The following is a 56,369-nucleotide window of genomic DNA, read 5'->3' as shown; positions in this document are numbered from 1 at the left end:
GGGCTGGAGCACCGGCGCCCGGGCGAGCTGTCGGGCGGCCAGGCGCAGCGCGTCGCGATCGCCCGCGCGCTCGCGCCCCTCCCGGCCGTCGTGTTCGCCGACGAGCCGACGGGCGCGCTCGACCAGGCGACCGGCCACGAGACCATGCGGCTGCTCGTGGACGCCACCAAGCACAACGGCGCGTCCCTGGTCGTCGTCACCCACGACCCTTCGGTGGCGGCCTGGTGCGACCGCGTCGTGGAGGTCCGCGACGGCCGCGTCCGGCCGCCCCTGGAGAGGACGGCCTGATGCGCACGGCAGTGGAACTCTCCTGGCGCCTGCTGCGGGGCGGCGGCCGGAACGACATGCTGGGGTCGCTCCTGACCCTCGCCGCCGTGGCCGTCTCGACCGGGCTCCTGCTGTTCGCGGTGGGCGCCGACCACGCGTTCCTCCAGCGCGCGCACGCCGACGCCTGGCGGCATCCGGGGAAGCCGGCCGCGAACCCCTCCATGATCGAGGCGCTGTCGACCGACTACGTCCGGGGCAAGCCGATCACGGTCGTCGACCTGGCCGCGCTGAAGGGCGACGCCCCCGTCCCGCCCGGAATGCCCCGGTTCCCGAAGCCGGGTGAGGTGTGGACGTCGCCCGCCCTGGCCCGCCTGATGCGGGACCTGCCCGCCGACCGGCTCGCCCGGCGGTTCCCGTCCCGGGCGGGAACCCTCGGACGCGGCGCGCTCGTCCACCCCGGAGAGCTCGTCGCGGTGGTCGGGCGCGCCCCGGACGATCCCGCCATGACCGCCGGCCGGGACGCCGTCGAGCATCTCGGGACGACCGGCGGCCCGTCGCGCATCTACCGGTTCGCGACCGGCGCGTCCTGGTCTGCGGGCGTCTACCTGCTGCTGGCGGGCCTGGCGTCGGTGCTGATGGTCGTTCCGCTGCTGGTGTTCGGCGGCGCCGCGGCCCGGCTCACCGTGGCCCGCCGCGACGGCAGGCTCGCGGCGCTGCGGCTGGTCGGCGCCACGCCCGGCCAGGTCGTCGCGATCACCGCGACCGAGGCCGTGCTGACGGCCGCCGCGGGCGCGGCGGCCGGGCTCGTGCTCTACGCGGCGGCGGTCCCGCCGCTCACCCGGGTCACGATCGCGGGCGGCGGCTGGTTCGCCGGCGACCTGTGGCCGGGCCCGCCCGTCCTCGCGGGCCTGCTCGCGGCGGTGCCCGTGCTCGTCGGCGCCAGCGCCGTCGCCGGCCTGCGCCGCGTCGTCGTCAGCCCCCTCGGCGTCGCGCGCCGGGAGACCCCGCCCGGCATGCGGGCCGTCCGGATCGCCGCGCTGCTCGCCGTCGTGACCGCCTTCGGGGCGGTGGGCGGCGGCCTGATCGACATGGGCCGGGCGGGGATGATCGTCCTGATGGTCTTCCTCGTCCTGGCCTTCCTCGCGATCAACTTCGCGGGCCCGTGGGTGGTGGCGATCATCGGCCGCGTGGCGGTCGGCACGGCGCGCGGCCCGGCCCGGCTGCTGGCCGGGCGCCGCCTCGTGGACGACCCGCGCTCGGCCTGGCGGACGGTCGCCGGCGTCGCGCTGACCGGCTTCGTCGCCGGGTTCCTCGCCCTGCTGAACGCGCACCCGTCCGCCGGTGAGCCGCGGGACGAGCTGAGACTGGCCGTCCCGTACGAGCGGTCCGCCGCCGTCGCCGAGCAGGCAGAGGGCAGGCTCGCCGGTCTCGACGCGGGAGTGTCGGTGCGCCGGATCGAGACCGGGGACCTCCCGTCGGCCCCCGGCGCCCCCGCCACCGCGACCGGCGTCGTGACGGTCACCGTCCGCGGCGGGCCCGCCGCCGTCGACCGGGCCCGCACGGCGCTGACCGGGCTCGTCCCGGGCAAGGCCGCCACAACGCCGGCCGACGACGAGGTGACCGGCGACTTCCTGGTGGCCGACCTGCGCACCGGCGCGATGGTCGTCCTCGCCGTCTCGTTCCTGGTGGGGATCACCAGCGCGGGCATCACCGGGGCGTCCGCCGTCCTGGACCGCAGGCGGACGTACGCGATGCTGCGCCTGGCGGGCACGCCCCTGTCCGTCCTGGACCGGGCGCGCCGCCAGGAGACGCTGATCCCTCTCGCCGTCATGGGCGGCGGCTCGCTGCTGACCGGCCTCCTCTTCGGGCTGCCGTTCGCCCAGGGGGTCGGGCTCTCCGGCCTGGCCGGGCTCGCGGGGTTCGTCGTCCTCGGCTTCGGCGGCGTCCTCGGCGCGAGCGCGCTGAGCCGTCCGCTGTTGCGCTCCGTGACCGCAGGCCCCGCCCCGCGCCCCGACTAGATCGAATAAGGGTTCGAGAATGTCAGACCCTCCGCGTAGCGTTGACCTTGTGATTTGGGAGACACCGGGAACAGATGTCGAACCAGATCGCTTTCAACGACGTACCTAGGGGTATGTGACGGACGGTGGCGCTCGCACAGGCGCGGACCCACCGGGCGAAGGAAGGGGCGTTGGCAGTGAGCGCAGCGACCGGCACGTTCCATCTCACCCAGCCGCGGCTGGACGGGCCCGCCGAGCGGACCGTCGTCGAGCCGTGGCTCACCGAGCTCTCCCATGCGACGCTGAACGGCTACGCCGAGACCGCGCCCCCGCTCGCGGCGGTCGAGGCCCTGCCGATGCGTCCGCAGCCCCTCCCCGTCCGCCGCGTCGCCGTGGCGGCCTGACGCACACCCACCCGGGAAAGGGATCGGGGCCGATGCCCCGATCCCTTTTCTCATGTCGCGTGGTCTCATATATTGATACACATTTCTCAAAATCTGAGAAGCGGTCGTACGGTGGGGGGACGCCGGACACAGAGAGGTGATCCCTATGACCGCGAAGGCGACCTACACCCACGGCCACCACGAGAGCGTCCTCAGCGCGCACCAGTGGCGCACGGTCGAGAACTCCGCCGCCCATCTGATCGAGCACCTGCGTCCGGGCCTGTCGGTGCTGGACGTCGGGTGCGGGCCGGGCACCATCACCGCCGGGATCGCCGAACGCGTCGCGCCGGGCCGCGTGGTCGCCGCCGACTCGGCCGAGGCCGTCCTGGACGAGGCCCGCAGGAACACCGCCTCGCTGGACAACGTCGAGTTCGCGGTGGCCGACGTCCACGCCCTGGAGCATCCCGACGGCACGTTCGACGTCGTCCACGCGCACCAGGTCCTGCAGCACGTCGGCGATCCCGTCCAGGCGCTGCGGGAAATGCGCCGCGTGGCGAGGCCCGGGGGGATCGTCGCCGTGCGCGAGGCCGACTTCGGCACCATGGCCTGGTACCCGGACCCGCCGGGCATGGACGCCTGGCTGCCGATCTACTACAAGGTCGCGCGCGGCAACGGCGGCGAGCCCGACGCCGGCCGCCGCCTCGTCTCCTGGGCGCGCGCCGCCGGGTTCACCGACGTCACCGCGTCCGCGTCGGCCTGGTGCTACGCCACCCCGCAGGAGCGCGAGTGGTGGAGCGAGTCCTGGGGCGGCCGCCTGATCAGGTCATCGGTCGCCGACCACGCCGTCGCCGGAGGCCACGCCACCCGCGCCGAGCTCCAGCGCGTCTACGAGGGCTGGAAGGCGTGGGCGGCGGCCGAGGACGGCTGGTACTCCGTCACCCACGGCGAGATCATCTGCCGCGTCTGACCGGCCGCGCCGTGCGGCGTCAGAACGGGTCGGTGAGGTCGCCGAGCTTGTCGGTCAGCCGCAGGTTGTGGGAGTAGTCGACCGGGACGGCGACGACGGAGACGGCGTCCTCGGCCAGGGCCTTGCGCAGAGTGGGCAGCAGCTCGGCGGCCGACTCGACGCGGTAGCCGCGGGCGCCGAAGCTCTCGGCGTACCGGACGAAGTCGGGGTTGCCGAACCGGATGTTCGAGCTGCGCCCGAGCTCGAGGTCCATCTTCCACTCGATCAGCCCGTAGGCGGAGTCGTCCCAGATCAGCACGGTGATGGGGATGTTCTCGCGGACGGCCGTCTCCAGCTCCTGGGAGTTCATCAGGAACGCGCCGTCCCCCGTCGCGGCCAGGACCTTGCGGTTCGGGTGCGCGAGCTTGGCGGCGATCGCGCCGGGGACGGAGAAGCCCATCGAGGACAGGCCGTTGGAGACCAGCAGCGTGTTCGGCTCGTAGGTCGGATACATGCGCGCCATCCACATCTTCACCGCGCCGGTGTCGGCCAGGACGATGTCGCCGCGGCCCATCGCGGCGCGGACGTCGGCGACGATGCGGCGGGGGGAGAGCGGGTAGCCGTCCTCGGTCGCGCCCTCGGCCAGCTCCTCCTGGAGCATCCGGCGGATCTTCTGGCCGGTCGAGCGGAGCTCGTCCGTTGGCTGGTGGTGGGCGGGGGCTGGAGGACGGTCTGTCCCGTTCACGTCGAAGCGGCGGTGGACCGAGTCGGCGAGGGCGCGCAGCGACCGGGACACGTCCCCCTGGATGCCGACCTCGACCGGGTAGTGGTCGTCCACCTCGGCGGGCGACTGGTGGATGTGGATGATCTTCTTGTCCGCGTTCGGGTTGATCTTGACGGGGTCGAACTCCTGGAGCTCGTAGCCGACGGCGATCAGCACGTCCGCCTCGTCGAAGCCGAAGTTGACGTGGTCGTGGCGCATGAAGCCGACCGCGCCGAGGGCGTTGCGGTGGTCGTCGGGGAAGACGCCCTTGCCGTTGAAGGTGGTGGCGACCGGCAGGCCGAGGCGCTCGGAGAAGTACACCAGGGCGTCGCTCGCGCGGGCCCGGGTGGCGCCGTGGCCCGCCAGGACGATCGGCTGCCGGGCGAGCGCGATCACGTCGGCGGCGCGGGCGATCTGGGACGCGGACGGCTCCTGCGGGCGCACGACGTTCACCGGCAGGGGCCCGAGGTCGGCGGACACCTCGGCCGACTCGACGTCCTCCGGGATCGCCAGGTAGACGGCGCCGGGACGCTCGGTCTGCGCCGTCTTGAACGCCTTGCGCACCATCTCGGGCAGCGCCTCCGCCCGCGGGGCCAGCTCCGACCACTTGGTGATCGGGCGGAACAGGGACACCAGGTCGACGATCTGGTGCGACTCCTTGTAGATCCGGTCCAGGCCGACCTGGGCGGAGATCGCGACGACGGGCGTGCTGTTGGTGGTGGCGTCCGCGACCCCGAGCTGGAGGTTGATCGCGCCGGGGCCGAGCGTGGCGGAGGCCACGCCCGCCTTCCCGGTGAGCCGGCCGTAGATCTCCGCCATGAACGCGGCGCCCTGCTCGTGCCGGACGAGGACGTAGCGGATGGGCGAGTCGTTCAGCGCGTCGACGAAATGGATGTTCTCCTCACCCGGGATGCCGAAGACGTACTCGACGCCCTCCGCCTCAAGGGTCCTGACGAGAAGCCGGGCGGCGTCCTGCGTGGACATCGTGCGTCCCATCTCCAGTCTGCGTGTCTCCTGGGTGCCTACCGTGCAGCACCCGGGGCCCTGCCTCCATTCCGCGCGATCATGTGTCGTCGGTCTCTCAGGAGTCGGCCATCTCCTTGATGGCGCGCAGCGTCGGCTCGTCCCTCACCCCGGCGATCAGCAGGGTGGTGACCGGGCTGTCGCGCCACAGCCGCAGCCTCTCCTTGATCCGTCCGAGCGGGCCGAGGAGCGAGATCGCGTCGGCCAGCGCGTCCGGGACGGCCTTGATCGCCTCGTCCCGGCGGCCGCTCAGGAACAGCTCCTGGACGCGTCCCGCCTCCTCCGCGTAGCCGAGCCGGCCGATCAGGTCGAGGTGGAAGTTGCGGTCCTTGGCGCCCATCCCGCCGATGTAGAAGGCGAGGGGGATCTTGGCGAACTCCAGCGCGGACGCCAGATCGTCGGTGACGATCGTGGTGACGGTCGCGGCGATCTCGAAGCCGTCCGGGCGCCCGGCCAGCGACCCGCCGAAGACGGGCTCGATCTGCTCGGGGTCGACGAAAAGCGGCAGCCAGCCCTGTGCGACCTCGGCCGACAGCGCGACGTTCTTCGGGCCCTCCGCGCCGAGGTAGACGGGGATCTCCGGGCGCACGGGGTGGGCGATCGACTTCAGCGGCTTGCCGAGGCCCGACCCGCCGGGGTACGGCAGCGGATAGTGCGGGCCCTCGCTGGTCACCGGCTCCTCGCGGCGCCACACCTGCCGGACGATGTCGAGGTACTCGCGGGTGCGGGCGAGCGGCTTCGGGAACGGCTGCCCGTACCAGCCCTCCACGACCTGCGGGCCGGACGCGCCGAGCCCGAGGATCACGCGGCCGCCCGACAGCGCGTCCAGGGTGAGCGCGTGCATCGCGGTGGCGGCCGGGGTCCGCGCCGACATCTGGACGACGGCCGTGCCCAGCTTGATCCGGGACGTGCGGGCGCCGTACCAGGCCAGCGTGGTGAACGCGTCCGAGCCGTACGCCTCGGCGGTGAACACCGAGTCGTAGCCGCAGCGCTCGGCGGCCAGGACCGTCTCGGTCTGGTCGTCGGGGTCGCGCTGCCAGTAGCCGACGTTGATGCCGAGCTTGAGTTCCGCGGTCACGTTGCACCCTCCGGTAGTCGACGCACCGGCGATACTAGAACACGTTCTAGTTTCTCGGAAGGGGTGGCCGGGGCCGGCGCGCGGGGCCGGGAAGATACGGCGACGGGGCCGCGGCGAACCTCGCCGCGGCCCCGTCGACCGGTCGCTAGCTCTCCTTGATCCCGTCCAGCAGGCCCCGCCAGGCGGCCGGTGTCAGCACCAGGGCCGGCCCGGAGGGGTCTTTCGAGTCGCGCACCGCGCGCAGGTCGCTGGACAGGGCCGCCATCTCGACGCACTGGTCTCCGCTTCCGCTGCGGGACGACTTGCGCCAGACGGCCAGGGTGAGTTCGCGCTGGAGGTGGGTCACAGGCTGCTCCTTGCTGCCTTGGCTATGAGGTGCGCGGACTCCTCGGGGGACAGGGCTCGCTTCGCGATGCGTTCGAAGCGATCCCTATGTTTTGCTATTTCCTCGGCGCTCTCAAGGTAAACGTCGCCCATAGTGCCCTCGACGTAGGCGATATCGGGGTCTGCGGGGTCCGGATACGACAATATGGTGAAACGTCCGTCCAAGCCCGCATGCGCCGCTGCTGTGTAGGGGAGTACCTGGATGGTCACGGATGGGCGGATCTCCGCGGCGGTGGCGAGGACGTTCAGCTGGGCCCGCATCACCTCCTCGCCGCCGATCGGGCGGTGCAGCACCGCCTCGTCGAAGATCACCTCCAGGCGCGGCGCGTCGGCGCGGTCCAGCAGCGCCTGGCGGATCTTGCGGGCGGCGATGCGGCGCTCGATCTCCTCCTCCGAGGGCAGCAGCCGGCCCGCGGTGATCACCGCGCGGGAGTAGTCCTCGGTCTGCAGCAGGCCGTGGACGAGCTGCGGGTCCCAGGTGCGGATGTGCGAGGCCTCGTCCTCCAGTGCGACATAGCTGCCCGCGAAGACGTCCTGGTAGGCGGTCCACCAGCCGCGCTGACCGGCCTGCCGGGCCAGGGTGATGAGCGCGTCGCGGTCCGGGCTCGGCACGCCGTACAGGTCGAGGATGTCGGCGATGTCGCCGGGTTTGGGGCGGGTCTGGCTGGTTTCCAGGCGGGAGACGGTGGCTCTCGACCAGTCGAGCCGGTCCGCCACTTCCTGCAGTGTCAGGCCCTGCTCCTCGCGCAGCTTGCGGAGCTCCCTGGCGAGACGTCGGCCACGGACGGTGGGGCGGTAGGTCATGGGAGTGGAGTCTTTATCACTCCCGGCGCCCGTCACAACGCGATTGACGAACCCGGCAGGAAGGTCAGAGCAATTCCATGAAGGGTGTTGCGTTTGTGAGAATCTCAGGAGACTCTTGGATCCGTGATCGGTCGTCAACCGAGAGTGACGACCGGTCGCCCCGCCCGCCCTTCGCATTCGCACCAGTACCGCGGGAGGAACCGTGAAGACCACGCCAGCCGATCTGACGGCGGAGACCATGGCCGACGCCATGGCGGGCCGCGACCCGGCCCGGCGCGACGGCGTGCCCGGCTGGGTGTGGGCCCTGCCGGGCGGCCCCGGAGGCGCCGGGTACGCCCGCCGCGTCCTGCGCGACGCCCTCGCCTCCCTCGGCGTCCCGCCGGACGGGGCGGCCGACGCCCGGCTCATGGTGAGCGAGCTGGCCACCAACGCCCACCAGCACGCCGGCGAGCACGGCCCGCACGAGCTGTGGCTCTACATGGGCGACGGGACGGCGGGCGAACTGCGGTGCGCCGTCTTCGACACCTACGGCGACGTCGGCCTGCCCGGGTACTCCTGGACGTCCGGCGACTGCGGGCGCGGGCTCAGCATCGTCCACGAGCTGTCCTGCGGACGCTGGGGCCTGCGGCGGACCCTCTCCCGCCTCGGGCCGCCCGTCCGCGGCAAGGCCGTCTGGTTCGCCGTCCCGGGGACCGTCGAGACGCCTCGCGGCTAGCCCGCGCCGGCCCGCGGCCGGTCCTCCCGGGGCTTCTCCAGGGCGGGACCGATGTCGCTGACCAGCGCGAGCAGCGAGCGGGTGAGCAGCGTGCGCACCTGGTCGCGGTCGAGGGTCTTCTCCTGGAGCCACTGGCGCGTCGCCGCGTCCGCGAGCCCGGAGTAGGCCCGCAGCACGGCCCGCAGCGTCTCGGTCGGCTCGGCCACCCGCAGCACGGCCAGCATGTGCTCGACCGTCTCGTCCCGGAACCGGTTGACGATGCGCAGGAGTTCGGGGTCCTGCCCGAACCCCTCGGCGTCGAGCGCGGCGAACCACGTGGTCGCGTTGCGCTCGGCGGTGTCGAGGAACAGGTTGACGAGCAGGTCGACCGCCTCGGGCAGCGCCAGCCGCTCGTCCGGCGGCGGGGCCTGCATCGCGGCCGAGGCCGTCAGCCCCTGGACGACCTTGAGGAACAGCTCCCGCTTCGTCCCGAAGTAGTAGTGGATCAGGCCGCGCTGCACGCCGGTCTCCCGCGCGATCGCGGCCGTGGACACCTCGGCGTACGGCAGCTCGGTGAACATCCGGCGCGCGACGTCCAGGATCTGGGCGCGCCGCTCGTCCGGGGACAGGCGCTGGTAGCTCACCGCGACAGCCTATTCTGTGGGCGGCCGGCGCCGTGCGGCCGCGGCCGATCCGCCGCTCGTCGGCGTGCCGTGGCGCCGCGCCGACGGCGCCTCCGGGAGGCTCGTCGCCGACGACCAGGAGGGACGGCACAGGTGACCGCTGCGGAGAAGACGCTCGTGATGTACGGGGACGGCGCGCGGGAGGCCGCGCGCCGGATGCTGCCGAACCTGCCGGACGGGTGCTTCGGCCCGATCGCGGCCGACCGGCTGCGGGAGGCGGTCAAGGACGGGCTCGCACAGGTCGTCCTGGTCGCCCGCATGGAGGACCAGGCCGCCTTCCTCGGCGGCGCCGCGGGCCTGCTGGAATCGATCACGCTGGACATGGACTGCGGTCCCGCCCTGGCCGGCCGGGTGGCGCAGGCCCCGGCCGTCCAGGACGTCTACGGGCTGTGGGACGCCGCGGGCAGGCTCGGCCCCTGCGGGCGCGAGCTGTGCCGTAGGACGGCCGGGGGGCTCGAACGCCTCGCCGCCGAGGCGTCGGGGTCCGCGGCCAGTCCGGTCGCGGCGCAGGTGGTGCTCCTGGACGCGACGGGGGAGCGCATGGTCGGCATGTACGGGCGGATGGCCCGATAGCGATGCTGACGGTCGTCGGCCGCGACGGGTCGCCCCTCTCGGAGGAGGCCAAGGCGGCTCTGGAAGGTGCCACGCTGGTCATAGGAGCCCCAGGTCACCTGGACGGGCTGCCCACGGCGACGGACACGCGTACGGTCGCCACCACGGAGTTCGCCGAGGCGCTGGAGGGCGTCGATGTCTCCAAGGAGGACGTCGTCCTCGTCGTGAACGGCGACCCCGGCTACTTCGGAGTCGTCCGCGAACTGCTCGAACAGGGCCACGCGCCAGAGACGTTCCCCGCGACGACCCTGGTAGCGCGTGCCTTCTCCCAAGCAGGACTGCCCTGGGACGACGCTCTGGTCGTCTCCGCCAAGGACGGGCATCTGAGACAGGCCGTCAACGCATGCCGCGCCCACCCGAAAGTGGCCGTCCTGACGGAGCCGGGCGCGGGACCGTCCGAACTGGCGCGGGCGCTGTTCCCCGTCACGCCGCGCTCGTTCGTGGTCTGCGAGGACCTGGGCGGACCCAAGGAGCGGATCGTCTACGTCCGTCCGGCGGAGGCGACCACTCGCCCGTGGAACGACCCCGAGGTCGTGCTCGTCCTGGACAACCGCCACGCGCTGGGAGAAGCGAGCTGGGTCTCCGGGCCCGTGCCCGCCCCCGCCGGATGGGCGCTCCCGGCAGAGGCCTTCGGCGACGGGCCCGGCCCGCGCCCCGACGTGCGCGCCTTCGTCCTGGCCAAGCTCGGCCCGAGGGTCGGCGACATGGTGTGGGACGTGGAGTCCGGCGACGGCTCGGTCGGCATCGAGTGCGCCCGCTTCGGCGCCGCCGTCGTCGCCGTCGACCGCGACCATTCCGCCTGCGCCCGGGTGCGGGAGAACGTCCGCCTGCACGGGGTCAAGGTCGCGATGGCGTCCGGCGATGTCCGGTCCAGCGCCGAGCACCTTCCGCGGCCCGACGCCGTCTTCCTCGGACGCGGCGGGCCGGAGGCCGTGCGGGTCTGCGCGGAGCTCCGCCCGTCCCGGATCGTCGTCCTCGCCACGGCCGGCGAGGCTCAGGCCATACTGGACGAACTGGGCGGGCAGGGCTTCGCCGCCGACGCCGTCCGGCTCCAGGCCGCCCCGCTGACCCCGCGGGGCGAGGCCCCGGAGCCAGTGATCGTCGTCTGGGGCGAGCGCGACGCCCGCACCCCCGGGGAGCGGCCGTCCCGGACGGGCCGCCCCATCGAGACCATCCCCGCGTTGCCCGGAGTTGTGGAGGAGCGCAGTTGACCGTCCGCCGGCCCCACCCGATCGAGGTGCGCTCGTATGAGGTCCTCCGGTCCCGCGTCGACCTGTCCCCGATGCCGCCGCTGTGGCGGGCGGTGGCCGAGCGGGTGATCCACGCCACCGCCGACCTGGAGTACGCGGTGGACCTGGTGACCACCGAGGAGTCCCTCGCCCAGGGCTGGGCCGCGCTGCGCGCCGGGGCTCCGATCGTCACCGACGAGGGCATGGCCGCCGCCGGGATCAGCGCCCGCGAGGCGGTCTGCCACGCCGCCGACCCGGCCGCCGCGCGGATGGCGCGCGCCGCCGGCATCACCCGGTCGGCCGCGGCCGTCCGGCTGTCGTACTCGGAGGTGGGGCCGGGCGCGGTCTGGGTGGTCGGCTCCGCCCCCGAGGCGATCTTCGAGATCGTCGCCCGCCGGGTGAGCCCCGCCCTGGTGATCGGGGTGCCGGCGGGCTTCGTCGGCGCCTGCGAGGCCAAGGAGGCCCTGCGCGCGAGCGGGCTGCCGCAGCTCAGCAACGTCTCGGAGAAGGGCGGGTCGGCGGTCGCGGCCGCCGCCGCCAACGCGCTGCTCTACCACGAGGCGGAGCGGCCGTGACCGGGCCCGCCGAGATCGACCTCCGCCACCACGGCGACACCGAGGTCGGCGACGGCCTCGCCGACTTCGCCGTGAACGTCCGCACCGGCACGCCCCCCGCGTGGCTCGCCGAGCGGATCCGCGCGTCCGTCGACGGCCTCGCCGCCTACCCCGACCCCCGCCCGGCCCGCAAGGCGGTAGCCGCGCGGCACGGGAGGTCCGTCGAGGAGGTGCTCCTCACCGCGGGGGCCGCGGAGGCGTTCGTGCTGCTCGCCCGGGTGCTGACCCCGCGCCGGGCCGTGGTGGTGCACCCCCAGTTCACCGAGCCGGAGGCGGCGCTGCGGGCCGCCGGGCACGAGGTGGAGCGGGTGATCCTGGAGAAGGACTTCACCCTCGGCCCGCGGGCGGTCCCGGACGGCGCCGACCTCGTCGTGATCGGCAATCCGACCAACCCGACCTCGGTCCTGCACCCGGCCGCCGCGCTCGCCGCCCTGGCCGCGCCCGGACGGACGGTCGTGGTCGACGAGGCGTTCATGGACTGCGTCCCGGGGGAACCGGAGAGCCTCGCCGCCCGGCTGCCCCCGGGAGTGGTGGTGATCCGCTCCCTGACCAAGACGTGGGGGCTCGCGGGGCTGCGCGCCGGGTACGTCCTGGCCGATCCCCACCTGATCGGACGGCTGGCGGAGGCGCAGCCGCTGTGGGCGGTGTCCACGCCCGCGCTCGCCGCCGTCGAGGCGTGCTCCACCCCCGAGGCCGTCGCCGAGGGCGAGGCGTGGGCCGTCGAGCTCGCCGCCGAACGCGACCGGCTGGCCGGGGAGCTGTCGGCACGGGGCCTGTACGTCGTGCCGGAGGCGCGCGCGTCGTTCGTGTGCGTCCGCCTGCCGGACGCCCTGGGCATCAGGGCCCTGCTCAGGCAGCGCGGCTACGCCGTCAGGCGCGGAGACACCTTCCCGGGGCTCGGCCCAGACTGGCTGCGGATCGCCGTGCGCGACCGTCCGTCCAACGACCGGCTCCTGGACGTGCTCGGCGAGCTGGGCATCTGACCCCCCGAAAGGACACCATGAACCTGATCGAGGAGACCGTCGCCTCCATCGCCCCCCTGGACGGGACGGCCATGCGGGACGCCCGCGACCTGCAGGCCCGGCTCACCAAGCCGCCCGGCTCCCTCGGCGTCCTGGAAGAGGTGTCGATCCGCCTCGCCGGGCTCGCCGGGCAGTGCCCGCCGCCTCTGCCCGAGCCCGCCGCCGTCGCCGTGTTCGCCGCCGACCACGGTGTCCACGCCCAGGGCGTCACCCCGTGGCCGCAGGAGGTCACGGCGCAGATGGTGGCCAACTTCCTGGCGGGCGGCGCCGTCGTCAACGCGTTCGCCGCCCAGGTCGGCGCCGCCGTCACGGTGGTCGACATCGGCGTCGCCGCCGAGCTGGAGGAGGCCCCAGGCCTGCTCCGCCGCAAGATCGCTCCGGGCACCGCCGATATGACGGCCGGGCCCGCGATGACCGCCGAGCAGGCCCGGCGCGCCGTCGAGACGGGCATCGAGATCGCCCGCGACCTCCACGGGCAGGGCGCCCGGTGCCTGCTCACCGGGGACATGGGGATCGCCAACACCACCGCGTCCGCCGCGCTGATCGCCGCGTTCACCGGCCTGCCCCCCGAGCGGGTCACCGGCAGGGGGACCGGCATCGACGACGCCACCCACGCTCACAAGGTCGAGGTGGTGCGCGCCGCCCTGGACCGGCACGCCCTGCCGGAAGGGCACGGCAGGGCGCCGATGGAGGTCCTCGCTGCGGTCGGCGGGCTGGAGCACGCCGCGATCGCCGGGTTCGTCCTCGGCGCGGCCGCCCTGCGCGTCCCCGTCGTGCTCGACGGCGTGATCGCCGGAGCGGCCGCACTGGCCGCCGCCGCGCTGTGCCCGGACGCCCTCGGCGCGTGCGTCGCCGGGCACCGCTCCGCCGAGCCCGGCCACGGCGCCGCCGTCGAGACCCTCGGCCTGCGGCCGCTGGTCGACCTGGAGCTGCGGCTCGGCGAGGGGACCGGCGCCCTCCTGGCGTTGCCACTGGTCCAGGGCGCGGCGCGGGTCCTGCGCGAGGTCGCCACGTTCGACTCCGCCGGAGTGAGCGAGAAGGACGCCGGGCGGCCGTAACGGCGCGATCACGGAAGAAGTCACGCTCGGCTATCGAACGGGCGAGGCCCCTCTCCACGGACTCCCCGAGCCGAGTACCTTTGTTCCACAAAGAGACCGTCCGCCACCCGCGTCCGAGAGATCCACCGTGCCCCCGTACCTGCTAGGCCTGCGACTCGGCGGGCGACGCGTCCTCGTCGTCGGCGGAGGGCGGGTCGCCCAGCGCCGCGTGCCCGCCCTGCTGGACGCGGGCGCCGAGGTGGTCCTCGTGTCCCCCTCGCTCACCGCCACCCTGGAGGGCCTCGCCGAGCGCGGCCGGATCACCTGGCACCGGCGGGGCTACCGGCGCGGCGACTGCGCGGGCGCCTGGCTGGTGCAGGCCGTCACCGACGACGCCAAGGTCAACGGCGACGTGGTGGCGGAGGCCGAGGCCGCGCGGATCTGGTCCGTCCGGGCCGACGACGCCGAGTCGTCCCCGGCCTGGACGCCCGCCAGCGGCCACGCGGGCGACGCGACCGTCGGGGTGCTGCTCGGCGGCGACCCGCGCCGCGCCGCCGGCATCCGCGACGCGGTGGTGGAGGGCCTGCGCGACGGCGCCCTGGAGTCCCGGCACTCCCGCGGCAAGCCCGCGGGCGTCGCGCTCGTCGGCGGCGGGCCGGGCGACCCGGGCCTGATCACCGTGCGCGGGCGGCAGCTGCTCGCCATGGCCGACGTCGTCGTCACCGACCGCCTCGCCCCCGGCGGGCTGCTGGACGAGCTCGCCGCCGACGTCGAGGTCATCGACGCCGCCAAGATCCCCTACGGCCGGACGGTCACCCAGGACCGCATCAACGAGTACCTGGTCGAGCACGCGCGGCGGGGCCGCTTCGTCGTCCGGCTCAAGGGCGGCGACCCGTTCGTGTTCGGGCGCGGCGGCGAGGAGGCCCTGTACTGCGCCCGCCACGGCGTCCCCGTCACGGTCGTCCCCGGCATCACCAGCGCGGTCGCCGTTCCGTCGGCCGCGGGCATCCCGGTCACCCACCGGGGCGTCTCGCAGGAGTTCCACGTCGTCTCCGCGCACGTCCCTCCCGGGCACCCCGACTCGACCGTCGACTGGGAGGCGCTGGCCCGCGCGAACGGCACGATCGTCCTGCTCATGGCGGTGGAGCGGATGGCGCTCATCGCGGCGGCCCTCATGCGCTATGGTCGGTCGTCCGGAACGCCGGTGGCCGTGGTGCAGGACGGCACCCTTCCCGGCCAGCGGGCGCTGACGGCGACGCTGGGCACGGTGGCCGACGCGATGGCCGCCGGAGATGTCCGGCCCCCGGCGATCGTGGTCGTGGGCGACGTGGTCAACGTGGCACGAGAGATCGACATGATTCGAGCGGACTTGGGACGGGATCCGTGACACCCCCCGCAGAGCAGAGCACGGTCCACGACGAGGAGGCCGGCGCCGGCTCGGGCCGGGCCGGCGAGCCCGCCCCCGACGAGACCGCGGCGTCCGGCGAGACCACGGGCGGCGACGACGCGTCCGGGAAGGACCCGGAAGGCCGCGGCACGGCGGCCGGGAAGCAGGCCTCGAAGAAGGGCGCGGACGACGACGCCGCGGCTCCCGAGGGCGAGGCGACCGACGACGAGACCGGAAGCGGCGAGAAGGCCGAGGCCAAGCCCAGGCGCGGACGGCGACGCGCCCCCAAGGCCGGGGCGACCGTCAACCGGGGCGAGCTGGTCCGCGCCCTGACCGCGCTGCGCGAACAGCTCGGCGCGTTCGACCTCCTGCTGGACGTCCCCGGCGTCGAACAGGCCCGCGAGGCCCGCGACGAACTGCGCGCCCAGCTCGTCGACTACGTCCTGCCGCGCGTCCAGGCGTCCGGCGCCCCCATGCTCGTGGTGCTCGGCGGCTCCACCGGCGCGGGCAAGTCCACCCTGGTCAACACGCTCGTCGGCGCCCGCGTCAGCGCGACCGGCGTGCTGCGCCCCACCACCAGCAGCCCGATCCTCGTCTGCCACCCCGACCACGTGCGGTGGTTCATGGAGGGGCCGATGCTGCCCGGCATGGGACGGGTCCGCGGCCCCGCGCCCGACGCCATCGCGGGCGACCAGCTGGTCATCATCGCCAGCGACGTCCTGCCCCCCGGGCTCGCCCTGCTCGACAGCCCCGACTTCGACTCCGTCTTCGAAGACCACTACGAGTTCGCGACCAAGCTGATGGCCGCCGCCGACCTGTGGCTGTGCGTCACCACCGCCGCCCGGTACGCCGACGCCCAGGTCTGGCAGATGCTCCAGCGCGCCAAGGAGAACGGCGCCACGATCGGCGTCGTGCTGTCACGCGTCCCGCAGGGCGCGGGCGCCGGCGGCGGCGAGATCGTCGAGCACTTCGCCGAGATGCTGGACGAGCACGAGGTCGGCGACGCGCGCCGCTTCACCATCCCCGAGACCCGGATCGAGGAGAGCCGCCTCCCCGAGGAGACCGTCGAGGACATCCGCGACTGGCTGACCGGCGTCGCCGAGGACGCCGAGGACCGCGAGATCGTCGTCAGCGACACCCTCGCCGCCGTCCTGGACAGCTTCCGCACCCGCGTCCCCGAGCTCGCCCGGCACGTCGAGGCGCAGGTCGAGCGGCGCACCGAGCTCGCCAGGGAGGTCGAGGCCGGGTACGGCACCGCCCTTGCCGAGCTGGACGAGGCCACCCGCAACGGCTCGCTGCTGCGCGGCGAGGTGCTGGCCCGCTGGCAGGACTTCGCCGGCACCGGCGACCTGCTGCGCGCCCTGCACGTCCAGCGGTCCCGGCGCGGCCGCGCCGCCAGCCGCCGCCACCGCAGCCCGGCCCGCGTGCGCGCCCTCAAGGCGGCGCTGCGCAGCGGCCTCGAATCGCTCATCATGGCGTCCGCCGAGCACGGCGCGGAGCAGGTCATGGCCCGCTGGCGCGAGCACCCGGCGGGCGCCCAGGTGCTCGCCGGCGCCGACGCCGGCCTCGGGCACGTCTCCCCGGAGCTGTCGCGGCGCGTCACCCGGGCCGTCAGCGCCTGGCAGGACCACGTCCAGGAGCTGATCCGCACCCAGGGCGTCACCAAGCGCTCGGTCGCGAAGCTGGTCTCGTTCGACACCGAGGCGGTCTCGCTCGTCCTGACCATCGGCCTGCTCGGGTACGGGACGTCCGACGTGGCCGTGGAGGGCGGCAACAGCGCCGTCCCGCAGCGGCTGCTGAAGGCCCTGTTCGGCGCCGAGTCCCTGCGCGGCATGGGCGCCAAGGCCCGCGCCGACCTGCGCAGCCGCATCGGGATGCTGTTCGACGAGGAGGCCATCCGCTTCGGGCAGGTGCTCGACTCCGCCGGCATCCCCGACGAGACCGTCCCCGTCCAGCTGTACCAGGCCACCTACAACCTCGAGGTTGCCCGATGACCACCTCGGCCATCCCCGCGAACTCCCCGGCGGGAACCGGCGAGACCCCGCTCCCCGACATGCCCGAAGCCGGTCCCTCCGCCGAGCCCGCCGGCCCGCCCGGGCTGGTCGAGCGCCTCGACGGGCTCGACCGGCTCGTCCAGGCGGGCCTCGGACGGCTCGACCAGCCCGTCCTGGACGACGCCGGAGCGCTGCTGCGGCGCGCCGGCCAGCGGCTGCGGCTGTCGGGCGACCACACCGTCGTCACCCTCGCGGGCGGCACGGGCAGCGGCAAGTCCTCCCTGTTCAACGCCATCTGCGGGCTCGAACTGTCGCCCACGGGGATGCGCCGCCCGATGACGTCCAAGGCCCACGCGTGCGTCTGGGGGCTGGACGGCGCGGGCCCCCTCCTCGACTGGCTCGACGTCGACAAGCGCCACCGCTACGCCCGCGCCAGCGCCCTCGACCTGGAGCGCGCCGACGCCACCCTGCAGGGCCTCGTCCTGATCGACCTGCCCGACCACGACTCGATCCAGGCGATGCACCGCGCCGAGGTCGACCGGTTCGTCACCATCGCCGACCTGCTGGTCTGGGTCGTCGACCCGCAGAAGTACGCCGACGCCGCCCTGCACCGCAACTACATCGTCCCGTTCGCCCGGCACGCCGGCGTCACCCTGATCGTCCTCAACCAGGTCGACCGGCTCGCCCCCCACGAGATCGACGACTGCGTCGCCGACCTGCGCCGCCTGCTGGAGGCCGAGGGGCTCGCCGACCCGCGGATCGTCACCACCTCCGCGGTCGCCGAGGACGGCGTGCACGGCTTCCGCGACACCCTCGTCGACACCGTCGCCGCACGCCGCGCCCGCACCGAGCGGCTGTCGGCCGACGTCGACCGCGCCGCCGAGCGTTTCACCGGCTACCGCTTCGACGCCGAACCGCCCGTCACGGTGGACGACGGCCGCAAGGCCGAGCTCCTGCAGGCCCTCACCGACGCCGCGGGCGCGCCCGCCGTCGCCGAGGCCATGGAGAGCGCCTACGAGCTCCGCGCCGCCGACTTCATCGGCTGGCCCGTCACCGCCATGGTCACCCGGCTGCGCTCGGACCCGCTGCGCCGGATGCGTCTCACCGAGCTCCGCGAGGAGCTGCGCAACGCCTTCACCGGGCCGATCGGCGCCCAGCAGGGCGACGTGGACAACGCGCTCCAGAACGTCGCCGAGGGCGTCACCGCCGAGCTTCCGCCGCACTGGGGCCGCTCCGTCCGCGCCGCGGCCCGCTCCCACGCCGCCGAGATCCCCGAGGCGCTCGGCGAGTCCCTCAAGGAGGCCCTGCCCACGTTCAACGTGGTGCCGCGCTGGTGGTGGCTGGTCAAGACCTGGCAGTACTTCCTGGTCCTGGTCGCCGCCCTCAGCGTCGTGTGGATCGGCTTCCTCGTCGCCTACGGCCTGCTCGACCTCGGCGGCGACGACCCGGACGGCCTCATCGGCCAGGCGGGCCTGATCCCCTACGTCGCCATCCTGGTCGTCTGCACGCTCGGCATGGGCTGGCTCACCGCGTCCGCGTGCCGCAACATGGTCGCGCTGTCGTCCGCCAGACACGGCGAGAAGATGGAGCAGCACATGCGCCAGGGCATCGAGCGCGTCGCGCGCGAGAAGGTGATCGTCCCCATCGAGGAGGACCTGGAGGTCTACGCCCGCTTCCGCCGGGACATCGACGTCGCTCTCGGCCGCGGCTGAGTTATCCACAGTTCCGCGACCCCGGGCACCGCCCTGCGCGTCTGAGCCACCGTTGTCCTCGTACGCGAGACACACGGAGGACGCGATGAACGAGGCGCACGTCACCATCACCGGCTGGGTAGCGGCCGAGCCCCGCTACGCCGTGACGGCCAACGGCCACCCCTTCCTGTCGCTGCGGGTGGGCTGCACGCCCCGCCGCTTCGACCGCCAGACCGGCCAATGGCAGGACGACGATTCCCTGTACGTCACGGTGAACTGCTGGCGCGGCCTGGCCGACAACGTCAACGCGTCCGACCTCCAGCGCGGCACGCCGATCCTGGTCACCGGCCGCCTGCGCATCCGCCAGTACGAACGCGACGACCAGTGGCGCTTCTCCGCCGAGGTCGAGGCGACCACCATGGGCCCCGACCTGACCCGCGGCACCGTCGACTACCGCCCCGCCCAACGCAGCGGCCCCCTGACCGACGAAGACCGCCAGCTGGCCCGCGACACCGCCGACCAATGGGCCCTGACCACCCCCACAGAAGAAGAGGAACCCAAAGCCGCCTAACCCACCCGGCCAAAGCCCGCCGCCGCACCGAACGCCACCGCGGACACAGCGGCGGCGGGATGCTGATCGCTCTGGCCCGCCCAGTCCGCACCCCCACCTGCCGTAAAGCGTGGCCAAGGGCTGTGTGCGGTCGTGGAGCTGCTTGATGGGGCTGGTCGGCGGCGCTGGTGAGGCCGGGTGGATGTGTGGGGCGGCTTTGTTGGGGCGTGGTGGGCTTCTGGCTCCTTGCGCCCGCTGGTTGTGGGGTGGTGGGTCGGTGGCTGGGTGGCGGCCAGGTGCGGCCAATGCTCGGGGCGGCCCGGCTGGGGCCAAGCGTGAGCTGGGTGTGGGAGTCGGAGGTGAGGCGAAAAGTGTTCGGTGGGGGGATGTGGGCCGTGGGAGCGGTGAGCGCGCGCCCTTGGCGTTTTTGGTGGCTGCTTGCTGGTCAGATCCAGGAAACGCCGCGCATGGTGGTCCCCCTCAGGATGATCAGGCTCCGCGGATCAGCGGGCCCGGATACCGATGATCAGAACGGTCACCCGCATGTGCGTTCCCGAACGTACCTGTTTCACGCCCGTTCCGCACACGTTGCAACTATCGTGTTACACAACGTGATGCGCGTAAGGGGGAAGGATGACGGCAGTGCAGTCGTCCGCCGAGGACCGAGGTGGGGAGCTGGTCCGCAGGCCGAGGCGCAGGGCGCGACTTGGGCGTCGGTCCCTGCTCGTGGTCTACGTGCCGGTGGTCGTCGCCGTCCATCTGGGGTTGATCGTCGCGGGGCTGCTGGAGACCCCGTTCCGGGGCGACGATCTGATGACCTTCGGGGCGCTGCTGGCGTGCGGCGCCGTGTGCATCGAGGCGACGCGGAGGCTGGGGATGCCGGCGGGGGTCGCGCGCGACCTGCTGTCGGCCTGGTGGCTGCCGGTCGCGCTGCTGTTGCCGCCGGTGTACGCGCTGCTCGTCCCGGTGCCGATGCAGGCGTTGCTGCAGTTCCGCGTCCGGCGGACGCTGATCTACAGGCGCGCGGTCGTCGCCGCCGCGCTCGGGATCGCCGGGGCGTGCGCGTCGGTGGTGTTCCACCGGGTGGTGGCCGACCCGCTGCAGGGGGCGCCGCAGTGGGTCGTCGAGAGCTACCCGGGCATCCCGGCGGCCGTCGGCTGCGCGGCGCTGTTCACGGTGGTGAACGCGGCGATCGTCGCGGTCGCCGCGCACGCCGCCGATCCCGAGAGCCGGTGGCGGGACGTCCTGTGGACGCGCGAGAGCCTCCTGCTCGACACGGTGGAGCTCTGCGTCGGCATCCTGGTGGCGATCACGAGCGCCCTGTCACTCGGCCTGCTCCTGCTGGCCCTTCCGCCGGTGATGCTCCTGCAGCGCAGCCTGATGCACCAGCAGCTCCAGGCGGCCGCGCGCACCGACGCCAAGACGGGCCTGCTCAACGCCGCCGCGTGGCAGCGCGAGGCCGACACCGAACTCTCCCGGGCCCAGCGCACCCACGACGCCGTCGCGCTCCTCCTGATCGACATCGACCATTTCAAGCGTGTCAACGACACCCACGGCCACCTCGTCGGCGACCAGGTGCTGGTGGGGGTGGCGAGCACCCTGTGCCACCAGCTGCGCGACTACGACGTGGTGGGCCGCTTCGGCGGCGAGGAGTTCGTCGTCCTGCTGCCGGGCGCCGACACCGTGGAGGCCTGCCGCGTCGCCGAACGCCTCCGCGGCCGGGTGCGCCGCCTCGCCGTCCCGGCCGAGGAGGGAACCGTCACCGTCACCGTCTCCGTGGGGGTGTCGCTGTTCCGCACCCACGGCCAGGACCTCCTGGAACTCATGACGGCGGCCGACCTGGCGCTCTACCGGGCGAAGTCCTCGGGGCGCGACCGGGTGTGCCTTCCCGCGCTTGAAGGCCCCAGGCCGTCCGGCAACTGAGGCCGCAACGCGAAAAACAGGTTCCAGGACCCCCTAGTCTTGACGATATGGCCGAGTACATCTACACGATGCAGCGTGTGCGCAAGGCACATGGCGACAAGGTCGTCCTAGACGACGTCACCCTGCATTTCCTTCCGGGTGCGAAGATCGGGGTCCTGGGGCCCAACGGCACCGGCAAGTCGACGCTGCTGCGCATGATGGCCGGTCTGGAACAGCCTTCGAACGGCGACGCGCGCCTCATGCCCGGGTTCAGCGTGGGCATGCTGCAGCAGGAGCCGCCGCTGAACGAGGAGAAGGACGTCCTCGGGAACGTCCAGGAGGGCGTCGCCGAGACCAAGGCGATGCTCGACCGGTTCAACGAGATCGCCGAGCTGATGGCGACGGACTACTCCGACGCGCTGATGGAGGAGATGGGCAAGCTGCAGGAGCAGCTCGACCATCGCAACGCCTGGGACCTCGACAGCCAGCTCGACCAGGCGATGGACGCGCTGCGCTGCCCGCCCGGCGACGCCGAGGTGTCGAAGCTGTCGGGTGGCGAGCGCCGGCGCGTCGCGCTGTGCAAGCTGCTGCTGGAGGCGCCCGACCTGCTGTTGCTGGACGAGCCCACCAACCACCTGGACGCCGAGAGCGTCCAGTGGCTGGAGCAGTTCCTCGCCAAGTACGAGGGCACCGTCCTCGCCGTCACGCACGACCGGTACTTCCTCGACAACGTGGCGACCTGGATCCTGGAGCTCGACCGGGGCCGCTGCTACCCCTACGAGGGCAACTACTCCGTCTACCTGGAGAAGAAGGCCGAGCGGCTCAAGGTCGAGGGCAACAAGGACGCCAAGCGCAAGAAGCGCCTCCAGGACGAACTGGAGTGGGTGCGCTCGAACCCCAAGGCCCGCCAGACCAAGAGCAAGGCCCGCCTTGAGCGGTACGAGGAGATGGCGGCCGAGGCCGCCAAGCACCGCAAGCTGGACTTCGAGGAGATCCAGATCCCGCCGGGCCCGCGCCTCGGCCAGACGGTGATCATCGCCGACAAGCTGACCAAGGGCTTCGACGACCGGCTCCTGATGGACGACCTGACGTTCAACCTCCCCCCGAACGGGATCGTCGGCGTCATCGGCCCGAACGGCGTCGGCAAGACCACGCTCTTCCGCATGATCGTCGGCGAGGAGCACCCGGACGCGGGCGACCTGCGGGTCGGCGAGACCGTCAAGATCTCCTACGTCGACCAGGGCCGCGGCGGCATCGACCCGAAGAAGACGGTGTGGGAGGTCGTCTCGGACGGCCTGGACCACATCAACGTCGGCCAGGTCGAGATGCCGTCCCGCGCGTACGTCGCGGCGTTCGGGTTCAAGGGCCCCGACCAGCAGAAGCCCTCCGGCGTCCTGTCCGGCGGCGAGCGCAACCGGCTCAACCTGGCGCTGACGCTCAAGCAGGGCGGCAACGTCCTGCTGCTGGACGAGCCGACGAACGACCTCGACACCGAGACCCTGTCCAGCCTGGAGAACGCGCTCCTGGAGTTCCCCGGGTGCGCCGTGATCACCTCGCACGACCGGTGGTTCCTGGACCGCATCGCCACGCACATCCTCGCGTGGGAAGAGGGCTCGAACTGGTTCTGGTTCGAGGGCAACTTCGCGGACTACGAGAAGAACAAGATCGAGCGGCTGGGCGCCGACGCCGCCCGCCCGCACCGGGTCACCCACCGCAAGCTGACACGCGACTGACCCACGCGTCCCCGAACGGCCGCGCGATCACCGATCGCGCGGCCGCTCGCATTCCCGCCCGTTCGCGTTCCGGTCGCTCGCGTGCCCGGTCGCTCGCGTGCCCGGGCGTTCGTGTTCCGGGGGTGGTGTTCCGGCCGTTCGTGTGCTCGGCCGTTCGCGAGCGGCGGCGCGGCTGCTGCCCGTCCTGGAACGGCTCGCCGGGCGAATCCTGTGGGGCGGGTGGCCCACCGGCTTCCGGGTCGGGCACGCGATGGTGCACGCGGACCGTACCCGGCGACGTCCGACGCCCGGGCGACGTCCGTGGGGAGCCTCGCCGTGGATCGGTTCCAGCGGCCGATCGCTTACCAGGGACTACGCCGGTGACCACGGCCGGTCGTCACCGGGTGCGGTCGCGACGGGCGCCGGACGCCACCGGGGCGCGGTCGCGTGTCGGGCGCCAGGCGCCGGAAGCCGGGCGCCGGTCGTCGCCGAGGCGCGGTCGTGCCGGTCGCCGGGCGCCGGTCGTCACCGGATGCGGTTTCGCCGGTCGCGGGTCGCCGGTCGCCGGGCGCCGGATGCCGGATGCCGGGCGCTGGTCGTCAGCGGGGTGCGGTTGTGTCGGACGCTGGTCTCAGCGAGATGCCGTCGTGCCGGTGCCGGACGCTGGTCGTCAGCGGGGTGCGGTTGTGTCGGACGCTGGTCTCAGCGAGATGCCGTCGGGCCGGTCGTCGGGCGCTGGGCGCTGGTCGTCAGCGGGGTGCGGTTGTGTCGGGCGCTGGGCGCTGGTCGACAGCGGGGGTGCGGTCGTGTCGGTGCCGGACGCTGGTCTTAGCGAGATGCCGTTGGGCCGGTCGCCGGGCGCTGGTCGTCAGTGGGGGCTTGCTGGGCTGGGCGGGACGGGATGTTGCTCGTCGAGTTGGGTGGTCTTACGGCCGCTTTTCTTGCGGGATCTGGGGTCTATTCATCGATTTGTCCGGCAGTGCGGGTGGTGGAGAGGTGGTGGGTGGTGAGGGTTTCGGGTGGATGCTGAAGGACGTTCCCGCGGCGAAAGGGCACGGGATTCCGGACTGGCAGGTCGACCTGGAGCGACCCTGCCTTGTCAGGGAGCTCGCCTGCTGCCGGTAGCATCGGGCCGACCCCCGGTTCCCCGTACCCAGGCGAGGACATGCAGCAGTTGCCCGCGGTCGAGTACCGCCACGTCTACGAGTTCAAGATCCGGTTCGGTGACATCGACTCCCAGGGACACGTGAACAACGTCAAGTTCCTCGGCTACCTGGAGGACGCGCGGCTGGAGATGTTCCACGGCGACCCGGTGCGCAAGGGGGAGCAGCCCGTCCGCGGCATGGTGATCTCCCGGCACGAGATCGACTACCGGTACCCGCTGCTGCCGACCGTCTACCCGATCCGGGTGGAGACGTGGGTGACCGAGGCCCGTGCCGCGTCGTTCAAGCTGGCCTACGAGGTGCGGGACGACGACCACGTGTACGCGGAGGCGACCTCGACGCTCGTCGCGTTCGACGTGGAGGCGAACCGCCTGCGCCGCTTCACCCCGGAGGAACGCGAGTTCATCGGGCGGTACGTGGTGCCCCGCGCATGACGGCGCTCGCCGGCCCCCCGCCCGCGCTCGACGGCCGTCGGGTGGGGGTGCGCCTGCGCGCCGTCCAGATCGCGGACGCGGAGACGCTCGCGGCGCTGTACCGGGAGAACCGCGCCTACCTGCGTCCCTGGGAGCCGGAGCGGGGGGAGGCGTACTTCACCGTCGACGGCCAGCGCGACAACCTGCGCGAGCTGGTCGAGGCGTACGCGGTGGGGGAGATGTGGCCGGGCGTCATCCTCGTCGACGGCGAGGTCGCCGGGCGCATCACGCTCAACAACATTCTGCGCGGCCCCCTCCAGAGCTGCTTCGTCGGGTATTGGGTGGCGCGCGCGCACGCCGGCAGGGGCGTCGCCACGGAGGCCGTCAGGCAGGCACTGGACGTCGCGTTCGGCGCGCTCCGTCTGCACCGCGTCGAGGCGTTCACGAGAGTCGACAACGTCGCTTCTCAGCGCGTGCTCGAACGGAACGGATTCACGCCCGTGGGGACGGCCCGCCGCCACATCCACCTGGACGGGCGCTGGCACGACGAGCGGCTCTTCGAACGCCTGGCCCCCTGGGACGACGGCTTCACCCTCACCCCTCCCGCCTGATCCTCCGCTCGGCCTCATCCCGCTTTTTGGCCTGCACGCCGTCTGGCTCGCCGATGCCTCACGCTCGGTTGAGGGGCCCGACTCCACCGGCGCCGTCGGGTTGAACTGATCTCCGGTCTCCGTCGGTCGCCGTTCCGGGCGTGATCGAGGTCCACCGAGCGGCCCCGCGTTCCTCCAGCGTGAACGCCATTGCCCACCTGATCACGCTTCCGCCCCTACTGGGGTTGTTTTCCGGTCTGTTCGGGTGACAACCGACCTGTCACGGATAGGTAACAAGCCCAACAGCAATCCGTTTTGGCCGGGCTTCTCCCTCTAGGGTCGCGACGCGAATGTGGAGAACCCACGTGAAAGGGGCACAATGCGGCGCGTCTCACGAGGAGCCATGGCACTGCTGCTCGCCGCGGGCATGACCGGGGCGGGCGCCACCGCGGCGCAGGCCGCGGGCACGGCTCAGGCGGGCACGGCGAAGGCCGGCGCCGCCCAGGCGGGCGACATCCTCGCCCAGCTGAAGGCGATCCCCGGCATGCAGGTGACGGAGAAGCCGTCCACCCTGCCCGGCCAGCGCTGGTTCTGGCTGGAGTACAGGCAGCCTGTCGACCACCGCAACCCGCAGGGGCAGTGGTTCGAGCAGCGCATCATGTTGCAGCACAAGTCGGCGGACCGTCCCATGGTGCTCTACACCAGCGGGTACAACACGCCGGAGACGATGTTCACCTCCGAGCCGACGGCGCTGGTCGACGGCAACCAGATCTCGGTCGAGTACCGGTACTTCACCCCGTCCCGTCCCGAGCCGACGGACTGGAAGAAGGACACGATCTGGCAGGCGGCCACCGACGAGCACCGGCTGATCGGCGCCCTGAAGACCATCTACCAGGGCAAGTGGATCTCGACGGGGGCCAGCAAGGGCGGCATGACGGCCGTCTACCACAAGCGGTTCTACCCGCGGGACGTCGACGGCAGCGTCGTGTACGTGGCGCCGAACGACGTCAACAACAACGACGACCGCGCCTACGACAAGTTCTTCCAGACGGTCGGCAGCGACCCCGTGTGCCGCGCGAACGTCAAGGCGCTCGCGCGCAAGTTCCTCGAACGCCGCACCGAGATGCTCAAGCGCTTCAAGGCCGCCGCGGACGAGAACGGCTGGACGTTCGACATCCTGCGCACCCAGGACCGCGCGTTCGAGAACTCGGTGATGGACTACGAGTGGGGCTTCTGGCAGTACAGCCTGCAGTCCGCTTGCGCGGAGCTGCCGAAGGCGGAGGACGCCACGGACGACCAGCTCTACGCGACGCTCGACAACATCTCCGGGCTCTCGTTCTACAGCGACCAGGGCCTCGCCCCGTACATCCCGTACTACTACCAGGCGGGGACGCAGCTGGGCTGGCCGACGCCGAAGTTCAAGCACCTGCGGCCGCTGCTGCGGTACGAGGACAGCTACCAGCCGCGCACCTACGTTCCGCGTGACATCCCCATGCGGTTCGACAACGGCCGTGCCATGCGCGACATCGACCGCTGGGTGCGCGGGAACGCCAACCACATGCTGTTCCTGTACGGCGCCAACGACCCGTGGGGTTCCGAGCCGTTCCGCCTCGGGCGCGGCAGCCGCGACTCGGCCGTCTACGTCGCTCCGGGCATGAACCACAGCGGCCGCCTCATCGCCAAGCTGCCCGGTGAGCAGCAGACCAAGGCGATCTCCGACGTCAAGCGCTGGGCGGGCGTCGGAACCGGCATGCAGACCCTCAAGTCGGCCCCGATGGCCGACGACCCGCTCCAGCTCCAGCGCCCGCCGCTGTAGCCGGAAGCGCCTTTCGGCGAAGGACCGCGGTGCGCCGGTCCGTGCGTTGACCCCTCGCACGGACCGGCGCACCGCGTCGCGCGTTCAGGGGACGCTCAGCCACGCGGCGGTGTTGCCGGGAAGCAGGTCGCCGTAGAGGGGCGTGCTGGTCAGGAGCGGGGTGCCCTCAGGGAGGCGCACGGGGTTCTCGCCGCAGTTGAGGGCCAGGATCAGAGAACCGCGCCGGAAGAAGAGGGCGGTCTCGGGGGAGTCGAGCCACTCCAGGTCTTCAGGGAGGCCGCCGTGCAGGCGGCGGCGCAGCGCGAGCGCCTCGCGGTACCAGCTCAGCATGGAGGACGGGTCGGACGCCTGCGCCTCGGCGGTCATCGACGCCCACCGCTCCGGCATCGGCAGCCACGGCCGGACGCCGTCGGGGGAGAAGCCGTAGGGCTCGGCGCGGCCCGACCACGGCAGCGGTACCCGGCAGCCGTCGCGTCCTGCGGTCTGCCCGTTCGTGCGTTTGAAGATGGGGTCCTGCCTGGCGTCGTCAGGCAGATCGGTCACCTCGGGCAGTCCCAGTTCCTCGCCCTGGTACAGGTAGGCCGACCCTGGGAGCGCCAGGAGCAGCAGTAGCGCAGCCTTGGCTCTGGCGTGCCCGATGCCCTGGAAACCGTCCTGCTGCTCGTAGCGGGTGACGTGGCGGACGGAGTCGTGGCTCGACAGCACCCATGTGGGGGCGGCGCCCATGGGAGCGACGGCCTTCAACGCTGCGTCGATCACCTCGCGGAACGCCATGGCCGACCACGGGGCAAGTTGCAGGTCGAACTGGAACACCTGGTGCAGTTCGTCTGGACGCAGGTAGAGCGCGAGGTCTTCCGGACCGTCCGTCCACACCTCGCCTATGGCCATGCGGTCGCCGTCGTACTCGTCGAGGATCTGGCGCCATCTCCGGTACACGTCGTGGACTTCCGGACGGCTGTACATGGGGCCGTTCAACATGTCCCGGTCCTGGCCGTGGAGGTCGCGGAACGACTCGTCCTTGAACAGTCCGGCGGCGACGTCGATGCGGAAGCCGTCCACGCCGCGGTCGAGCCAGAACCGCAGGATGTCCTCGAACTCGTGCCGCACCTCGGGGTTGCGCCAGTTGAGGTCGGGCTGCTCGGGCGCGTACAGGTGCAGGTACCACTCGCCGTCGTCCAGCCGCGTCCAGGCGGGGCCGCCGAACGCCGACGGCCAGTCGTTCGGCGGGTCGGCCTCGCCGGGACGTTCCCCTGGCTTGCCGGCCCGGAAGATGTAGCGGGAGCGTGCGGGCGACCCGGGCGGAGCCTCGAGCGCCTCCCGGAACCAGCGATGCCGGTCGGAGGAGTGGTTCGGGACGATGTCGACGATCAGCCGCATCCCGTGGGCGTGCACGTCGGCCACGAGGGCGTCGAAATCGTCCAGCGTGCCGAACCGGGGATCGACGTCGCGGTAGTCGGCCACGTCGTAGCCGCCGTCCGCCAGCGGGGAGGTGTAGAAGGGGGTGAGCCACAGCGCGTCCACACCGAGATCGCGCAGGTGGCCGAGCCGGGACCGGATCCCCTGGAGATCGCCTTCGCCGTTCCCGTCGGCGTCGGCGAAACTGCGGACGTAGACCTCGTACACGACGGCGTTGCGCCACCACGGGATTCGCGTCATACGGGGCGCTCTACCCGCTTACGTGGGGGCGTTCACCATGCTCTGCGCCGCCATGGTGAAGTAGGCCCAGAGCTGCTTCTCCAGATCCTCGGGAAGCCCGAGCTCGTCCACCGCGACCCGCATGTGCCGCAGCCACGCGTCCCGCTCGGCCGTGCCGATGACGAAGGGCACGTGACGCATCCTGAGCCTCGGGTGCCCGCGCTGCACGCTGTAGGTGTTGGGGCCGCCCCAGTACTGGATCAGGAAAAGCCGCAACCTCTCCTCGGCGGGGCCGAGGTCCTCCTCGGGGTAGAGGGCGCGGAGGTCGGGGTCGTCCGCGACCCCCTGGTAGAAGCGGTGCACCAGCCGGTGGAAGGTCTCCTCGCCGCCGACCGCTTCGTAGAAGGTCACCTGTTCAGCCATAGCGCCCCCACCCTATGTGAGACGCGCCCTCTTCCTCACCTTGATCCACTGGGAAGCCGGTTAGGGCGCGGGGGTGGCGACCGTGACGCCCGCCTCGTCGAACGCCCGCTTGACGCGTTCGCGCAGCTCGCGGGCGATGTCGCCCTGCTTGCCCGGCGCCGTCTTGAGCACGACGCGGATCACGACGGCGTCACCGGCGAGGGCCTGCACGCCCCACACCGACGGCTGCTCCAGGACGAGTTCGTGCCACGCCCCGTCCGCGGCCAGCTCGTCGGCGGTGGTCTGCAGGATCTCCTTGACCTTCTCGGTGTCCTCGTTGATGTCGACCGGGATGTCCAGGACGGCGCGGCCCCAGTTCTGCGACTCGTTCCCGACCTTCTTGATCTCGCCGTTCGGGACGTACCAGACGACGCCGTTGACGTCCCGCATGCGGGTGACCCGCAGGGTGACGGCCTCGACCGTCCCCTTGGCGCTGCCCACGTCGATGACGTCGCCGACGCCGTACTGGTCCTCCAGCAGCATGAACAGCCCGGCGAGGAAGTCCTTGACGATGTTCTGCGCGCCGAAGCCGACCGCGACGCCGATCACGCTGGCGCTGGCGAGGATGGGGGCGAGGTTGAGGCCGAGCGAGCCGAGGATGCTGAACGCGGCCGTCCCCATGATGATGATGGACGCGATGGAGCGCAGCACCGAGCCGAGCGTCTGGGCCCGCTGGGCGCGCCGCCTGTTGAGCAGCGCGGGGCTGCCCTCGAAGACCGTCCGGGACCGCTCCCGGACCTTCTCCGACATCGTGCCCTCGGCCATCCGCAGCGTGACCTTGGTGATCATCCGGTGCGCGATGTTCTTCACGATCAGCGCGACCACGAAGGTCAGGATGATCCACAGCAGCGTGGTGAGCGGCTTGTCCAGCCAGGTCGCCCAGAACTGGGTGAAGTCGGTGTTCTTCGAGATGTTCCAGACCAGCCGGCACGAGACACTGGGGTCCGTGTTCTTGCAGGCGGCCTCCGGGGTGCCCTTCTCGGCCCAGGGCAGGAACGGTTTGGCGACCGGCGACACGGCGAGCGGCACGCTGATCGACGCGAACAGAGACATGGTGTGGCAGACCCTCCCCGGCCATTGCGGTTCCCCGCCAACTCGCCGTGGACCTGCGGCGGGTACGAGCCCGATCGTAGGGGACTGTTCCGACCGGTTCATACGAACGCAGGGGCTGGTGGCGGGGACCGGCCGGGGAGGGCGCCTGCCGGGCGAACGTGTCCCGCGGGGTCCGCGGCTGCCGCGCCCTTCGCCGCGGCCTCGCGGGACACGCCCGGTCTGGTGGGCGCCCTGCCGGCGGGCGCCCGGGTCTGTGACGGTGCTCGGGGCTCAGGAGCCCGGAGTGAGTCCGCTCACCTCGCGGCGAGCGGCTGGAGGACGTGCGCCAGCTTGAGGGCCGCTCCGCCGACGTCGTCGACGCGGTGCATGCGCTCGCCCCACGACCACCAGAAGTAGTGGTCCTTGGTCTCGGGGGCCGGCGCGCAGGTGACGTCCTCCGCGAGGCTCGCGGCCTCGGGGTTCACGACCCTCAGGAAGGCAGGCCCCGAGCGGGTCCTGACGACGCGCGCGACGAGGCCCCGCGTGTCCAGCTCGTGTTCCAGCTCTTCGAGGTAGCCGACGCGTCTGTCGCTGACCACCTTCGCACCCCCTCCGTCGGCGGGCGGAGCGCCCGCGAGCACAGTGCCGGTCGATCCAGATGATCGACTCTCCGGATTCGCTCGATCACAACACGAGAGATTTCCAACACTCACACTGACCGGTCAAGGGGGCGGCCGGGTGTCGAAGAACCGGATTTCCCCACCTCAGGAGAAGTCCTCCTCCCTGCGGAGGAAGATTCTCTACCCACGGGGTGCGGAGCGCGTCCCGGCCCCCATCACTTCTCCGGAATCGCTTGGCGGGGACTGTGACGAGGATTACGCTGCGTGCGCAAGAGATTATCTGTTGTGGCCAAATCGACCGGTCCCCGCGGCCGGAACGATCGTCCACCCCCCGAGGGGACGGCGTTCCGGCATGACCGGAGGAGGCGCCGGATGTCGTCGGACCCCCCTCGGAGAGAAACGGACGTCGCCCGCCGGATCCGCGCGCACGCCCTGGCGCGGGGACGGGGCCCCGTGGCGATCGCGCAGGAGATCCACGAGCAGTGCGGGCCGCTGTTCGGGACCAGCCGGATCAAGGCGCACCGGCTGGCCCACGGCGTCGCGCTGTCCGACATCGTGGCTCAGGTCAGGGCGCTCTACGAGGTCGACGGCAAGCCGCCGCCGCGCCTCGGGGAGACGCTGCTGTCCGCGTACGAGAGCGGCTACAAGCGTCCCGGCCCGGAGTACCTGCACTACCTGTGCGCCGTCTACAGGGTGGAGCCCGACGCCCTCGACTACCAGAGTCCCTGCATCTGCGGCCGCGGCCACGCCACCCGGGCGGGCGCCGCGAGCGTCCCGCAGCCGCGCGCGCCGGACCAGCGTCCGGTACCCGACCCCGACGCCATCGTCGGGGCGATCGTGCCCAGGAGCGAGGAGCGCCCCTGGGCGACCGTCAACGACCTGCGGGGCCATGACCGCGCCGACGGCCCCCTGACCATTGATGTGGGAGAGGAGGACATCGTGCTTCGTAGGACCCTTCTGCAGCTGCTGGCCGGAGCGGGCGTGGCGCTCGACGGTCAGTTCCTGGGGGCCGTCGACAACCTGCGCCGCAAGATGGACGACACGCTCGTCGGCGCGACCGTCTCGCCGACCATGCTCGACCAGTGGGAGGAGACCACCTACGGCTACGGCCGGCAGTACCAGGCGACCCCGTCCCTCCGGATGCTCTGCGACGTGCTGCTCGACTTCAGCGAGGTGCGGCGCATGTGCGACAAGCGCCAGCCGGTCGAGCTGCAGGAACGCCTGTGCCGGATCGCCGCGCAGCTGTCCGGGCTGTCCGGGCTCATCATGATCAACCTGGGGGACCACCGGCTCGCCCGCTCGTTCTTCCGGACCGCGCGGACCGCCGCCGACGAGACCGGCGACCGCCAGCTGCGCGCCTGGGTGACCGTCCGCGAGTCGCTCGTGCCGATGTACTACGGCGACCCGCGCGAGGCGCTGCACCTGGCCCGCAAGGCGCAGGACCTCGCCGGCCGCACCCCGGGCGTCGCCGCCGCCATGGCCCCCGCCGTGGAGGCGCGCGCGCTCGGCATGCTGGCGATGCGCGGCCGCGGGGACGCCGCCCCCAGCGCCCGCCGCGCGCTCGTGCGCGGCCGCTCGGTGTTCGACCAGCTCTCCAAGACCGACACCTCCGACCTGGTGTTCGGGTTCACCGACCGGCAGATGGCCTTCTACGAGGGCGACACGTTCACCAACCTCGGCGACCACAGGCAGGGCGACGAGGTGCTCAGCCACGCCCTCACCCTCTACTCGCCCACCGACCGCGTCGACCTCACCCTGGTGCGGCTCGACCGGGCGATGTGCAAGCTGCACGCCGGCCACCCCGAGGCCGCGCTGACGGCCGGCCGGGAGGCCATCTTCGACCTGCCCGCCGACCACCGGTCCGACATCCTCGTCCACCGCGCCCGGCAGATCGGCGCGGCGGTCGCGACCAAGCACGGCCAGATCCCGGAGCTGAAGGACTTCTACGAGGCCCTCTCCGGCCCGTCCGTGAAGAGCCCCACCCAGGATCCGCCCGCCGCCGTCCGCCCGGGGGAACAGGTCTGACCGGGATGAGCACCGACAACGTCTCCTGGCAGGGCCACCCCACGCTCGTCCGGCTCAAGGACGATCCCCCCGAATGGCGCTACGGCGACCTGCGGATCCGCCGGTACCACGCGGCCGACCACGGCGTCGTCCTGGCCCTGCACCAGAAGGGCCTGGCCCAGGTCGGCCTGCGCCCCGGCGACGGCGTCTACTACGACCACGACTTCTTCCGGATGGAGGACATCTATCTCCGCAACAACGGGGAGTTCCTCGTCGGCGAGCTCGACGGCAGGGTGGTCGCGATGGGCGGCCTGCGCCGCGCCGACCTGATCCCCGGCGGTCACGCCCGCGCCTACGGCGGCTACGCCCCCGGCAACCCGACCCTGGACGTCGCCGAGATGGTGCGGCTGCGCGTCCTGCCTGCGGTCCAGCGCCGGGGCTACGGCACCGCACTCGTCCAGGCCCTGGAGGAACGCGCGATGGAGTACGGCTACCGAATCCTGCGCGCCGACACCACCGAGTTCCAGGCCCCCGCCCTGGCCCTCTACCGCAAGTTCGGCTGGACGGAAACCCGCCGCGAGACCATAGGCGGCATAGTCAACATCTACATCCAGAAACCGATGCGCTGACGCCCCCCAGGCGAGACACCACCGACCTCAGCCGGCGCCGCAACCACGCAACGACCCCAATGGTTGCGATCGCGTCCGAAGGCAGGTTCGAGCGAAGCAGCCCTAAACACCCACAAACCCCCTCCTGGAGGCTTCCCAACCCCAGGAGGGGGTCGATCATGGGCACGGTTGGCCGTGCGTGTTCTCTTGGAAGCGTAGCGCGATCTTGGGGTGGCGTGCTGCGGATCGGGTCAGGGGCGGTCGGCTGCCGCCACCTGCATGAGGGGGTAGCGGCGGTGGCGGATGGCGGTGTAGCCGCGGTCGGAGAGGGCGCGGGTGATCTCGCGGTCGCCGAACGCGGTGAAGCCGGTGGCGCGGCGGAGGAGTTCGGTGCCGAGGCGTGGGGCGGCGAGCGGGCGCCGGGAGGTGAGGATGACGAGTTTCCCGCCTGGTCTGAGGACGCGGGTCATGCCGTCCAGGGCCGCCCAGGGGTCGTCGAAGAGGTAGAGGGCGCCGAAGCAGCAGACGGCGTCGAACACGCCGTCGCGGAACGGAAGGTCGACGGCGTCGCTGCGGACGTAGGTCACGGGGGCGCCGGGGTCGGTGTCGGCGACGGCGCGGGTCAGCATGGTCTCGGACGCGTCGAGGCCGACGACCAGGCCCGTGGCGCCGATGCCGGCGGCGAGGGCGCGGGTGACGTTGCCGGGGCCGCATGCCACGTCCAGGACCGTCGCGGGCGGCCGGGCCGCGTAGCCGGGGTGCGAGAGTCCGAGCCAGTCGCGTGCCATGGCGTGCTCTTCGGCGGTGTCCGGGCCGAAGGGCCAGCCCTTCGCCAGGTTGAAGCCGACGGGCCGCCACACCTTCTCGTAGATCCGGGGGAGGAACGTCGACTCCATCACCGACTGGGCGAGTGAGGGCGACTTCTTCGCGGAGGCCCCGAGCAGGTCGAGGTAACCGGCGGACACGTCGGGTTCGTCCGGCGGCTCGCGAAGCAGTTTCAGCGCCCGATCGGCCGGCCCGCGCAGCGTCGTGCTCATCCGGCTATTAGACCATGCGTCAATTCGGCTTGGACGGTGAGGCCGGTCTGGGCGGCCAGGAAGGTGAGGGTGTCGGCGGTGAGGTCGGCCGAGCGGGTCACCGAGCGGGCGGCGTGGCCCACCTCGGCTTCGTCGCGTAGGAGGATCGGGGCCTCGGACGTGGTCGCGTGCTGGAGGGCGGCGCACATCTTGCGGGCGTGGAGGGGGTCCACGCGGGTGTCGCTGCCGAACGTGGTGAACAGGACGGCCGGGTAGGCGGTGCCGGGGCTGACGCGGTGGTAGGGCGAGTAGCCGATGAGCCAGCCGAACTCCTCGGGGTCGTCGGCCGTCCCGTACTCGTCGTTCCAGGTCTGGCCGAGGCCGAACCGCTCGTAGCGGACCATGTCCAGGAGCGGCGCGGAGCACACCACCGCCCGGTACAGGTCGGGGCGCTGGGTGAGGGCGGCGCCGACCAGGAGGCCGCCGTTGGAGCCGCCGGAGATCGCGAGCTGGGACGGCGTGGTGAGGCCGTCCGCGATCAGCTTCTCGGCGGCGGCGTGGAAGTCGTCGAAGACGTTCTGCTTGCGGTCCCGCATGCCGGCGCGGTGCCACTGCTCGCCTTCCTCGGAGCCGCCGCGCAGGTTGGCGACCGCGTAGACGCCGCCGGCCTCGACCCACGCGAGGATGCTCGCCGAGTACGACGGCGTGAGCGAGATGTTGAACCCGCCGTAGCCGTAGAGGATCGCGGGGCGCGGCCCGGTCAGGCCCGGACGGGACGAGACGAGCATGCGCACCTCGGTCCCGTCCCGGGAGGTGTAGACGACCTGGCGCGTCTCGATCTCGGGGACGTCGACCGTGCCCGGCGCGGACGCCCACGGCGTCGTCTCGCCGGTGCGGGCGTCGTAGCGCAGGACGGACGAGGGGGTGACGCCGTCGGTGTAGCCGAACCAGGCCTCGTGCCCGCCCTCGGGCCGCTCGACGATGCCGCCGATGGAACCGAGACCGGGGGTCGGGACGGCGCCGAGCCGTTCCCCGGACGCCAGGTCGTGGACGGTGATCTCGCTGATCGCGTGGCGGGTCCACCCGGCGAGCAGGACGGGGCGTTCCAGGTCGTCCAGGATCGCGAAGTCGGTCAGGACGGCCTCGGCGTCCTGGGGGATGAGGTCACGCCACGTCCCGTAGGAGAGGTCGGACGGGTCGGCGACGCACAGGCGGGAGCGGGGCGCGTCGCGGTCGGTGAAGACGTAGGCGCGGCCGTCGCGGCCCACGTGGACGCCGGTGGAGGCGTCGACGCCCTGCTGCACGGCCCGCAGCGCGGGCGCCTCGGGGGCGGACGCGGTCAGGTCGGCGATCCACAGGTCGTTGCGGGGCGCGGTGCCCTGCGACGCGGAGATCGTGAGCCAGCGGCCGTCGCGGCTGACGCCGACCCCGTAGTAGTTGGTCTTGTCGAGGCCGTCGCCGAAGACCAGCACGTCGTGGGTGTCGGGTTCGCTGCCGACGCGGTGCAGGTAGACGCGCCGGTGGTACTGCTCCTCGCCCGCCGGGACGTCCTCCGCGGGCAGCCGGCGCGTGTAGTAGTACGCCTCGCCGCCCGGCAGCCAGGCCACGGAGGAGTACCGGGCCCGGTCGATCGGCCCCTCCACAAGGTCGCCCGTCGCGACGTCGATGACGTACAGCAGCGACTCCTCGTCGCCGCCGGTCGACACCTTGTACGCGAGGAGGCGGCCCTCCTTGTCGGGCTGCCAGCCGTCCAGCGTCGTCGTCCCGTCGGGGTCGAGGGCCGTGGGGTCGACCAGGGCGCGCTCGGAGCCGTCGGGGTCGACGGTGTAGAGGACCGGGTGCTCCTGGTCGGCGGAGCGGCGGGTGAAGAAGCGCCGCTCGCCCCGCCACACGGGGGCTCCGACGCTTCCCGCGCCGAGCAGTTCGAGCAGGCGGGCCCGCAGGGCGTCCCGGCCGGGCAGCGTGTCCATGGTCTGGTGGAAGAGCCGGTCCTGCGCGGCGCGCCACTCGGCGGTCTCGGCGCTGTCCGGATCCTCCAGCCAGCGGTAGGGGTCGGCGACCCGGTGACCGTGGATGTCCTCGACGATGTCCTGGCGCTGCGCGGACGGATACGGCGTCATGGATGCACTTTATTGGCCGTTAAGCGCTGCCCGCCCCGGTACTCCCCGCGGGTTCCGTGTTCGAGCGGTGTGCGGATGGGGATTATTGGGGTAGCGGACGACCTCCCTCAGACGCCACACTGATTCTGGTCGGTTCGCCCCTGGGGAGGTCCTCATGGCGAGTGCGCAGGTGCCGGAGACGATAATCGGGCCTCGGTGGGAGGCGCGCTGCGCCGCGACCACCGGGGCGAACGCAGGGCGCGGCCCGGCGGAGGGCGTCTGATGCGACAGGTCCTCCTCCTGAACGCGACGTACGAACCCCTCACCACGCTGCCTCTGCGGAGGGCGGTCTGCCTTGTGCTTCGCGAGAAGGCGGAGATCGTCCACCACGACACCTCCGGTGCCGTGCTCCACTCGGCCACGATGACGGTCGAGATCCCGTCCGTCATCCGGCTCCGCCGCTACGTCCGCATCCCGTTCCGGACCCGCGTGCCCCTGACCCGCGCGGCGCTGATGCGGCGCGACAACTTCCGCTGCGTCTACTGCGGCCGCCGCGCCGAGACGATCGACCACGTCCATCCGCGCAGCCGAGGCGGCCAGCACGTCTGGGAGAACTGCGTGGCCTCCTGCATGACGTGCAACCACAGCAAGGCCGACCGCCTGCTGTCGGAGCTGGGCTGGACGCTCGGCTTCACCCCGGCCGTTCCGAGGGGCGCGCACTGGCGGCTCATCGGCCTCGTCCACGACGGCGACCCGCAGTGGGCCGCCTATGTCACCGAGCCCGCGGCCTGACGCGCACACCGGGGGGACGTATCCTGGGGGCGTGCCTCGCTATGACTACCGCTGCCGCGCGTGCGGGTCGACCTTCGAGGTCTCCCGCCCGATGATCAACGCGTCCGACCCGGCCCCGTGCCCGGACGGCCACGACGACACCGTCAAGCTGCTCTCCACGGTCGCCGTCACCGGCTCCTCCCGCGGCGGGGCTCCCCAGCCCCCGCCGAGCGGGGGCGGGGGCTGCTGTGGCGGGGGCTGCTGCTCCTGACCGGCCGACCGGCCCTGTTCCTTACCGGTCAACCGGCCCTATTCCTGACCGGTCAACCGGCCTGGGCCGCGCGCAGTGCCTTGCCGGTCGCGGCGACGTCGTAGTCCGGCGGGACGCCCTGGAGCAGCACGAGGTGACCGGGAATGTGGTCGCTGCGCTTCGCCGCGATCGCCTGGTAGGCGTCCGAGTTGTACCAGTCGCGGGCCTTGTCCATGTCGGGGAACTCGATGATGACGTAGGCGCCGTCGAACGGGCCCTCGACCACCTCGGTCTCGCTGGCGTGCACGATGAACCGGCCGCCGAACGGGTCCATGGTCTCCTGGATGCTCTCCATGTAGACGAAGACGTCCTCGGGCAGCGGCGGCTGGGGGGTCATGTGGGCAAGGGCGTACGCCGTCATCGCGGTCTCCTTTAGTGGTGGGGCCGGGCTGGTTCGCCCGACACCCACCACTTTGCCCTAGGCGGGGAAGGAGCGCGATTACCCGCCCGGTGACCGCTCAGCCGTTGAGGCGGTCGAGCTGGGAGACGTCGCGCGCGGCGCCGGTCGAGGCGGACGTGGCCATCGCGGCGTAGGCGCGCAGGGCGGCGCTCACCGGGCGGTGGCGGTCGCGGGGCCGGTAGCCGCCGAGGTCGGCGAGCAGCTTCTCGCGGCGGATCTCCAGCTCGTCGGCCGGGACGTCGAGCTCCAGCACGCGGTTCGGGATGTCGATCACGACGCGGTCGCCGTCCTCGACGAGGGCGATGATCCCGCCGCCCGCGGCCTCGGGGGAGGCGTGCCCGATGGACAGCCCGGACGTGCCGCCGGAGAACCGGCCGTCGGTGATCAGCGCGCACTCCTTGCCGAGCCCGCGGCCCTTGAGGAAGCTCGTCGGGTAGAGCATCTCCTGCATGCCGGGCCCGCCCTTCGGGCCCTCGTAGCGGATCACGACGACGTCGCCGGCCTTGACCCTCCCGCCGAGGATGCCCTCGACGGCCTGGTCCTGCGACTCGAAGACGACGGCGGGGCCGGTGAAGGTCCACAGCTCCTCGTCCACCCCGGCGGTCTTGACGATCGCGCCGTCGGGGGCGATGTTGCCGCGCAGGACGGCCAGGCCGCCGTCGGCGGTGTAGGCGTGCTCGGCGGAGCGGATGCAGCCGTTCTCGCGGTCGAGGTCGAGCGACTCCCAGCGGGCGCTCTGCGAGAACGCCGAGGTGCTGCGGACGCCGCCGGGCGCCGCGTGGAACAGCTCGACGGCCTCCGGCAGGACGTCGGGGGAGCGGACGTCCCACTTGGCGAGGAACTCGTCGAGGGACGCGGAGTGGACCGAGTGGGCCGACGCGTTCAGCAGCCCGGCGCGGTTCAGCTCGCCCAGCAGGGCCGGGATGCCGCCCGCGCGGTGGCAGTCCTCGACGTGGTACTTGCCGGTGGCGGGGGCCAGCTTGCAGATGCAGGGGACGCGGCGGGAGATCGCGTCGATGTCGGAGAGCCCGAAGTCGACGCCGCCCTCGGTGGCGGCGGCGAGCAGGTGCAGGATCGTGTTGGTGGATCCGCCCATAGCGACGTCGAGGACCATGGCGTTCTCGAACGCCTCGCGGGTGGCGATGTTCAGCGGCAGGACGGACTCGTCGTCGCCGTCGTAGTAGCGCTTGGCGACCTCGACCACGGTGCGGCCGGCGTCCTCGTAGAGGCGGCGGCGGGCGGTGTGGGTGGCCAGGACGGTCCCGTTGCCGGGCAGCGCCAGCCCGATCGCCTCGGTGAGGCAGTTCATCGAGTTGGCGGTGAACATGCCCGAGCAGGAACCGCAGGTCGGGCAGGCGCTCTCCTCCATCTCCAGCAGCTTGTCCTCCGGCAGGGAGGCGTCGGCCGAGGCGATGATCGGGTCGATCAGGTCGAGCTTGTTGCCGCCCATGACGCCCTCGACGGGCTTGCCGGCCTCCATCGGGCCGCCGGACACGAACACGGTCGGGATGTTCAGGCGCAGCGCGGCCAGCAGCATCCCCGGGGTGATCTTGTCGCAGTTGGAGACGCAGACCAGGGCGTCGGCGCAGTGCGCGTTGACCATGTACTCGATCGCGTCGGCGATCACCTCGCGGGAGGGCAGCGAGTACAGCATGCCGTCGTGGCCCATCGCGATGCCGTCGTCGACCGCGATCGTGTTGAACTCGCGGGGCACGCCGCCGGCCTCCCGGACGGCGCCGGCGACGACCTTGCCGACCTCGTCCAGGTGGACGTGGCCGGGCACGAACTGGGTGAAGCTGTTGGCCACCGCGACGATCGGCTTGCCGAAGTCCTCGCGTTCCACGCCGCTGGCCCGCATGAGCGCGCGGGCGCCCGCCATGTTCCTGCCATGGGTGACCGTGCGTGACCTGAGCGGTGGCATTTCGACCTCTCCAAACCTGGGACGTGCGGGGACGACGGGCCGCGCATGGTTCGGCGTGGGCGGGCGGGTCGCCTGGAAGGGATACGCGCAGCGGCGGGTCGCGGCGCTGCCGCCGGCTCAGCGGAGGTCGCGCCCGGGCCGGCCCGTGGCCTTCGATGCTACCAACCGCCGGAGGGCAGGAAAAAAGCCGGGACGACGGTGTCCCGGCTTCGCGGCGGGCGGCCCGGAGCGGGGCCGCCCTCGGCCTCAGTCGGGGTACTTCGGCGGCAGGGCGTCCTCGGCCGCCTGGAAGATGCGCTGCACGTCGCTCTCGGTGAGGATCTTCGGGCGGCGGCGCAGGTACGAGCGCGCCCGGTTGCCCGCGTAGACGTCGACGTCGCGCACCCGCATGACCTTCCACGGGATGGACGGGCCGTAGATCGCCACGGAGGGCTGCACCGGCACGTCGAAGCCGACCCGCTCGGCGAGGATGATGCTCGCCATCTGGGCCTCCCAGCGCGCCTCGTCCAGCCGGTCCTTCTTGTTGAAGGGGCCGTGGAAGAGCTTGAGGTGGGACATGGTGCGCACGGGGAGGCGCTTGTCCCACTTCTCCGAGTCGATGGCGTAGACGCCGCTCGGCCCGATGACCAGGTGGTCGATCCGCCCGTCGCTGACGCCGTCGTCGTCGCGGGGGACCGCTCGCGCGTGCAGCACGAGGTATCCGTTGCGCCGCAGGGACTTCAGCTGCCGCTCGGTGCGCCGTTCCGCCGCCGAGGACTTCTGCCAGGCGGCCACGGTGGAGCTCGTGCGGGACTGCCGCACGTAGTCGCCGATGACCACGAGCACCGCGACGGTCAGGCCGAGCCGCCAGCCGGTCAGGGCGAGCGCGACGGCGCCGGCGAGGGCGGCCGCGCCGATCCGGTACGCCCAGCGCCGGATCTTGGGATCGTCGAGCATCGCCGCGGCGGCGCTCGCCTCCAGCCGCTCCTTCACCGGTGTCTGGTCATCGTGCTCACGCGCCTCATCGACTTCATGAGTGTCATCGTGCTCACGCGCCTCCTCGGACTCGGGTCGCGCCCTGGCATTCTGCGTGTTGCCCCGCTCCATGGTCGCCATGGTGACGCTCCGTGTTCCTTTCCTGTCGGGGGCATGATCCTCCGTGCGCAGAGTAATCATCGGGAGGGTGGGCGACCAGTCATGCCGGGTTAATGTTTTGTCGCCCCACGTCAGTGATTCTCTTACGGCACGGTCGGGTAGGCCAGTATTAATCTCCTTCTACCGCTGCTGTCGTGTGTGCCCTCTTTGATGCCCGCGCACACGGCGTCTAGCGTTCCGGATCGTGACACAGATTCATGACCTCAGCGCCACACGCATGGCCGCCGCCGTCCGGGCCCGGGACGTGTCCCCGGTCGAGCTCGCCGACCACTACCTGGCCCGCATCGAACGGCTGGACGAGCAGGTGGGCGCCTACGTGACGGTCACCGCCGAGCGTGCCCGCGAGGAGGCGCGCCGCGCCGAGAAGGCGGTGCTGGAGACGGCGGACGCGGCGGAGCTGCCGCCACTGCACGGCGTCCCGGTGCCGATCAAAGACCTGAACATGGTGAACGGCGTCCGGATGACGTTCGGCTCGGCGGTCTACGCCGACCTGACCGGGTTCGCCGACGACCATGTGGTCGCCAAGCTCGCGGCGGCCGGGACGGTGCTCCTCGGCAAGACCGCGTCCCCCGAGTTCGGGCTGCCCTGCTACACCGAGGGCGCCGTGTCGCCCCCGGCCCGCACGCCGTGGGACCCGTCCCGGTCGGCCGGCGGTTCGAGCGGCGGCGCCGCGGCGGCGGTCGCGTCCGGGCTGGCGCCGATCGCGCAGGGCAGCGACGGCGGCGGCTCGATCCGGATCCCGAGCAGCGTGTGCGGGCTGTTCGGGATCAAGCCGACCCGCGGCCGGATCTCCCAGGGCCCGGTCATCCCCGACCTGTTCGGCCTCTCCACCAACGGTCCGATCGCGCGGACCGTCCGCGACGCCGCCCTCATGCTGGACGTCATGGCGGGCCACATGCCGGGCGACCTGTACCGGGCGCCGGAGGCGGACGGGCCGTTCCTCGCCCGCGCCGACCGCGCCCCGGGCCGGCTGCGGATCGCGCGGAGCCTCCGGCCGCCGGTGCCGGACGTCGAGGTCCACCCCGACTGCGTCGCCGCCTACGAGGACGCGTCCGCGCTCCTCGAGGAGCTGGGCCACGAGGTCGTGGAGCTGCCGGAGGTGCTCGGCTCCGACCTCGTCCCGCACTTCGCGACGCTGTGGGGCGTGATGGCGACGATGACGCCCGTGCCGGAGGGGAGCGAGGAGCTGCTCCAGCCGCTGACCCGCTGGCTGCGCGGCCACGGCGAGAAGACGACGGCGCCGCAGCTGTTCCAGGCCCACGCCGCGCTGCAGGGGGCGCTCCGCGCGGCCTTCCCGGTGATGGACGAGTTCGACGCGATCCTGCACCCCACGCTCGCCATGCCGCCGGTGCCGGTCGGGTACTTCCACGACCAGGACCCGGAGGAGAACTTCCGGCGGCAGACGCACTTCACCCCGTTCTGCGCCATGTACAACATCTCGGGGCAGCCCGCGGTGAACGTCCCGCTGCACTGGAACGGCGAGGGCCTGCCCATCGGGGTCATGCTCGCCGGACGGCTCGGCGGGGAGGGGACGCTGATCTCGCTGTCCGCGCAGCTGGAGGAGGCCCGCCCCTGGATCGGCCGCAAGCCCGCTGTCTGGACGGCGTGACGGGCCCCGCACCGGGCATGGTGCAGGCGTGGCTGACGACGAACTGATCAGACTGGCCGGGCTGCACGGCGTCGCGACGCGCTACGAGGACTGGCGGGGACGGGAGACGGCGGTCTCGCGCGACACGCTCGCCGCCGTCCTCGCGGCCCTCGGGGTGGACGCCTCCACCCCCTCCGCCGTCCGGGCGGAGCTCGACCGCCACCGGGAGCGGGCGCGGGAGCTGCCGCCGGCCGTCGTCGTCCGCCGGGACGGCGGCGGCACCGCCGGGCGGATCCGCGCCGCGCTCGGCGGCCACCTGGACGGCGGCGCCGAGGTGGAGATCGAGACCGGCACGGACGAGGTCCTGGCACCGCAGCGCACCCACGTGCCGCCCGCCGAGCGCTCGTTCGAGCCCCTGGACGGGCTCGCGGACGTCCCGCCCGGCTGGCGCGCCCTGCGCGTCCGGAACGGGACGCGGACGCGGTACACGCGGCTGCTCGTGGCCCCCGGCGCGCTGCGGCCGCCGCCCAGGATGTGGGGGTTCACGGCGCAGCTGTACTCGGTGCGCTCCGCCGCGTCGTGGGGGCTCGGCGACCTGCGCGACCTGGCGGACCTCGCGGACTGGAGCGGCCGGGAGCTCGGCGCGGGCTTCGTGCTGGTCAATCCGCTGCACGCGACCGAGCCCGTCCCGCCGATCGGAGCGTCCCCGTACTCGCCGATGAGCCGCCGCTTCCCCTCGCCGCTCTACCTGCGGATCGAGGACATGCCCGAGTACGCCGGGCTGCCCGCCGCGGACCGGGAGCGGTTCGAGGCCGTCGCCGCCAAGCTGCGCGCCCAGGAGGGCCTCCTGGACCGGGACGCCGTGTGGGCCGCGAAGCTGGAGGCCCTGGAGGCGATGCACCGCCGCCGCCGGGACCGCGACCCGGGGTTCGAGGAGTTCCGGCGGAGGGAGGGCGCCGCCCTCGCGAGCTTCTCGACGTGGTGCGCCATCAGCGAGGAGCAGGGGTCCACGGACTGGCGGCGCTGGCCGCCCGGGCTGCGGAGCGCCCACGACCACGGCGTGGTGGACGCCCCCCGGTACCACGCCCGCGCCGGCTTCCACGCGTGGCTCCAGTGGAGGCTGGACGGGCAGCTCGCGGAGGCGCAGCGCACGGCCCGGGACGCCGGGATGCCCCTCGGGATCGTCCACGACCTGGCCGTCGGGGTGCCGCACGGCAGCGCCGACGCCTGGATGTACCGCGACTCCTGCGCGGCCGGGATGAGCGTCGGTGCGCCTCCGGACGAGTTCAACCAGCGCGGGCAGGACTGGGGGCAGCAGCCGTGGCGGCCGGGCGCGCTCGCCCTCGACGGCTACCGGCCCTTCCGCGAGATGGCCGCCGCCGCGCTGCGGCACGCCGGCGGGATCCGCCTGGACCACGCGATGCAGGTGTCGCGCCTGTGGTGGGTGCCGGAGGGGGCGTCCCCCGCCGACGGCACCTACGTCCGCTACGACCGCGACGCGCTGCTCGGCTCGCTGGCCTGGGAGGCCGAGCGCTTCGGCGCCGTGGTCGTCGGGGAGGATCTCGGCACCGTCGAGCCGGAGGTCCGGGAGGCGCTGGCCGACAGCGGCGTCCTCGGCACGTCCCTGCTCTGGTTCGAACGGGACGAGCGGGGCCGGCCCAAGCCGCCGGGCCGGTGGCGGGAGCTGTCCCTGGCGACCGTCGGCACCCACGACATGCCGCCGATCACCGGGTTCGTGCACGGCGACCACATCGACCTGCGCGACCGCCTCGGGCTGCTCACCCGTCCCCGCGCCGAGGAGGAGGACGACCACCGCCGCCAGCTGGCCGACTGGCTCGCCGTGCTGCACGCCGAGGGCCTGCTGGCGGCCGAGCCGGCCGTGGTCGTGCGGGCGCTGGCGGACGGCTCCGACGCCTACGACGAGGAGATCGTCACCGGGCTGCAGGAGTTCCTGACCAGGACCCCCGCCCGTCTCATCGGCGTCTCCCTGGCCGACGCCGCGGGCGAGCGCCGCACCCAGAACCAGCCGGGCACCGTCGACGAGTACCCGAACTGGCGGGTCCCGCTGGGGGACGCGGAGGGCCGCCCCGTCCTCCTGGACGACCTCAGGAACCGCGCGACGCTCAGGCTCTTCAGGCGAGCGTCGACGTGATGCGCTCCGTGACGTCGTGCAGGAGCGTGTCGGGGCGCAGGTCGGCGGCGGCGATCGCCGAGAAGACGGCCGGCAGGCCCGGCAGCGGGTAGGAGTCGTCGTCCGCCAGCGCGGACTTGCCCAGCGGATGCCTGGCCAGGGATTTGCGGGCGCGGGCCCAGGCGGCCTGGACCTCCTCGGGCGAGGGGACGCCGAACCCGTGGCCGACCGGCGCGGCGTGCCGCAGCTTCACCAGGGCGCCGTCGGCGAAGTCGGCGGCGAGCCGGCAGCGGTCGCTGAGGTCGGCGCGGACGAGGTCGTCCAGGCGGGTCATGACCGTGCAGGGGGTGCGGCAGCGGGCGGCGCAGTCGCCGAGCGCGGCCGAGACCTGGCTGTGCTGGCGGTCGAGGTAGGCGCGCCAGCCGGACGGCGGCTCCTTGGCGACCCGCAGGGTGCGCTCGCAGGCGGAGCGCTCCGGCCGGGTGTGGTCGCACATGCGGGCCGACCCCGGTTCGACGGGGACGCCGAAGCGGCTGCCCTCGCCGCGCACGGCGGAACCGATCAGCGCCGGGTCGCCCGCGTGGCCGAGGACGGGCTCCCAGGCCAGCATCGGCAGGTACTCGCCGGCGATGTGGACGGCGGCGACGAGCGCGGCCATGTCGCGGCGGTGCCAGCGGATCGCGATGACCTCCAGGAGCAACGAATACGCAGGCCGGAGGCTGGCGAGCGCCCCGCGGGGGTGCTCCCGCGGGGCCTGCGGCATGCGGCTGGCGCGGGCCCGGTCGAGGAGGTCGCGCGGGACCTCGCCGGCCTCCTCGGGCATGCCGAAGTCCTCGGCGTCCAGGTCCAGGACGCGCTGCCCGAACGCGCACAGCGCCGCGACCGGCGCGGAGCGGCCGTCCGCGGCCAGGGTGCCCTGGCTGATCAGCGCCTCCAGGTCGCCGAAGGCGTAGCGCCGCGCCAGTGCGGTCAGAACCTCGCGAGCCGTCTCCACTGCGTCCCCTCCCCGTGACCATGCAACGATCGCATGGTCACGGGGCCTTTGGGTGGGTTCGCTGGGACGGTCGCGGCCGGGTCAGGCGGAGGCGGCGTCCTTCGCGCGGGCGCGCAGGGCGCGCGCGACGCCGTCGCGGCCCTCCGACAGCAGCCGCCGCAGCGCCGCCGGCGGGTCGTTCTCCGCGATGTAGGCGTCGGTGCGGTCGACCGTGGACTGCTCGATCACCAGGAACGGGTAGGCGACCTCGGCGAACGTCTGGGACATGTCGCTGGTCCACTCCTTCCACACGCGCCCGACCTCGGCGAAGTACCGGTCGAGGTAGGGGACGAGCAGCGCGGCCTGGTCCGGCTCGACGAAGCCGCCGAGCGTCGCCCGGTAGACGGCGTTCGGCAGGTCGCCCGCGATGATCCGCTCCCAGGCGGCCGCCTTGGCCTCGGGGGTGGGGATCGCGGCCTTGCAGGCGGCGGCGTGCCGCTCCCCGGCGGCGGTGCGGTCGCGCTCGTGCTCGGCGTCGATCTCGGCCTCGCCTGCCTTGCCGGTGGTGACGAGGCGGCGCAGCAGCGCCCAGCGCAGGTCGGTGTCGACGGTGAGGCCGTCGAGGACCTGCGAGCCGTCCAGGAGGCCCTGGACGAACGCCAGGTGCTCGCCGGTGACCGCCGACGAGGTGAACGCCAGGGTGTAGGCCAGCTGGAGGTCCGAGCCGGGCTCGGCCTCGCGCGCCAGCTCCGCGAGGGTGTCGGCCATCAGGGCGAGGCCCTCCTCGCGCCATCCCGGGTCGGCGTACTGCTGGACGGCGGTGCGCGCCTGCCGCAGCAGCGTCTGGGTGACCGAGATGTCGGTGACGCCGCGGATCCCCTTGACCACGAGCCGGACGTAGTCGCGCGTCGCCATCTCGGCGTCGCGGGTCATGTCCCACGCCGCCGACCAGCACAGGGCGCGCGGCAGGCTGTCCTTGACCTCGCCGATGTCCTCGATCAGCGTCTTCAGGGAGTGCTCGTCGAGGCGGACCTTGGCGTAGGTGAGGTCGTCGTCGTTCACCAGGACCAGGTCGGGCCGCTTCTTGCCGACGAGCTGAGGGACCTCGGTGCGGGCCCCGACCACGTCCAGTTCGACCCGGTCGCGCCGCACGAGGCCGTCGGCGGTCCTGTCGTACAGGCCGATGGCCAGGCGGTGCGCGCGCAGCGTCGGGTAGTCGGCCTTGGCCTCCTGGAGGACGGTGAACGAGGAGAAGTTCCCCTCGCCGTCGACCTCGTACTCGGGCCGCATCGTGTTGACCCCGGCGGTCTCCAGCCACTCCTTCGACCAGGAGGCCAGGTCGCGGCCGGACGTCTCCTCCAGCGCCCCCAGCAGGTCGGTGAGGACGGTGTTGCCCCACGCGTGCCGGTCGAAGTAGCGCCGCACGCCCTCCAGGAAGTTGTCGAGGCCGACGTACGCCACGAGCTGCTTCAGGACGGACGCGCCCTTGGCGTAGGTGATCCCGTCGAAGTTCACCTCGACCGCGCGGATGTCGGGGATGTCGGCGGAGATCGGGTGGGTGGACGGCAGCTGGTCCTGCCGGTAGGCCCACGCCTTCTCCAGGTTCGCGAACGTCGTCCACGAGCCCTTCCACTTGGTGGCCTCCGCCTGGCACAGGACGCTCATGTACGTGGCGAACGACTCGTTCAGCCAGAGGTCGTCCCACCAGCGCATGGTGACGAGGTCGCCGAACCACATGTGCGCCATCTCGTGCAGGATCGTCTCGGCGCGCCGCTCGTAGGCCGCGTCGGTCACCCGGGACCGGAAGACGTAGTCCTCCAGGAACGTCACGCAGCCCGCGTTCTCCATGGCGCCCGCGTTGAACTCGGGCACGAACAGCTGGTCGTACTTCGAGAACGGGTACGGGCGGCCGAACACCTTCTCGAAGTAGCCGAAGCCCTGGCGGGTCACGTCGACGATCGCGTCGGCGTCGAGGTGCTCTGCCAGCGAGGCGCGGCAGTACACGCCGAGGGGGATGACGGTGCCGTCCTCGCGGCGGTACTCGTCGCGGACGACGTGGTACGGCCCGGCCACGAGCGCGGTGATGTAGGTGGAGATCTGCGGCGTGGGCAGGAAGTGCCACGTCCCGCCGCCGGCCGTCTCGGCGGCCTCGTTGGTGACGACCTCCCAGCTCTCCGGCGCCTTCACGGTCAGCTCGAAGGTGGCCTTCAGGTCGGGCTGGTCGAAGCAGGTGAACATGCGGTGCGCGTCGGCCGTCTCGAACTGCGAGTACAGGTAGACGCTGTCGTCGACCGGGTCGACGAACCGGTGCAGGCCCTCACCCGACCGGGAGTACGCGCAGTCGGCCACGACCCGCAGCTCGTTGTCGGCCGCCAGGCCCGGCAGCGGGATCCGGCCCTTCTCGGCGTCGTAGGACCCGGGGTCCAGGGACTCGCCGTTCAGGGTCACCTCCCGCACGACGGCGCCGTGCAGGTCGATGAAGGTCGACGCGCCGGTCTCGGCGCTGGCGAACCTGACCACGGTGGTGGAACCGAACCGCTCCTCGCCCGTCGTGAGGTCCAGGTCGACCGCGTACGACGCGACGCTGAGCAGCCTGGCCCGTTCCCGCGCCTCGTCGCGCGTGAGGTTGCCTGCCACATGAACTCCTTGGTCGGCTTAAAGGCTTGGTGTCCCCATGTCTACCAACCGGACGACCCTACGGCCCGTCCGCCACGGCCTTCGGCGACCTCTCGCCGACGGGAATCGGGACGAGCGCCCCCGGGTTGTCGCTTGAGGACATGCACACTCTCTAGGAGGCGACGTTGCCCGAGGACGTTCCCACACCTGTTGACTTCTGGTTCGACCCCCTTTGCCCCTGGGCGTGGATCACCTCCCGGTGGATCCTGGAAGTGCAGGAGCAGCGGCCGATCGACGTGCGCTGGCATGTGATGAGCCTGGCCGTCCTCAACGAGGACAAGGACATCCCCGAGGACTACCGGCGGATGCTCGCCGACGCCTGGGGCCCCGTCCGCGTGTGCGTCGCCGCCGAGCAGAAGTACGGCTCCGAGGTGCTCGGGCGGCTCTACACCGAGCTGGGCACCCGCAGGCACCACGAGCGGCAGAAGTTCGGCCGCGAGTTCTTCGAGGAGGCGCTGACCGCGGCGGGCCTCGACCCGGCCCTCGCGGACGCCGCCGAGTCCACCGACTACGACGACGCCGTGCGCGCCTCCCACAAGGACGGGATCGACCGCGTCGGCCAGGAGGTCGGCACCCCGGTGATCGAGGTCGAGGGCCACGCCTTCTTCGGTCCCGTCGTCACTCCGATCCCGCGCGGCGAGGCCGCCGTCAAGCTCTTCGACGGCGTCCTGGCGGTCGCGAGCACGCCCGGCTTCTTCGAGCTGAAGCGCACGAGGACGGAAGACCCGAGCTTCGACTGAGCGCCGCCGGCGACGTCCCCGGCGGCCTCGCCGGCACGCCACACATCGGTTGCTATTGCGAGAATGTTGCAACTACGAGGCCTGTGCCGACAAACTGGTCCTGCTGGCTGCAAAGAGGTAGGGGTGGTTGAGTCGTGCACGTACCGGACGGATTCATCGACGCGCCGGTCTCGCTCGCGGCGGGCGCCGTCGCGGTGGCCGGGGTCGGGGTCGCGCTGCGCGGCGCCCGGCGGGAACTGGACGACCGCACCGCGCCGCTCGCCGGGCTGACGGCCGCGTTCGTGTTCGCCGCGCAGATGCTCAACTTCCCGGTCGCGTCCGGGACGAGCGGGCACCTGCTCGGCGGCACGCTCGCCGCGATCCTCGTCGGGCCCTATACCGGCGTCCTGTGCGTGTCGGTGGTCCTGCTCATGCAGGCGCTGCTGTTCGCGGACGGGGGCCTGACCGCGCTGGGCGTCAACATCACCACGATGGCGCTGGTCACCGTGGTCGTCGGCTACGGCTCGTTCCGGCTGCTGCTGCGGGTGCTGCCCAAGACGCGCGCGTCGGTGTCCGGGGCGTCGTTCGCCGCGGCCGTCGTCTCGGTGCCCGCCGCGGCCGTCGCCTTCACGCTGATCTACGCGGCCGGGGGGACGGCCGACGTCTCGATCGGGAAGGTCGCCGCCGCGATGATCGGCGTGCACGTGCTGATCGGCATCGGCGAGGCGCTGATCACCGCGGTGACCGTGTCGAGCGTTCTCGCCGTCCGGCCCGACCTGGTGCACGGGGCGCGCGGGCTGATGAAGCCGCTGGAGCTGCGCACGGGCGGGCGGAACGCCGCCGAACCGAAGCCGTCCCGGGCCTGAGGAGGGACCACGATGACCACCAAGCGCTTCTTCGCCGGGTTCCTGCTCGTCTCCCTCGTCCTGGCCGGCATCGTCAGCTACTACGCCAGCGCGAACCCCGACGGCCTGGAGAAGGTCGCCGAGGACAAGGGCATCAGCGCCAAGGAGAAGGACCACTCGCTCAAGGACTCGCCGCTCGGCGACTACGGCGTCAAGGGCGTCGACGACGCGCGGCTGTCCGGCGGGCTGTCCGGCGTGATCGGCGTGGGCCTGGTCCTCCTCGTGGGCGGCGGGCTGTTCTGGACGGTCCGGGGGCGCGGCCCGGCCGCCGGGCGGACGGCTCCGGAGCGGGAGCCCGAGGCGCCGTCCGAGCCGTCCCGGAAGGGCTGATGGGCGCGGGCCACGCGCACCGGCTCTACGTGCCGGGCGCCTCGCCGGTGCACCGGCTGCCGCCGCAGTGCAAGCTCGTCGCCGTCCTGGCGTTCGTGCTGCTGGTCGTCGCCACGCCGCGCGAGCGGATCTGGGCCTTCGGCGTCTACGCGCTGCTGCTCGCGGCGGTCACGGCGGCGGCCCGGATCCCGTTCGGGACGGTGGCGCGGCGGATCGTCATCGAGGTGCCTTTCGTCGCGTTCGCCTTCCTCATGCCGTTCATCGCGAACGGCGAGAAGGTCACCGTCCTCGGGCTGCGGCTCAGCGAGAGCGGGCTGTGGGGCGCCTGGAACATCCTCGCCAAGGGCACCCTCGGCGTCGTCGCGTCGATCCTGCTGGCCGCGACGACCGAGCCGCGGCTGCTCCTGCTCGGCATCGAGCGGCTGCGGATGCCGCAGCTCATCACGCAGATCGCCGCGTTCATGCTGCGCTACGGCGACGTCGTCGCCGCGGAGCTCGGCCGGATGAGGGTCGCGCGGGCGGCCCGCGGCTTCGAGGCCCGCGACATCCGCGCGACGGGCGTCCTCGCCAGATCCGTGGGCGCCCTGTTCCTGCGCTCCTACGAGCGCGGCGAGCGCGTCCACCTGGCCATGATCAGCCGCGGGTACGACGGCCGGATGCCCGTCGTCGACGGCGCGGGCGCGACCGCCGCGCAGTGGACGGCCGCCGCCGCGCTGCCCTCGGCCGCCGCGCTCGTCACGCTGGCTGCTTGGATGGCCCCATGACCCCGTCCCTGGAGGTGAAGGGCCTCGCCTACGCGTATCCCGACGGAACGCAGGCGCTGTTCGGCGTCGACCTGACGGTCGGGCGCGGGGAGCGCGTCGCGCTGCTCGGGCCGAACGGCGCCGGGAAGACCACGCTCGTCCTGCATCTGAACGGCATCCTGCACGGCGGTCTGGGCGAGGTCCGGGTGGGCGGCCTCGCCGTCGACCCGAAGGACAGGAAGGCGCTGCGGGAGATCCGCCGCCGCGTCGGGATCGTCTTCCAGGATCCCGACGACCAGCTGTTCATGCCGACCGTCCGGGAGGACGTCGCGTTCGGCCCCGCCAACCTCGGCCTGCGCGGCGAGGACCTGGACCGCCGCGTGCGGGACGCGCTCGCCCGCGTCGGCATGCTGGACGCCGCCGACCGCCCGCCGCAGCACCTCAGCTTCGGCCAGCGCCGCCGCGTCGCCGTCGCCACCGTCCTGGCGATGGAGCCGGAGATCCTCGTGCTGGACGAGCCGTCGTCCAACCTGGACCCGGCCAGCCGCCGCGAGCTCGCCGAGATCCTGCTGAGCCTGGACGTGACGGTCCTGATGGTCACGCACGACCTGCCGTACGCGGCCGAACTGTGCCCGCGGTCGGTGATCCTCTCCGGCGGGGTGATCGCGGCAGACCGTCCCACCCGCGAGCTGCTCGCGGACGCCGGGCTGCTGGCGGCGCACCGCCTGGAGCTGCCCTTCGGGTTCGACCCGGCCGCGGCCCCGCGCTGACCGCCGCCCCCCGCAGCGCCCCCGCCTCACCCTGACCCCGCGCCGATCGCCCGCACTTCGGCTGTTCCGCTTGCCTGCCCGCCCCCGCTCCGGGAGACTCGTTTCCTGACAGTGGTAACGGTTTTCATATCCAGAATGGGGGCATTCGTGAAGGTTGCGTTCGTCGGCAAGGGCGGCAGCGGCAAGACCACCCTGTCGGCGCTGTTCGTCCGCCATCTGGCCGGACGGGGGCTGCCCGTGGTCGCCATCGACGCCGACATCAACCAGCACCTCGGCGTGGCGCTCGGGCTCGACGAGGGCCGCGCCGCCAAGATCCCCGCGCTGGGCGACCGGCTCCCCGAGCTCAAGGAGCACCTGCGCGGCGCCAACCCGCGCATCTCCTCCGCGGCCGCGATGGTCAAGACCACCCCGCCCGGCTCCGGGTCGCGGCTGCTGCGGTTCCGCGGCGACGACCCCTTCCACGAGGCGGGCCAGGAGGTCGACGGCGTCACGCTGCTCGCCACCGGCCCGTTCAACGACGACGACCTCGGCGTGGCCTGCTACCACTCCAAGACCGGCGCGGTGGAGCTCTACCTCAACCACCTGGTGGACGGGGCCGGCGAGTACGTCGTCGTCGACATGACCGCCGGCGCCGACACGTTCGCCTCCGGGCTGTTCACGCGGTTCGACCTGATGTTCCTGGTCGCCGAGCCCACCCGCAAGGGCGTCGGCGTCTACCGGCAGTACACCGAGTACGCCCGCGACTACGACGTCGCCATCCGCGTCGTCGGCAACAAGGTGCAGTCCGAGGAGGACGTCGCCTACCTGCGCGAGCACGTCGGCGACGACCTGCTCACCTGGGTCGGCCAGTCCGCCGCCGTCCGGGCGCTGGAGCAGGGCCGTGACGGCGTCGCGCTGGAGGAGGGCAACACCGCCGCCCTCGACCGCATGCGCGCCGAGGTGGACGGCCGCGTCAAGGACTGGGACGAGTTCCAGCGGCAGGCTGTGGAGTTCCACGTGAAGAACGCGCGGAGCTGGGCCAGCCGGGCGGTCGGAGAGGACCTGGAGGCGCAGGTCGACCCCGGGTTCCGCTTCCCCGTCCCGGCCTCCTGAGCGCCTACAGCGGGTAGCGGGGGCCCTACCGGCGGAGACCGAACCGCACTACCCTGCCCGCCATGACGATGCGGCGGATGCTCGCGATGACGGGCGGCGCGGTGGTTCCCATGGCCCTCCTCGCCCTCCTCTTCGGAAACCAGTGGGTCGTCGAGCAGATCAACAGGAGCGATCTCAGGTACGACGAGGGCATCGGACCGGTCGTGTCGTGGCTGCTCACGCTCGCCTGGCGGCTCACGCCGATGGAAGGGCCCGGTCTGAAGGGGGCGTTCGCGGAGGACTTCAGCCTGTTCGTCTTCTTCGCCGTGCTGGTCGGGCTGGTCCTGGCGGGCGCCCGGCTGGCCGATCCGGAGCGCGGCCCGTTCGGCGCCCTGATCATCGGCTGGTGGGCGGCGGTCGTCGCGGGCGGCGTCTCCGGAATCGTGGCCGCCCCGCTGACCCGCTGGGCGTTCGAGTTCCACGACGGGTCGTTCGGCCGGACCTTCAGCTCCACGGTCGGCCAGGGCGCCTCCTTCGGCTTCGCCTTCGGCTGGCTGGCCGGGCTCGGCGCGCTGGCCGGGTTCTTCCTCGCCCGCACCCGCGAGGCCGGACCCCGGCAGCCCTACGCCCCGGCGCAGCCCTCCATGGCCCAGCCGGGCGTGCCGATGCAGCAGCCGCCCTATCCGCAGCAGATGCCGCCGCACCCCTCGGCCGTCCCCTACGTCCCGCCGCAGGGGCAGCCGCAGCAGCCGGCCTGGGGCGCCCCGCCCGTCCCGCAGCCTCCGCAGCCCGGGCAGGCCCCGCAGCCGGGGCAGTTCGGCGTGCCGCCCGTCCCGCCGCAGCCGTCCGCACCGCCGCAGGAGCAGGCGCCTCCCGAGGCGCCCGAGAAGCCGGACACGGCGCCTGGAGAGGGTTCGGACGGGTCCCCGGAGGGGAGCCCGGAGGAGCCGCAGGAGGAGCCGAAGGAGAGTCCTGAGGAGGGCCCGCAGGAAAGCCCCGAGGACGGTCCAAGGGACGGTCCGAAGGACGCGCCGGAGAACGCCCCCGAGGACGACGACCCCGATCCCGCCGACCGGACCGTGATCGACCGCAGGCGGGGCGACGACGCCTGACCCGCGCGCGCGGCCCCGGCGCGGGCCTGCGACAATCGGGCGCATGCGCGTGTTTCTTGGATCCGACCATGCCGGCTTCGAACTGAAGGAGCACCTGGTCTCCTGGCTGAAGGCGAACGGGCATGAGGCCGTCGACTGCGGCGCGTTCGTGTACGACGCCGTGGACGACTACCCGCCCTTCGTCCTGCGGGCGGCCGAGCGGACGGTGGCGGAGCCGGGAGCGCTCGGCATCGTGATCGGCGGCTCCGGCAACGGCGAGGCGATCGCGGCGAACAAGGTCAAGGGCGCGCGTGCGGCCCTGGTCTGGAACGAGGACACCGCCACGCTCGCCCGCGAGCACAACGACGCGAACATCATCGCGCTCGGGGCGCGGCAGCACGACCTGGACACCGCGACCCGCTTCGTGGAGCTGTTCCTCGCGACGTCCTACTCCAAGGAGCCGCGCCACACCCGGCGGATCAGGATGCTCGGCGCCTACGAGCACTCCGGCGAGCTGCCCCCGCTGCCGCGCGAGGGCTGACCAGGCCCGCCGTACCGGCTAGGACCCGTTCTCGGGGGGCCGGCGGGCGCCGCGCTTGTCGAGGCGGCGCCGCTCGTTCTTCTCGGCCTTGGTCCGCCTGCCGGGGTCGCCGGGCTTGTTCGGGTTCGATCCGGGGGCGGCGCCGGGTCCCGGGCCGGCCGCGGGCGGGTCCCCGCTCCCGGCGCGCGGGCGCGAGACGTCGCGGGCCCGCATCGCCGCGTCCACCGTGATCCGCATGCCCGACTGGACCATGGGCCGCTCCCTCCGAGATAGTCGCAAGGCCACCTTTACCCTGATTTCGCGTAGCACGATCGTTACAGTGCGTCACTGGTGCCCTCGGATACTGACCGACCGGGCGCATTGCTCGATACAGTGCCGGAGTCATGCTTCAACGTCTGGTGCAGCTGCTCCCGCCGCGTGTGCGTGCCGTGCTGCGCAGGGTTCCGTTCCTGGTCGTGCTCTACCGCTGGCTCAGGCGGGGCACCCTCACCCGGGACCGGTACGTCTTCGTGCCGCTGGCGCTCCTCGCGGTCGCGATCGGCATCGCCACGTCCGGTGACTCGCGCGGGCTGGCGCCGTCCGGCGCGCTGGTGCTGATCGTGGTGGTCGGCGGGCTGCTGCTGAAGGTGCGGAGCCTGGCCGCCCTGCTGGCCGTGGTGGCGGCGATGGCCGCCTACAACGTCTGGAAGGACGTCGCCGCCTTCGGGCTCGGCATGATCGCCACACTGAGCATCACCGCGGTGCTCGCCATCACCCTCGCCCGGACCCGCCAGCAGCTCGGCGTCCAGGGCCTGCGCGGCGACTCGATGCTGCTGGAGCTGCGCGACCGGCTCCGGCGGCACGGGGAGATGCCCCGGCTGCCGGACGGCTGGAGCTCGCAGGTCGTGATGCTCCAGGCGGGAGGCTCCTCGTTCGGCGGCGACTTCGTGGTGTCGGCCTCCGACGGCGACACGCTGGAGGTCGCGCTGGTCGACGTGTCCGGCAAGGGCACCGACGCCGGAACCAGGGCGCTGATGCTGTCGGGCGCCTTCGGGGGCCTGCTTGGATCGGTCCAGCCCGAGAACTTCCTGCCCGCCTGCAATGTGTACCTGCACCGCCAGCAGTGGGACGAGGGCTTCGTGACGGCCGTGCACGTCGTGGTCGACCTGCGCACGGGGGAGTACACGGTCGAGTCGGCGGGGCACCCGCCCGCCGTCCAGTTCGACGCGGGCAGCGGCGCCTGGCGGGTCAGCTCGGCCAAGGGCGTGGTGCTGGGCGTGGTGCCCGACCTGAACTGCGTCCCCGAGCGGGGGCAGCTGCGGCCGGGCGACGCGCTGCTCCTGTACACCGACGGCCTGGTGGAGTCGCCCGGCAGCGACCTCGACGCCGGGATCGACCGGCTGCTCGGCGAGGCGGAGCGGCTCGTCCCGCAGGGGTTCGGCCGCGGCGCGCGGGAGCTGGTGGAGACCATGGCCGCGTCGCGCGACGACGACTGCGCCCTCGTCCTGATCTGGCGCACCTGACGAGCCCGGCCCTGAGGGCCGGGCTCAGTGCTTGTACTTTCCCTTGGCCTTGCCGGGCTTCGCCGCGTGCTTCGGCTTCGTCTTCGGCTTCTTCTCCTGGGCCTTCTGCTTCTGCTTCGGCTTCTGGGCCGGCTTCTGCTTGGCGGTCTTCACCGGGGGCCGCTTGGACGTTCCGGCCCTGACGGCGCTCGCCTTCTTCGACGGCGCGGCGGAGACCGCCGGCGCGGACGGGGCCGGAGTCCCCGGCGCGGACGGGGGAGGGGCCTTGGCCCCGGTGATCCCGAGGACGACCGCCCCGAGCAGGAGGGTGCCCGCCGCGGCGCCGGCGCCCGCCAGCAGGCGCGCGCGGGTGGACGTCGTGGCGTCCGCCACGCCGAGCGGCGTGAACGCCCTGGTGTCGGTGTCCTCGGCGCCGGACCTCCGCGCACGCGACGGCGTCGCGGGCCCCGGGGCGGGTCTTGTCGGCGTCGCCGCCAAGGGCAAGAAGTAGCCGCTACTTCAGCAGGGGCCAGGCCACCGCGGACGGGACGCGCCGGAACTCGCCGCGGTTGGCGGCCCTGCCC

Annotated in this window: 53 protein-coding genes (1 of these 53 running past the window's edge); 35 read left to right on the top strand and 18 right to left on the bottom strand. The window is 72.7% G+C overall.

The genetic code is table 11. The annotated features are described in order from the left end of the window. The 4 genes from AB0K37_RS07980 to AB0K37_RS07965 all read left to right on the top strand — a co-directional run. Window positions 1–288, top strand: partial view of an ABC transporter ATP-binding protein gene (locus AB0K37_RS07980; RefSeq protein WP_363976534.1) — the 3' end only. The gene continues 396 nt to the left of window position 1, outside the view; 288 of the gene's 684 nt are visible here — the last part of the coding sequence; its start codon lies off the left edge, out of view; it ends in the stop codon at window positions 286–288. Further along, complete coding sequence (locus AB0K37_RS07975; protein ID WP_363976531.1) at window positions 288–2,285, top strand: FtsX-like permease family protein; 1,998 nt, start codon at window positions 288–290, stop codon at window positions 2,283–2,285. Before AB0K37_RS07980 ends, AB0K37_RS07975 begins: the two co-directional genes overlap by 1 nt. A 176-nt stretch (window positions 2,286–2,461) precedes the next feature. Beyond that, entirely contained in the window at window positions 2,462–2,668 is a 207-nt protein-coding gene (locus tag AB0K37_RS07970; protein WP_345175807.1) for a hypothetical protein, read from the top strand. A gap of 145 nt (window positions 2,669–2,813) precedes the next feature. Further along, entirely contained in the window at window positions 2,814–3,614 is an 801-nt protein-coding gene (locus AB0K37_RS07965) for a methyltransferase domain-containing protein (protein ID WP_363976528.1), read from the top strand. Window positions 3,615–3,633: 19 nt separating this feature from the next. On the opposite strand, the gene AB0K37_RS07960 is transcribed toward AB0K37_RS07965, so the two are convergent. The 4 genes from AB0K37_RS07960 to AB0K37_RS07945 form a co-directional block, all read right to left on the bottom strand. After that, complete coding sequence (locus AB0K37_RS07960) at window positions 3,634–5,352, bottom strand: acetolactate synthase large subunit (protein ID WP_363976525.1); 1,719 nt, start codon at window positions 5,350–5,352, stop codon at window positions 3,634–3,636. Between the two features lie 85 nt (window positions 5,353–5,437). Then, entirely contained in the window at window positions 5,438–6,457 is a 1,020-nt protein-coding gene (locus AB0K37_RS07955; protein WP_363976522.1) for an LLM class F420-dependent oxidoreductase, read from the bottom strand. A gap of 145 nt (window positions 6,458–6,602) precedes the next feature. After that, window positions 6,603–6,803: a DUF397 domain-containing protein gene (locus tag AB0K37_RS07950; RefSeq protein ID WP_089309643.1), complete on the bottom strand. Its 201-nt coding sequence runs from the start codon at window positions 6,801–6,803 to the stop codon at window positions 6,603–6,605. Next, window positions 6,800–7,645, bottom strand: coding sequence for a helix-turn-helix transcriptional regulator (locus AB0K37_RS07945; RefSeq protein ID WP_363976518.1), 846 nt, complete (start codon window positions 7,643–7,645; stop codon window positions 6,800–6,802). Before AB0K37_RS07945 ends, AB0K37_RS07950 begins: the two co-directional genes overlap by 4 nt. A gap of 202 nt (window positions 7,646–7,847) precedes the next feature. Between AB0K37_RS07945 and AB0K37_RS07940 the strand changes: the two genes are divergently transcribed. Further along, window positions 7,848–8,360, top strand: coding sequence for an ATP-binding protein (locus AB0K37_RS07940; RefSeq protein WP_363976515.1), 513 nt, complete (start codon window positions 7,848–7,850; stop codon window positions 8,358–8,360). Here AB0K37_RS07940 and AB0K37_RS07935 read toward each other — a convergent pair. Then, on the bottom strand, window positions 8,357–8,983 hold the full coding sequence (locus tag AB0K37_RS07935) for a helix-turn-helix domain-containing protein (RefSeq protein ID WP_345175792.1): 627 nt from the start codon (window positions 8,981–8,983) through the stop codon (window positions 8,357–8,359). The genes AB0K37_RS07940 and AB0K37_RS07935 overlap by 4 nt on opposite strands. Window positions 8,984–9,115: 132 nt before the next feature. Here AB0K37_RS07935 and AB0K37_RS07930 point away from each other — a divergent pair, with 132 nt between their 5' ends. The 14 genes from AB0K37_RS07930 (at window position 9,116) to AB0K37_RS07865 (ending at window position 26,754) form a co-directional block, all read left to right on the top strand. Next, window positions 9,116–9,595 carry a hypothetical protein gene (locus AB0K37_RS07930; protein ID WP_363976512.1) on the top strand — a complete coding sequence of 160 codons (480 nt, stop codon included), beginning with the start codon at window positions 9,116–9,118 and terminating at the stop codon, window positions 9,593–9,595. A 2-nt stretch (window positions 9,596–9,597) separates the two neighbouring features. After that, complete coding sequence (gene cbiE, locus AB0K37_RS07925) at window positions 9,598–10,845, top strand: precorrin-6y C5,15-methyltransferase (decarboxylating) subunit CbiE (protein ID WP_363976509.1); 1,248 nt, start codon at window positions 9,598–9,600, stop codon at window positions 10,843–10,845. Then, entirely contained in the window at window positions 10,842–11,438 is a 597-nt protein-coding gene (locus AB0K37_RS07920) for a precorrin-8X methylmutase (protein WP_363976506.1), read from the top strand. Before cbiE ends, AB0K37_RS07920 begins: the two co-directional genes overlap by 4 nt. Further along, entirely contained in the window at window positions 11,435–12,460 is a 1,026-nt protein-coding gene (gene cobC / locus AB0K37_RS07915; RefSeq protein ID WP_363976503.1) for an Rv2231c family pyridoxal phosphate-dependent protein CobC, read from the top strand. The genes AB0K37_RS07920 and cobC overlap by 4 nt, the downstream gene beginning before the upstream one ends. Window positions 12,461–12,477: 17 nt before the next feature. After that, window positions 12,478–13,557, top strand: a complete 1,080-nt coding sequence (gene cobT, locus AB0K37_RS07910) for a nicotinate-nucleotide--dimethylbenzimidazole phosphoribosyltransferase (RefSeq protein WP_363976500.1) — start codon at window positions 12,478–12,480, stop codon at window positions 13,555–13,557. A gap of 127 nt (window positions 13,558–13,684) precedes the next feature. Further along, the gene (gene cobA / locus AB0K37_RS07905) at window positions 13,685–14,923 is read left to right on the top strand and encodes a uroporphyrinogen-III C-methyltransferase (protein ID WP_363976497.1); all 1,239 of its coding nucleotides are present in this window, start codon (window positions 13,685–13,687) and stop codon (window positions 14,921–14,923) included. Then, a complete protein-coding gene (locus AB0K37_RS07900; RefSeq protein ID WP_363976494.1) occupies window positions 14,920–16,917 on the top strand; it encodes an AAA family ATPase in 1,998 nt (665 codons plus the stop codon). The genes cobA and AB0K37_RS07900 overlap by 4 nt, the downstream gene beginning before the upstream one ends. Continuing rightward, a complete protein-coding gene (locus AB0K37_RS07895; RefSeq protein WP_363976491.1) occupies window positions 16,914–18,629 on the top strand; it encodes an ABC transporter in 1,716 nt (571 codons plus the stop codon). Before AB0K37_RS07900 ends, AB0K37_RS07895 begins: the two co-directional genes overlap by 4 nt. 85 nt (window positions 18,630–18,714) lie before the next feature. Then, entirely contained in the window at window positions 18,715–19,179 is a 465-nt protein-coding gene (locus tag AB0K37_RS07890; RefSeq protein ID WP_363976488.1) for a single-stranded DNA-binding protein, read from the top strand. Window positions 19,180–19,791: 612 nt separating this feature from the next. Further along, the gene (locus AB0K37_RS07885) at window positions 19,792–21,081 is read left to right on the top strand and encodes a GGDEF domain-containing protein (protein WP_363976486.1); all 1,290 of its coding nucleotides are present in this window, start codon (window positions 19,792–19,794) and stop codon (window positions 21,079–21,081) included. Between the two features lie 47 nt (window positions 21,082–21,128). Then, window positions 21,129–22,793 (top strand): energy-dependent translational throttle protein EttA, encoded by a 1,665-nt coding sequence (gene ettA / locus AB0K37_RS07880; RefSeq protein WP_363976483.1) that lies wholly within the window; start codon window positions 21,129–21,131, stop codon window positions 22,791–22,793. Window positions 22,794–23,937: 1,144 nt separating this feature from the next. Then, window positions 23,938–24,369: a thioesterase family protein gene (locus AB0K37_RS07875; protein ID WP_363976480.1), complete on the top strand. Its 432-nt coding sequence runs from the start codon at window positions 23,938–23,940 to the stop codon at window positions 24,367–24,369. Next, a complete protein-coding gene (locus tag AB0K37_RS07870) occupies window positions 24,366–24,959 on the top strand; it encodes a GNAT family protein (protein ID WP_363976477.1) in 594 nt (197 codons plus the stop codon). The genes AB0K37_RS07875 and AB0K37_RS07870 overlap by 4 nt, the downstream gene beginning before the upstream one ends. 382 nt (window positions 24,960–25,341) lie before the next feature. Further along, complete coding sequence (locus tag AB0K37_RS07865) at window positions 25,342–26,754, top strand: S28 family serine protease (protein WP_363976474.1); 1,413 nt, start codon at window positions 25,342–25,344, stop codon at window positions 26,752–26,754. Window positions 26,755–26,838: 84 nt separating this feature from the next. On the opposite strand, the gene AB0K37_RS07860 is transcribed toward AB0K37_RS07865, so the two are convergent. The 4 genes from AB0K37_RS07860 to AB0K37_RS07845 form a co-directional block, all read right to left on the bottom strand. Next, on the bottom strand, window positions 26,839–28,410 hold the full coding sequence (locus AB0K37_RS07860) for a glycoside hydrolase family 13 protein (protein WP_363976471.1): 1,572 nt from the start codon (window positions 28,408–28,410) through the stop codon (window positions 26,839–26,841). Window positions 28,411–28,428: 18 nt separating this feature from the next. After that, on the bottom strand, window positions 28,429–28,812 hold the full coding sequence (locus AB0K37_RS07855) for a globin (protein WP_363976468.1): 384 nt from the start codon (window positions 28,810–28,812) through the stop codon (window positions 28,429–28,431). Window positions 28,813–28,872: 60 nt separating this feature from the next. Beyond that, entirely contained in the window at window positions 28,873–29,904 is a 1,032-nt protein-coding gene (locus AB0K37_RS07850; protein ID WP_363976465.1) for a mechanosensitive ion channel family protein, read from the bottom strand. Between the two features lie 293 nt (window positions 29,905–30,197). Continuing rightward, window positions 30,198–30,482, bottom strand: a complete 285-nt coding sequence (locus tag AB0K37_RS07845; RefSeq protein WP_179836786.1) for a hypothetical protein — start codon at window positions 30,480–30,482, stop codon at window positions 30,198–30,200. Window positions 30,483–30,875: 393 nt separating this feature from the next. On the opposite strand from AB0K37_RS07845, the gene AB0K37_RS07840 reads away from it, so the two are divergent. Together AB0K37_RS07840 and AB0K37_RS07835 are read left to right on the top strand one after the other, a co-directional pair. After that, on the top strand, window positions 30,876–32,528 hold the full coding sequence (locus tag AB0K37_RS07840) for an XRE family transcriptional regulator (RefSeq protein WP_363976462.1): 1,653 nt from the start codon (window positions 30,876–30,878) through the stop codon (window positions 32,526–32,528). A 5-nt stretch (window positions 32,529–32,533) separates the two neighbouring features. Further along, window positions 32,534–33,136, top strand: coding sequence for a GNAT family N-acetyltransferase (locus tag AB0K37_RS07835; protein WP_363976459.1), 603 nt, complete (start codon window positions 32,534–32,536; stop codon window positions 33,134–33,136). Window positions 33,137–33,366: 230 nt separating this feature from the next. On the opposite strand, the gene AB0K37_RS07830 is transcribed toward AB0K37_RS07835, so the two are convergent. Then, window positions 33,367–34,152 (bottom strand): methyltransferase domain-containing protein, encoded by a 786-nt coding sequence (locus AB0K37_RS07830; protein WP_363976456.1) that lies wholly within the window; start codon window positions 34,150–34,152, stop codon window positions 33,367–33,369. Then, entirely contained in the window at window positions 34,149–36,251 is a 2,103-nt protein-coding gene (locus tag AB0K37_RS07825) for a prolyl oligopeptidase family serine peptidase (protein WP_363976453.1), read from the bottom strand. Before AB0K37_RS07825 ends, AB0K37_RS07830 begins: the two co-directional genes overlap by 4 nt. A gap of 261 nt (window positions 36,252–36,512) precedes the next feature. On the opposite strand from AB0K37_RS07825, the gene AB0K37_RS07820 reads away from it, so the two are divergent. Continuing rightward, window positions 36,513–37,022 (top strand): HNH endonuclease, encoded by a 510-nt coding sequence (locus AB0K37_RS07820; RefSeq protein WP_363976450.1) that lies wholly within the window; start codon window positions 36,513–36,515, stop codon window positions 37,020–37,022. 31 nt (window positions 37,023–37,053) lie between these two features. Further along, entirely contained in the window at window positions 37,054–37,272 is a 219-nt protein-coding gene (locus AB0K37_RS07815; RefSeq protein WP_360349120.1) for a zinc ribbon domain-containing protein, read from the top strand. A gap of 52 nt (window positions 37,273–37,324) precedes the next feature. On the opposite strand, the gene AB0K37_RS07810 is transcribed toward AB0K37_RS07815, so the two are convergent. The 3 genes from AB0K37_RS07810 to AB0K37_RS07800 form a co-directional block, all read right to left on the bottom strand. Continuing rightward, complete coding sequence (locus AB0K37_RS07810; protein ID WP_363976446.1) at window positions 37,325–37,672, bottom strand: DUF1330 domain-containing protein; 348 nt, start codon at window positions 37,670–37,672, stop codon at window positions 37,325–37,327. 97 nt (window positions 37,673–37,769) lie between these two features. Beyond that, window positions 37,770–39,632, bottom strand: coding sequence for a dihydroxy-acid dehydratase (ilvD, locus tag AB0K37_RS07805; RefSeq protein WP_363976443.1), 1,863 nt, complete (start codon window positions 39,630–39,632; stop codon window positions 37,770–37,772). 246 nt (window positions 39,633–39,878) lie between these two features. After that, window positions 39,879–40,604: a nuclease-related domain-containing protein gene (locus AB0K37_RS07800; protein WP_363976440.1), complete on the bottom strand. Its 726-nt coding sequence runs from the start codon at window positions 40,602–40,604 to the stop codon at window positions 39,879–39,881. Between the two features lie 346 nt (window positions 40,605–40,950). On the opposite strand from AB0K37_RS07800, the gene AB0K37_RS07795 reads away from it, so the two are divergent. After that, window positions 40,951–42,375 carry an amidase gene (locus AB0K37_RS07795; protein ID WP_363976437.1) on the top strand — a complete coding sequence of 475 codons (1,425 nt, stop codon included), beginning with the start codon at window positions 40,951–40,953 and terminating at the stop codon, window positions 42,373–42,375. A 28-nt stretch (window positions 42,376–42,403) separates the two neighbouring features. Beyond that, window positions 42,404–44,506 (top strand): 4-alpha-glucanotransferase, encoded by a 2,103-nt coding sequence (gene malQ, locus AB0K37_RS07790; RefSeq protein ID WP_363976434.1) that lies wholly within the window; start codon window positions 42,404–42,406, stop codon window positions 44,504–44,506. Here malQ and AB0K37_RS07785 read toward each other — a convergent pair. Together AB0K37_RS07785 and pepN are read right to left on the bottom strand one after the other, a co-directional pair. Next, window positions 44,487–45,479 (bottom strand): hypothetical protein, encoded by a 993-nt coding sequence (locus tag AB0K37_RS07785; RefSeq protein WP_363976431.1) that lies wholly within the window; start codon window positions 45,477–45,479, stop codon window positions 44,487–44,489. The two genes, malQ and AB0K37_RS07785, sit on opposite strands and share 20 nt — an antisense overlap. A gap of 81 nt (window positions 45,480–45,560) precedes the next feature. Next, the gene (gene pepN / locus AB0K37_RS07780) at window positions 45,561–48,095 is read right to left on the bottom strand and encodes an aminopeptidase N (protein ID WP_363976428.1); all 2,535 of its coding nucleotides are present in this window, start codon (window positions 48,093–48,095) and stop codon (window positions 45,561–45,563) included. A gap of 164 nt (window positions 48,096–48,259) precedes the next feature. Here pepN and AB0K37_RS07775 point away from each other — a divergent pair, with 164 nt between their 5' ends. The 8 genes from AB0K37_RS07775 (at window position 48,260) to AB0K37_RS07740 (ending at window position 54,304) form a co-directional block, all read left to right on the top strand. Then, window positions 48,260–48,874 carry a DsbA family protein gene (locus tag AB0K37_RS07775; protein WP_363976425.1) on the top strand — a complete coding sequence of 205 codons (615 nt, stop codon included), beginning with the start codon at window positions 48,260–48,262 and terminating at the stop codon, window positions 48,872–48,874. A gap of 134 nt (window positions 48,875–49,008) precedes the next feature. Then, complete coding sequence (locus AB0K37_RS07770) at window positions 49,009–49,719, top strand: energy-coupling factor ABC transporter permease (RefSeq protein ID WP_363976422.1); 711 nt, start codon at window positions 49,009–49,011, stop codon at window positions 49,717–49,719. 12 nt (window positions 49,720–49,731) lie between these two features. Continuing rightward, entirely contained in the window at window positions 49,732–50,088 is a 357-nt protein-coding gene (locus AB0K37_RS07765; protein ID WP_363976419.1) for a PDGLE domain-containing protein, read from the top strand. After that, window positions 50,088–50,852: a cobalt ECF transporter T component CbiQ gene (gene cbiQ / locus AB0K37_RS07760; RefSeq protein WP_363976416.1), complete on the top strand. Its 765-nt coding sequence runs from the start codon at window positions 50,088–50,090 to the stop codon at window positions 50,850–50,852. The genes AB0K37_RS07765 and cbiQ overlap by 1 nt, the downstream gene beginning before the upstream one ends. Further along, window positions 50,849–51,601 carry an ABC transporter ATP-binding protein gene (locus tag AB0K37_RS07755; RefSeq protein WP_363976413.1) on the top strand — a complete coding sequence of 251 codons (753 nt, stop codon included), beginning with the start codon at window positions 50,849–50,851 and terminating at the stop codon, window positions 51,599–51,601. Before cbiQ ends, AB0K37_RS07755 begins: the two co-directional genes overlap by 4 nt. 147 nt (window positions 51,602–51,748) lie before the next feature. Beyond that, complete coding sequence (locus AB0K37_RS07750; RefSeq protein WP_363976410.1) at window positions 51,749–52,693, top strand: ATP-binding protein; 945 nt, start codon at window positions 51,749–51,751, stop codon at window positions 52,691–52,693. A gap of 62 nt (window positions 52,694–52,755) precedes the next feature. Beyond that, window positions 52,756–53,784, top strand: coding sequence for a hypothetical protein (locus AB0K37_RS07745; RefSeq protein ID WP_363976408.1), 1,029 nt, complete (start codon window positions 52,756–52,758; stop codon window positions 53,782–53,784). 43 nt (window positions 53,785–53,827) lie between these two features. Continuing rightward, entirely contained in the window at window positions 53,828–54,304 is a 477-nt protein-coding gene (locus AB0K37_RS07740; protein WP_363976405.1) for a ribose-5-phosphate isomerase, read from the top strand. 18 nt (window positions 54,305–54,322) lie between these two features. Here AB0K37_RS07740 and AB0K37_RS07735 read toward each other — a convergent pair whose 3' ends face one another. Next, a complete protein-coding gene (locus AB0K37_RS07735; RefSeq protein WP_363976403.1) occupies window positions 54,323–54,556 on the bottom strand; it encodes a hypothetical protein in 234 nt (77 codons plus the stop codon). 131 nt (window positions 54,557–54,687) lie between these two features. Between AB0K37_RS07735 and AB0K37_RS07730 the strand changes: the two genes are divergently transcribed. Further along, on the top strand, window positions 54,688–55,806 hold the full coding sequence (locus AB0K37_RS07730; RefSeq protein WP_363976400.1) for a PP2C family protein-serine/threonine phosphatase: 1,119 nt from the start codon (window positions 54,688–54,690) through the stop codon (window positions 55,804–55,806). Window positions 55,807–55,830: 24 nt separating this feature from the next. On the opposite strand, the gene AB0K37_RS07725 is transcribed toward AB0K37_RS07730, so the two are convergent. Then, window positions 55,831–56,178 carry a hypothetical protein gene (locus AB0K37_RS07725; RefSeq protein ID WP_363976397.1) on the bottom strand — a complete coding sequence of 116 codons (348 nt, stop codon included), beginning with the start codon at window positions 56,176–56,178 and terminating at the stop codon, window positions 55,831–55,833. Here AB0K37_RS07725 and AB0K37_RS07720 point away from each other — a divergent pair. Then, complete coding sequence (locus AB0K37_RS07720; protein ID WP_363976396.1) at window positions 56,165–56,296, top strand: hypothetical protein; 132 nt, start codon at window positions 56,165–56,167, stop codon at window positions 56,294–56,296. The genes AB0K37_RS07725 and AB0K37_RS07720 overlap by 14 nt on opposite strands. The last annotated feature ends 73 nt before the right edge of the window (window positions 56,297–56,369 follow it).

Source organism: Actinomadura sp. NPDC049753 (assembly GCF_040674655.1).
Lineage (GTDB): Bacteria > Actinomycetota > Actinomycetes > Streptosporangiales > Streptosporangiaceae > Spirillospora > Spirillospora verrucosospora.
This window is presented reverse-complemented; position numbering and strand designations above follow the sequence as displayed.

What these genes read in the sequence shown, in the direction of transcription:
- AB0K37_RS07975 (WP_363976531.1), top strand. Translation starts at nt 288, where the DNA reads ATGCGCACGGCAGTGGAACTCTCCTGGCGCCTGCTGCGGGGCGGCGGC.
- AB0K37_RS07965 (WP_363976528.1), top strand. Translation starts at nt 2,814, where the DNA reads ATGACCGCGAAGGCGACCTACACCCACGGCCACCACGAGAGCGTCCTC.
- AB0K37_RS07960 (WP_363976525.1), bottom strand. Translation starts at nt 5,352, where the DNA reads ATGGGACGCACGATGTCCACGCAGGACGCCGCCCGGCTTCTCGTCAGG.
- AB0K37_RS07945 (WP_363976518.1), bottom strand. Translation starts at nt 7,645, where the DNA reads ATGACCTACCGCCCCACCGTCCGTGGCCGACGTCTCGCCAGGGAGCTC.
- cbiE (WP_363976509.1), top strand. Translation starts at nt 9,598, where the DNA reads ATGCTGACGGTCGTCGGCCGCGACGGGTCGCCCCTCTCGGAGGAGGCC.
- cobT (WP_363976500.1), top strand. Translation starts at nt 12,478, where the DNA reads ATGAACCTGATCGAGGAGACCGTCGCCTCCATCGCCCCCCTGGACGGG.
- AB0K37_RS07895 (WP_363976491.1), top strand. Translation starts at nt 16,914, where the DNA reads ATGACCACCTCGGCCATCCCCGCGAACTCCCCGGCGGGAACCGGCGAG.
- AB0K37_RS07890 (WP_363976488.1), top strand. Translation starts at nt 18,715, where the DNA reads ATGAACGAGGCGCACGTCACCATCACCGGCTGGGTAGCGGCCGAGCCC.
- AB0K37_RS07885 (WP_363976486.1), top strand. Translation starts at nt 19,792, where the DNA reads ATGACGGCAGTGCAGTCGTCCGCCGAGGACCGAGGTGGGGAGCTGGTC.
- ettA (WP_363976483.1), top strand. Translation starts at nt 21,129, where the DNA reads ATGGCCGAGTACATCTACACGATGCAGCGTGTGCGCAAGGCACATGGC.
- AB0K37_RS07875 (WP_363976480.1), top strand. Translation starts at nt 23,938, where the DNA reads ATGCAGCAGTTGCCCGCGGTCGAGTACCGCCACGTCTACGAGTTCAAG.
- AB0K37_RS07870 (WP_363976477.1), top strand. Translation starts at nt 24,366, where the DNA reads ATGACGGCGCTCGCCGGCCCCCCGCCCGCGCTCGACGGCCGTCGGGTG.
- AB0K37_RS07865 (WP_363976474.1), top strand. Translation starts at nt 25,342, where the DNA reads ATGGCACTGCTGCTCGCCGCGGGCATGACCGGGGCGGGCGCCACCGCG.
- AB0K37_RS07860 (WP_363976471.1), bottom strand. Translation starts at nt 28,410, where the DNA reads ATGACGCGAATCCCGTGGTGGCGCAACGCCGTCGTGTACGAGGTCTAC.
- AB0K37_RS07855 (WP_363976468.1), bottom strand. Translation starts at nt 28,812, where the DNA reads ATGGCTGAACAGGTGACCTTCTACGAAGCGGTCGGCGGCGAGGAGACC.
- AB0K37_RS07850 (WP_363976465.1), bottom strand. Translation starts at nt 29,904, where the DNA reads ATGTCTCTGTTCGCGTCGATCAGCGTGCCGCTCGCCGTGTCGCCGGTC.
- AB0K37_RS07840 (WP_363976462.1), top strand. Translation starts at nt 30,876, where the DNA reads ATGTCGTCGGACCCCCCTCGGAGAGAAACGGACGTCGCCCGCCGGATC.
- AB0K37_RS07835 (WP_363976459.1), top strand. Translation starts at nt 32,534, where the DNA reads ATGAGCACCGACAACGTCTCCTGGCAGGGCCACCCCACGCTCGTCCGG.
- AB0K37_RS07830 (WP_363976456.1), bottom strand. Translation starts at nt 34,152, where the DNA reads ATGAGCACGACGCTGCGCGGGCCGGCCGATCGGGCGCTGAAACTGCTT.
- AB0K37_RS07825 (WP_363976453.1), bottom strand. Translation starts at nt 36,251, where the DNA reads ATGACGCCGTATCCGTCCGCGCAGCGCCAGGACATCGTCGAGGACATC.
- AB0K37_RS07820 (WP_363976450.1), top strand. Translation starts at nt 36,513, where the DNA reads ATGCGACAGGTCCTCCTCCTGAACGCGACGTACGAACCCCTCACCACG.
- AB0K37_RS07810 (WP_363976446.1), bottom strand. Translation starts at nt 37,672, where the DNA reads ATGACGGCGTACGCCCTTGCCCACATGACCCCCCAGCCGCCGCTGCCC.
- ilvD (WP_363976443.1), bottom strand. Translation starts at nt 39,632, where the DNA reads ATGCCACCGCTCAGGTCACGCACGGTCACCCATGGCAGGAACATGGCG.
- AB0K37_RS07765 (WP_363976419.1), top strand. Translation starts at nt 49,732, where the DNA reads ATGACCACCAAGCGCTTCTTCGCCGGGTTCCTGCTCGTCTCCCTCGTC.
- cbiQ (WP_363976416.1), top strand. Translation starts at nt 50,088, where the DNA reads ATGGGCGCGGGCCACGCGCACCGGCTCTACGTGCCGGGCGCCTCGCCG.
- AB0K37_RS07755 (WP_363976413.1), top strand. Translation starts at nt 50,849, where the DNA reads ATGACCCCGTCCCTGGAGGTGAAGGGCCTCGCCTACGCGTATCCCGAC.
- AB0K37_RS07745 (WP_363976408.1), top strand. Translation starts at nt 52,756, where the DNA reads ATGACGATGCGGCGGATGCTCGCGATGACGGGCGGCGCGGTGGTTCCC.
- AB0K37_RS07740 (WP_363976405.1), top strand. Translation starts at nt 53,828, where the DNA reads ATGCGCGTGTTTCTTGGATCCGACCATGCCGGCTTCGAACTGAAGGAG.
- AB0K37_RS07735 (WP_363976403.1), bottom strand. Translation starts at nt 54,556, where the DNA reads ATGGTCCAGTCGGGCATGCGGATCACGGTGGACGCGGCGATGCGGGCC.
- AB0K37_RS07730 (WP_363976400.1), top strand. Translation starts at nt 54,688, where the DNA reads ATGCTTCAACGTCTGGTGCAGCTGCTCCCGCCGCGTGTGCGTGCCGTG.